46 protein-coding genes (2 of these 46 cut by a window edge) are annotated in these 57,671 nt (G+C 71.8%); 24 read left to right on the top strand and 22 right to left on the bottom strand.

The features are described 5' to 3' along the window. The 10 genes from AAH991_RS17975 to ychF all read right to left on the bottom strand — a co-directional run. On the bottom strand, positions 1–1,426 hold the 5' portion of the coding sequence (locus tag AAH991_RS17975) for a type IV secretion system protein (RefSeq protein ID WP_346226992.1). It extends 1,013 nt beyond the left edge of the window; the window shows 1,426 of its 2,439 coding nt (coding positions 1–1,426); its start codon is at positions 1,424–1,426; its stop codon lies off the left edge, out of view. Beyond that, a complete protein-coding gene (locus AAH991_RS17970) occupies positions 1,423–3,900 on the bottom strand; it encodes an ATP-binding protein (protein ID WP_346226991.1) in 2,478 nt (825 codons plus the stop codon). The genes AAH991_RS17975 and AAH991_RS17970 overlap by 4 nt, the downstream gene beginning before the upstream one ends. Before the next feature lie 30 nt (positions 3,901–3,930). Further along, positions 3,931–6,648, bottom strand: a complete 2,718-nt coding sequence (locus tag AAH991_RS17965) for a TcpE family conjugal transfer membrane protein (RefSeq protein ID WP_346226990.1) — start codon at positions 6,646–6,648, stop codon at positions 3,931–3,933. A gap of 22 nt (positions 6,649–6,670) precedes the next feature. Beyond that, on the bottom strand, positions 6,671–6,958 hold the full coding sequence (locus tag AAH991_RS17960; RefSeq protein ID WP_346226989.1) for a hypothetical protein: 288 nt from the start codon (positions 6,956–6,958) through the stop codon (positions 6,671–6,673). 50 nt (positions 6,959–7,008) lie between these two features. Further along, a complete protein-coding gene (locus AAH991_RS17955) occupies positions 7,009–8,019 on the bottom strand; it encodes a conjugal transfer protein (RefSeq protein WP_346226988.1) in 1,011 nt (336 codons plus the stop codon). Positions 8,020–8,381: 362 nt separating this feature from the next. Further along, a complete protein-coding gene (locus AAH991_RS17950) occupies positions 8,382–9,224 on the bottom strand; it encodes a hypothetical protein (RefSeq protein ID WP_346226987.1) in 843 nt (280 codons plus the stop codon). A gap of 432 nt (positions 9,225–9,656) precedes the next feature. Beyond that, entirely contained in the window at positions 9,657–10,580 is a 924-nt protein-coding gene (locus tag AAH991_RS17945) for a hypothetical protein (protein WP_346226986.1), read from the bottom strand. After that, complete coding sequence (locus AAH991_RS17940) at positions 10,573–11,019, bottom strand: RNA polymerase sigma factor (RefSeq protein WP_346227023.1); 447 nt, start codon at positions 11,017–11,019, stop codon at positions 10,573–10,575. The genes AAH991_RS17945 and AAH991_RS17940 overlap by 8 nt, the downstream gene beginning before the upstream one ends. 141 nt (positions 11,020–11,160) lie before the next feature. Continuing rightward, the gene (locus AAH991_RS17935; RefSeq protein ID WP_346226985.1) at positions 11,161–11,544 is read right to left on the bottom strand and encodes a VOC family protein; all 384 of its coding nucleotides are present in this window, start codon (positions 11,542–11,544) and stop codon (positions 11,161–11,163) included. A 45-nt stretch (positions 11,545–11,589) separates the two neighbouring features. Further along, complete coding sequence (gene ychF, locus AAH991_RS17930) at positions 11,590–12,678, bottom strand: redox-regulated ATPase YchF (protein WP_346226984.1); 1,089 nt, start codon at positions 12,676–12,678, stop codon at positions 11,590–11,592. A 100-nt stretch (positions 12,679–12,778) separates the two neighbouring features. Between ychF and AAH991_RS17925 the strand changes: the two genes are divergently transcribed. Beyond that, positions 12,779–14,101 (top strand): DNA recombination protein RmuC, encoded by a 1,323-nt coding sequence (locus AAH991_RS17925; RefSeq protein ID WP_346226983.1) that lies wholly within the window; start codon positions 12,779–12,781, stop codon positions 14,099–14,101. A 10-nt stretch (positions 14,102–14,111) separates the two neighbouring features. Then, entirely contained in the window at positions 14,112–14,600 is a 489-nt protein-coding gene (locus AAH991_RS17920; RefSeq protein ID WP_346226982.1) for a DUF6542 domain-containing protein, read from the top strand. Positions 14,601–14,610: 10 nt separating this feature from the next. Here the strand turns inward: AAH991_RS17920 and AAH991_RS17915 are convergent, their stop codons facing one another. Next, positions 14,611–15,576: a 4-hydroxy-3-methylbut-2-enyl diphosphate reductase gene (locus AAH991_RS17915; protein ID WP_346226981.1), complete on the bottom strand. Its 966-nt coding sequence runs from the start codon at positions 15,574–15,576 to the stop codon at positions 14,611–14,613. Between the two features lie 116 nt (positions 15,577–15,692). Here AAH991_RS17915 and AAH991_RS17910 point away from each other — a divergent pair, with 116 nt between their 5' ends. Both AAH991_RS17910 and xseA read left to right on the top strand, forming a co-directional pair. Next, entirely contained in the window at positions 15,693–16,817 is a 1,125-nt protein-coding gene (locus AAH991_RS17910) for a DUF8129 domain-containing protein (protein ID WP_346226980.1), read from the top strand. Positions 16,818–16,942: 125 nt separating this feature from the next. Then, on the top strand, positions 16,943–18,148 hold the full coding sequence (xseA, locus tag AAH991_RS17905) for an exodeoxyribonuclease VII large subunit (RefSeq protein ID WP_346226979.1): 1,206 nt from the start codon (positions 16,943–16,945) through the stop codon (positions 18,146–18,148). Between the two features lie 24 nt (positions 18,149–18,172). Here xseA and asnB read toward each other — a convergent pair whose 3' ends face one another. Beyond that, entirely contained in the window at positions 18,173–20,014 is a 1,842-nt protein-coding gene (asnB, locus tag AAH991_RS17900; RefSeq protein ID WP_346226978.1) for an asparagine synthase (glutamine-hydrolyzing), read from the bottom strand. Positions 20,015–20,147: 133 nt separating this feature from the next. Here asnB and AAH991_RS17895 point away from each other — a divergent pair, with 133 nt between their 5' ends. Further along, positions 20,148–20,405 carry an exodeoxyribonuclease VII small subunit gene (locus AAH991_RS17895; RefSeq protein WP_346226977.1) on the top strand — a complete coding sequence of 86 codons (258 nt, stop codon included), beginning with the start codon at positions 20,148–20,150 and terminating at the stop codon, positions 20,403–20,405. Positions 20,406–20,476: 71 nt separating this feature from the next. Here the strand turns inward: AAH991_RS17895 and AAH991_RS17890 are convergent, their stop codons facing one another. Further along, complete coding sequence (locus AAH991_RS17890; protein WP_346227022.1) at positions 20,477–20,821, bottom strand: FAD-dependent oxidoreductase; 345 nt, start codon at positions 20,819–20,821, stop codon at positions 20,477–20,479. Between the two features lie 151 nt (positions 20,822–20,972). Here AAH991_RS17890 and AAH991_RS17885 point away from each other — a divergent pair, with 151 nt between their 5' ends. Then, positions 20,973–21,779 carry a TetR/AcrR family transcriptional regulator gene (locus AAH991_RS17885; RefSeq protein ID WP_346226976.1) on the top strand — a complete coding sequence of 269 codons (807 nt, stop codon included), beginning with the start codon at positions 20,973–20,975 and terminating at the stop codon, positions 21,777–21,779. A 29-nt stretch (positions 21,780–21,808) separates the two neighbouring features. On the opposite strand, the gene AAH991_RS17880 is transcribed toward AAH991_RS17885, so the two are convergent. Then, the gene (locus AAH991_RS17880) at positions 21,809–22,198 is read right to left on the bottom strand and encodes a RidA family protein (RefSeq protein WP_346226975.1); all 390 of its coding nucleotides are present in this window, start codon (positions 22,196–22,198) and stop codon (positions 21,809–21,811) included. Between the two features lie 74 nt (positions 22,199–22,272). On the opposite strand from AAH991_RS17880, the gene AAH991_RS17875 reads away from it, so the two are divergent. Beyond that, positions 22,273–23,178: a LysR family transcriptional regulator gene (locus AAH991_RS17875; protein WP_346226974.1), complete on the top strand. Its 906-nt coding sequence runs from the start codon at positions 22,273–22,275 to the stop codon at positions 23,176–23,178. Here the strand turns inward: AAH991_RS17875 and AAH991_RS17870 are convergent. Further along, positions 23,167–23,715, bottom strand: coding sequence for a DUF4245 domain-containing protein (locus tag AAH991_RS17870; RefSeq protein WP_346226973.1), 549 nt, complete (start codon positions 23,713–23,715; stop codon positions 23,167–23,169). The two genes, AAH991_RS17875 and AAH991_RS17870, sit on opposite strands and share 12 nt — an antisense overlap. Before the next feature lie 46 nt (positions 23,716–23,761). Further along, the gene (locus AAH991_RS17865) at positions 23,762–24,355 is read right to left on the bottom strand and encodes a TetR/AcrR family transcriptional regulator (RefSeq protein WP_346226972.1); all 594 of its coding nucleotides are present in this window, start codon (positions 24,353–24,355) and stop codon (positions 23,762–23,764) included. A 147-nt stretch (positions 24,356–24,502) separates the two neighbouring features. On the opposite strand from AAH991_RS17865, the gene glpX reads away from it, so the two are divergent. Next, positions 24,503–25,531: a class II fructose-bisphosphatase gene (glpX, locus tag AAH991_RS17860; RefSeq protein ID WP_346226971.1), complete on the top strand. Its 1,029-nt coding sequence runs from the start codon at positions 24,503–24,505 to the stop codon at positions 25,529–25,531. Here glpX and AAH991_RS17855 read toward each other — a convergent pair. Then, entirely contained in the window at positions 25,528–26,175 is a 648-nt protein-coding gene (locus AAH991_RS17855) for a DUF1707 SHOCT-like domain-containing protein (protein ID WP_346226970.1), read from the bottom strand. The genes glpX and AAH991_RS17855 overlap by 4 nt on opposite strands. 109 nt (positions 26,176–26,284) lie before the next feature. Here AAH991_RS17855 and AAH991_RS17850 point away from each other — a divergent pair, with 109 nt between their 5' ends. Both AAH991_RS17850 and AAH991_RS17845 read left to right on the top strand, forming a co-directional pair. Further along, complete coding sequence (locus AAH991_RS17850) at positions 26,285–28,666, top strand: ATP-binding protein (RefSeq protein ID WP_346226969.1); 2,382 nt, start codon at positions 26,285–26,287, stop codon at positions 28,664–28,666. A 100-nt stretch (positions 28,667–28,766) separates the two neighbouring features. After that, on the top strand, positions 28,767–29,984 hold the full coding sequence (locus tag AAH991_RS17845) for an MFS transporter (RefSeq protein WP_346226968.1): 1,218 nt from the start codon (positions 28,767–28,769) through the stop codon (positions 29,982–29,984). Here the strand turns inward: AAH991_RS17845 and pdxR are convergent. Next, the gene (gene pdxR / locus AAH991_RS17840) at positions 29,981–31,336 is read right to left on the bottom strand and encodes a MocR-like pyridoxine biosynthesis transcription factor PdxR (protein WP_346226967.1); all 1,356 of its coding nucleotides are present in this window, start codon (positions 31,334–31,336) and stop codon (positions 29,981–29,983) included. The two genes, AAH991_RS17845 and pdxR, sit on opposite strands and share 4 nt — an antisense overlap. 67 nt (positions 31,337–31,403) lie before the next feature. Between pdxR and AAH991_RS17835 the strand changes: the two genes are divergently transcribed. From AAH991_RS17835 to AAH991_RS17825, 3 genes are all read left to right on the top strand, one after another. Then, positions 31,404–32,297 carry a DMT family transporter gene (locus AAH991_RS17835; protein ID WP_346226966.1) on the top strand — a complete coding sequence of 298 codons (894 nt, stop codon included), beginning with the start codon at positions 31,404–31,406 and terminating at the stop codon, positions 32,295–32,297. A 368-nt stretch (positions 32,298–32,665) separates the two neighbouring features. Further along, the gene (locus AAH991_RS17830; RefSeq protein WP_346226965.1) at positions 32,666–34,318 is read left to right on the top strand and encodes a fumarate hydratase; all 1,653 of its coding nucleotides are present in this window, start codon (positions 32,666–32,668) and stop codon (positions 34,316–34,318) included. 99 nt (positions 34,319–34,417) lie between these two features. Beyond that, entirely contained in the window at positions 34,418–35,866 is a 1,449-nt protein-coding gene (locus AAH991_RS17825) for a serine/threonine-protein kinase (RefSeq protein WP_346226964.1), read from the top strand. A 51-nt stretch (positions 35,867–35,917) separates the two neighbouring features. Here AAH991_RS17825 and AAH991_RS17820 read toward each other — a convergent pair whose 3' ends face one another. After that, complete coding sequence (locus AAH991_RS17820) at positions 35,918–37,720, bottom strand: glycosyl hydrolase (protein WP_346226963.1); 1,803 nt, start codon at positions 37,718–37,720, stop codon at positions 35,918–35,920. Between the two features lie 661 nt (positions 37,721–38,381). Here AAH991_RS17820 and AAH991_RS17815 point away from each other — a divergent pair. From AAH991_RS17815 to AAH991_RS17780, 8 genes are all read left to right on the top strand, one after another. Continuing rightward, positions 38,382–39,797 (top strand): serine/threonine-protein kinase, encoded by a 1,416-nt coding sequence (locus AAH991_RS17815; protein ID WP_346226962.1) that lies wholly within the window; start codon positions 38,382–38,384, stop codon positions 39,795–39,797. A 69-nt stretch (positions 39,798–39,866) separates the two neighbouring features. Further along, positions 39,867–42,782: an NACHT domain-containing protein gene (locus AAH991_RS17810; protein ID WP_346226961.1), complete on the top strand. Its 2,916-nt coding sequence runs from the start codon at positions 39,867–39,869 to the stop codon at positions 42,780–42,782. A 3-nt stretch (positions 42,783–42,785) separates the two neighbouring features. Further along, a complete protein-coding gene (locus AAH991_RS17805) occupies positions 42,786–44,177 on the top strand; it encodes a class II fumarate hydratase (protein ID WP_346226960.1) in 1,392 nt (463 codons plus the stop codon). A gap of 67 nt (positions 44,178–44,244) precedes the next feature. Further along, a complete protein-coding gene (locus tag AAH991_RS17800; RefSeq protein WP_346226959.1) occupies positions 44,245–45,018 on the top strand; it encodes a 3-hydroxybutyrate dehydrogenase in 774 nt (257 codons plus the stop codon). After that, a complete protein-coding gene (locus AAH991_RS17795; protein ID WP_346226958.1) occupies positions 45,003–46,907 on the top strand; it encodes a helix-turn-helix domain-containing protein in 1,905 nt (634 codons plus the stop codon). The genes AAH991_RS17800 and AAH991_RS17795 overlap by 16 nt, the downstream gene beginning before the upstream one ends. Positions 46,908–46,984: 77 nt before the next feature. Then, positions 46,985–48,322, top strand: a complete 1,338-nt coding sequence (locus tag AAH991_RS17790) for an MFS transporter (protein ID WP_346226957.1) — start codon at positions 46,985–46,987, stop codon at positions 48,320–48,322. Beyond that, positions 48,322–49,644 carry a 3-hydroxybutyrate oligomer hydrolase family protein gene (locus AAH991_RS17785; protein ID WP_346226956.1) on the top strand — a complete coding sequence of 441 codons (1,323 nt, stop codon included), beginning with the start codon at positions 48,322–48,324 and terminating at the stop codon, positions 49,642–49,644. The genes AAH991_RS17790 and AAH991_RS17785 overlap by 1 nt, the downstream gene beginning before the upstream one ends. Next, entirely contained in the window at positions 49,641–50,660 is a 1,020-nt protein-coding gene (locus AAH991_RS17780; protein ID WP_346226955.1) for an alpha/beta fold hydrolase, read from the top strand. The genes AAH991_RS17785 and AAH991_RS17780 overlap by 4 nt, the downstream gene beginning before the upstream one ends. Positions 50,661–50,684: 24 nt before the next feature. Here the strand turns inward: AAH991_RS17780 and AAH991_RS17775 are convergent, their stop codons facing one another. After that, the gene (locus tag AAH991_RS17775; RefSeq protein WP_346226954.1) at positions 50,685–52,634 is read right to left on the bottom strand and encodes a glycosyltransferase family 2 protein; all 1,950 of its coding nucleotides are present in this window, start codon (positions 52,632–52,634) and stop codon (positions 50,685–50,687) included. 105 nt (positions 52,635–52,739) lie between these two features. After that, a complete protein-coding gene (locus AAH991_RS17770; RefSeq protein WP_346226953.1) occupies positions 52,740–53,432 on the bottom strand; it encodes an aggregation-promoting factor C-terminal-like domain-containing protein in 693 nt (230 codons plus the stop codon). 269 nt (positions 53,433–53,701) lie between these two features. On the opposite strand from AAH991_RS17770, the gene AAH991_RS17765 reads away from it, so the two are divergent. From AAH991_RS17765 to AAH991_RS17755, 3 genes are read left to right on the top strand one after another with little or no spacing between them, the layout of a single operon-like run. Further along, positions 53,702–54,376: a response regulator gene (locus AAH991_RS17765; protein WP_346226952.1), complete on the top strand. Its 675-nt coding sequence runs from the start codon at positions 53,702–53,704 to the stop codon at positions 54,374–54,376. Positions 54,377–54,383: 7 nt separating this feature from the next. Beyond that, complete coding sequence (locus tag AAH991_RS17760; RefSeq protein ID WP_346226951.1) at positions 54,384–55,829, top strand: sensor histidine kinase; 1,446 nt, start codon at positions 54,384–54,386, stop codon at positions 55,827–55,829. Next, on the top strand, positions 55,826–56,386 hold the full coding sequence (locus AAH991_RS17755) for a hypothetical protein (protein ID WP_346226950.1): 561 nt from the start codon (positions 55,826–55,828) through the stop codon (positions 56,384–56,386). The genes AAH991_RS17760 and AAH991_RS17755 overlap by 4 nt, the downstream gene beginning before the upstream one ends. Positions 56,387–56,393: 7 nt before the next feature. On the opposite strand, the gene phoH2 is transcribed toward AAH991_RS17755, so the two are convergent. After that, a protein-coding gene (gene phoH2 / locus AAH991_RS17750; protein ID WP_346226949.1) for an RNA 5'-3' helicase PhoH2 crosses the window boundary here: on the bottom strand, positions 56,394–57,671 show its 3' portion. Its footprint extends 33 nt past the window's final position; the window shows 1,278 of its 1,311 coding nt (coding positions 34–1,311); its start codon lies off the right edge, out of view; it ends in the stop codon at positions 56,394–56,396.

Here is a 57,671-nt window from a genome sequence, read left to right as displayed (position 1 = left end):
GCGCCATGAACAGGATCTGCATGCCCCAGGGCAGGGTGGTCGAGATGATCAGCGCGTAGCCGTACACGAGGACCCCGAGCACCAGGGCCAGCACGGCCTGGCGCAGCAGGGTGCCGATCAGCATCTCCACCCAGCGCATGGCGATGATGCGGCCCGACCCCGGATGCACGCCGATCAGCAGGAAGATCGGCCCGAGCATCAGCAGCAACAGGAAGCCGACCTTGAGGACGAGCAGCGACACCGCGACGAGGAAGATGAGCAGTCCGGCGACCATCGCCGCGATGAAGGCGCCGATGGCGATGCCCAGGCGGCTCGTCCAGTCCTTGCCCTGGAAGAGGAAGTACGCCGGGGTGCTCTGCATCGGCTTGGCGACTTCCTCCTCGAATCGCTTCTGGTGCTCGTCGGTGGCCGGGACCTGGCCTGCCGCCTGTTCCTTCGCGTCGATCGCCTGGAGGTTCAGGACCTTCGTGCCCAGGCCCTTGACGAGACCGGCGTCGGGATCGGCGGTGCCGAACTCGCCCATCAGCCACGGCTTGCAGACCAGGACCGACCACAGCGCGTCGGCGTTCTGCGCCACGCCGGGCGTGCCCTGGCGGCCGTAGCCGCCCGCGGTGGGCTCGCTCGGCACCTCGCCCGGCGCGGCCTCGTTCATCGGCAGACAGGACGCGCCGCCCGCTCCGGGCAGTCCCGAGAACGCCGAGTTGACGATCTCGCCGGTCTTGTCGGTCACGGTCTTGCCGAGGTTGGTGAAGTCGCCCGGGCGGCTGAAGAACCAGATGGCGACCGTCACGGCGAGGACCATCCAGATGACGCCCTCGGTGGTCGTCGTCGCGCGCTTGCGGATCAGGCCGTACCACGCCAGCCAGATCGCGCCGAGGATGACGATCGGCCGCAGGTACGGCCAGTACATCGCGTCGGCGAGGTTGGTGACGATCTTGTCGGCGACTTCCTTGATGGGCTGCAGCGGGCCCTCGGTGGCCGCCGCCTGGTAGGTGCTGATCGTCAGCCGGTCGACGGCCTTGGCCCAGGAGAAGACCGTGTTGGCCCAGGCGTTGCCGAGCACGGCCGTGACGTCGGAGCACCCCAGGTCGTAGGTGTGCCAGAACTGGCCGGCCATGCCGTACCGCTCGTAGTTGGTCGCCGGTTCCTTCGGCGCCTGTTCGGCGTTCTGACCGGCGGCCGCGGTCACATCCGCGGCCGGCGGCTGGACCAGCCCGTCGACGCCGCCGCCCACGATCTCCGGGGCGAGGGCCGGCGACAGGTCACATGGCCCGACGGCGCTCGCCGTGTCCGACGGGAAGACCAGCGGAAGCGTCACGAACGCCGCGAAGGCGACGAACAGCAGGGCCAGGGTCCGGCGGACCCGCCTCCCGCGTCTGCCGCCCTCTCTGGTGCGACCCCTGGGATCGTTCCTGCGCACGCTCACGATCGCACCTCCTGCGCGACCCCCGACCGACCGGAGCCCCCGTCAAGAAGATCATGCACGTTCTCGCTGGGTTTGTCGTGTGTCGGATTGGTGTCAAGCCACCGCAGCAGCTCCTCCGAGATCAGGTCCACCCCGATACGGCCTGCCCGGCCGTCCAGATCCCGGAAGACGCACTCCCCGTTGCCCAGGGAGCGCAGCACGGCCTTGTGCTCCTCCGACGGGTCCACGCCGAGGAGCTCCATCACGTGCTCGACCTCCACGCGTTCGGTCGAACGGAACGCGAAGACCGACGACAGACAGTTGGTCACCTGCTCGTTGAGCAGGTCACCGGCGTTCTGCGAGACCAGGACGAGCGCCGTGTTGCGCGAGCGGCCCATCCGGGAGACCTCGGGCACGAGCTTGGCGCCCTCGGGCGTGGACGTGATCGCCCACGCCTCGTCCAGGAAGATCGCCTTCGGCGTACGCCGGTCGAGCCCGTTCATCAGACGGCGCGCGAACTGCGACACCAGGTAGAGCAGCGCCACCGACAGCCGTTGTTCGTAGGAGTAGTCGTCCCTGGCCGTCATCACGTCGGGCAGCGTGAGGCCGCCGAGCGTGAACACGGTCGTCCAGCCCTCGGTGTCGATCTGCTCGCCGCCCGAGGCGTCGAAGCACAGCCGGGCCAGGTGCATCTCCGACATCGACCGGAGCACGGCCCCCAGGTTCTTGGACGCCGGGTCGGTCGACTGCTCCAGGTGGTCGACCACCTTGCCCAGCGAGGGGTCGGGTTCGTTGGAGACCGCGGCGACCGCCTGGATCATGGCGGACTCGCGCTCCTCGGACATCCTCGGCAGCAGCAGCCGCAGGGTCTCTGTCGCCATCGTCTTCTTCGTCGCGATGTCGTCGCCGAACGAGAACGGGTCGAGCAGGCCCGGCGCGGCCGACCCCAGCGGGATGACCCGTGCCTTGCGGCCCCGGCGTTGCAGCAGTCGTACGAGCGACTCGGCGTCGCCCTTGGGATCGATGACCGCGATCGTGACGCCGCGCAGCGCCATCTGGTAGATCAGCAGCAACGCGAGCGTGGTCTTGCCGCCGCCCGGCTCACCGGTGATCGCGATGGCCGTCGGGCGATTGCGCGCCGCCGCGACGAGCGGGTCGAAGTGCACGATGCTGCGGGCCCGTCCCAGCGTCTCCCCGACGTACGGCCCGATCCACCCGGCGTTCGACTCGTCCACCCGGTCGCCGAGCTCGACGGTCGCGGTGGCCATGCCGCCCGCGATCGTGCGCAGCGGCTGCCGCTGGGCGTACGCGTTGACCCGCAGTTTCTCCCCCGGCAGGGCCTCGCAGAACAGCGAGAACTGGTCGCCGGTGGAGTTGACGACGTCGATGCCGATGTCGCGGTAGTGCTCCACGACGGCCTCGACGCGCTGCACGCACATCTCCTCGGTCGGCGCGCTGACGCTGAGCCGGTGCCAGCCGTAGACGAACGGCAGGCGCTCCTTGGTGATCCCGTGCTCCAGCATGCGGGCGGCGTCGATCTGCTCGGCCAGCGCGAGCGGCGCCTCGGCGCCCGCCTCACGGATGTGGATGTCCATGTCGCGGGCGTGGGCCAGCTTGCGCGCCACGTCCTTGCTCGCCCTGACCGGAGGGATCAGCCGCATCCGGCTGGAGACCTCCACCGGGAACGGCAACTGGTCGGCGAAATGCAGCCACGGCTCCCCGTCGGGGAACGGCATCAGATCGGGGAACCGGGCGAACGACAGGTACGCGGTCCAGGAGTCTCCGGCCGGCTGCTCGATGCGCAGCAGCGACCTGCCGTTGTGGATCTGCCCCTCCACCAGCGACTCGATCTCGCCCTTGCCCCACCTGCGGCGCGGCGTGGCCGAGGGCAGCGGCTCACCGAGCCCGCCGGCGGCCGCGTGCTGGTACAGCCAGGCGATCTCCGTGGAGGTGGCGTGGCGGGCGTACAACGCGCTGGAGGCGAGGGCCCGGCCGAGCCGTTCCGCGGCCTCGGTCCACCGGGCGATCTCCTTGTCCGGCACGTGGTCGTCCTCGATGCCGAGCGTCTTCTCGCTGCGCTGGTAGAAGCCGAAGAGCTGGGCCAGCACGCCGGTGCCGAGCTGCGCGCCGCGCGGCCCGAGCCGTACGCCGAGATAGATCTCCTTGCTCCAGAAGTCCTTCGCCCAGACGTGGCGGTACATCTCCTCCAGGTACTCCCGCCACCCCGGGCCCTCGTCCGAGGTCGAGTTGAGCGCCATCGCCCACTCGGCGGCCGGATAGGCCCGGTGCGCGATCCGCAGGTGCACCTCGGCGTCCTGCATCCTGATCGCGGCCAGCGCGATCGTGATGTTGGTGGCCAGCGCCTCGCGCTCCTCGGGGGTGAGGAACTCGTAACTCACCGTCGGCAGCCGGAAGTACGCCCAGGCCGCCGAGTCGGTGAGGAGAACGCGATCGTCGAAGTAACGCACCGCGAGGCGACTGCGCGCCCTGCTCATCGACCTCTCACCAGCTTCCTCGCTCGCCCCTCATCTGGCCACCTCCTGCTTGGCCTGGACAGTCGCCAGGCCGCTCACGATCACACCCGCAAGCGCAACGTACGCCCTGCGGCCGCCCATTCGGAGGTGATTGACGTCGACCGGCCCCGGCCGCCCGGGAGCCAGCTCGTCCTCCCACGGCACCCGTACGATGGCCCGGCAGCGGCCGCTGGCCACCGCCTCGGCCTGCTCCACGTCGGGGAGGCTGCGGCGGCTCACGCCGTTGATCACCATTACGGCGCGGCGCCTCAGGTCGGAGCAGCCGTGCCCGTCGAGCCATTCGTAGGTCATCGCAACCGCCTCGGAGGCGTCCTCGCTCGCGGGGGCGACCAGCACGAGCTGGTCGGCGTACGGCAGGAGCCGGGCCGCCAGCGCGGCCGCGGGGTCGATCACGGTAAGCCGGTAGTGCCGGTCGAGCGCGGCGAGCGTCCTGCGCCAGTCGGACAGGAACGCGCGATCCGCCAGGCGCTGCGTCACCCGGTCGTCGGTGTCCGCTCCGACGACCTCCAGTCCCGATTCGCAGCGCGTCGTGTACGCCCGCATGCCGAGATAGCCGGTCACCTCTTCCGAGCTCTCGATGAGCGAGCTCAGCGTCTCGGGGGATTCGGCGGCGATCCTCGTCGTGAGCGTGTCCTCTCCGGTGTTCGCGTCGAGCGCGAGCACGCGGTCCTCCCGGTAGCGGGCCAGCGTGTGGCCCAGCATTAACGCCGTGGTCGTCTGCCCGGCGCCGCCCGTGCAGCCGAGCACCATGATCCGGCTGCTGCTGGTGAGCGGGACGCGGGCCCGGGCCTCGTCGACCTCCATGCCGTCCGTACGGCTGCCGCCCACGACCACCTGTGCCAGGCGCCGCCAGCCGCCCGAGGTGTCGCGGCCGACGACGGCCTCGACGCGGCGCAGGCGCGGCGGCTCCTCGTGCGCCGGCCTGCCGGGGGTGGTCCTGCCGGGGGCGGGCAGCGACGGCCGGGCGGGACCGGCCGGGCCCGCCGCCCGGGGGCCCGCGGGCACGGCCCGGATCGACACCGCGGCGGGGGCCGCGGGAGGCGTCACGTCCCCCGCGCCCGGGGTGCGGGCACCGGCGCCACGGGGGGCGCCACGGGACGCGCCTCCGGCGCTCTCGTACGGCCGGGACCCCGGTGCGTGCGTCCCCTCCCGCGCGCCGTCCGCGACGGAACCGGCGTCGGCGGGAGCGTCAGGCGTCCTGCTCTCGGGCGACGTGTCCGGGGACGGATCGGGCGCGGGCCCCGCCACTGTGTCCGTCGCTGTGTCCGTCGCTGTCTCTACCGCTGTGTCTGCCGGTGTGTCCGTCGCGGTGTCCGTCGCTGTCTCTACCGCTGTGTCTGCCGGTGTGTCCGTCGCTGCGTCCGCCGCTGTGTCCGTCGCGGTGGGAGCGGCCGTCGCGGGCTCGTCCGTCTCCGCGTCTGCCGTCTCCGCGTCTGCCGTCTCCGCGTCTGCCGTCTCCGCGTATCCCGTGGCCGCTGGCGCCTCGTCCGCCGCCGGTGGCGTCCGCTCCGGCTCCGGCGAGGCGGTCCGGGGCGTCTCGCCCCAGGCGTCTCCCGGCACCCTGGGGCGCACGAGCCGCGGCGGCCGGCCCTTGCGATGCTGCTCGAGCGCCTCGGCGTCCCGCTCGCCGTCTGCGGGCTCCCGGGGCGCGGACGGCGCCTCCTTCGATGCCTCCTCCACCGGTGTCTGCGCTGCCGGCGTCTCAGCCGCCGGCGCCTGCTCCGGCGCCTGCTCGACGGGCCGCAGGGGCGTCTCGGCGAAGGGGGTCACACCGGAGTGCCTCACGGCGCGGGGTTCGGCCGAAGCGGCGAGCCTGCGCAGGCGGCGCAGCGCCTCTGTACCGATGGGCGGGACGGCGGGCGCGTCCGCAGCCTCGGCGGGAGCGGTGTGCGAGGCGGCCGGAGAGGCGGGTGGCCGCTCCTGGCCCTCGTGGTGATCCTCGTGGTGATCCTCGTGCCGGTCCTCGTGGCTCTCGTGCCGCTGCTCGCGCCCACGATCCGGACCGGTGAGGTGGCCGCCCCGCGCCTCCTCGCGTACGGGAAGTGCGGCCGGCTCCGAGAGGTGGTAGACGCGCTCACCGCCGGCGCGGGCGGTGGTGGCCGGGATGGGGGCCGGGGTGTCGGCCACGACCGGTGCGGCGGCGGCCGCGGCGGCCGCCACCGCCGGGCGTACGACACGCGAGGGGTCCACCTGACGCGCGCCCGCACGTGCGGCGGCCTTCGAGGCCGGCCGTGCGCCGGTCCCGGGGACCTCCGCGATCGGCACCTTGACCGAGATACCGCGGCGCGCCTTGCGGGCCGCCCTGCCGTTCGCCGCCCCGCCCTTCGCCGGCATGGCCGGCGGCGTGGTCCGCCAGACGCGCGCCGTGAGGGCGATCTCGTCCGGCTCGTCGAACGGGGCCATCCGGCACCAGGTCCGGGGCTCGCTCATGTAGCGGAGCTGCGACTGGAGCAGCTCGGTGAGACGCTTGTTCTCGATCACGGGACGGGTGGACAGCCAGGTGAGCACGCCGGGGGGAACCAGGTAGATGACGTGCCACGGGGCCGCGAAAGGCAGGCCGATCAGGTAGAGGAAGACCCACCACGGCACGGAGACACCCACGAACACACCGATCCAGACGACCGGAAGCGGCATCGGCAGCCGTAGGTCGTACAGCTTGTACAGCCGCTTCTCGATGCGCCAAATATTCGTATATGTGGGCAGATCCACCCCGAACCTCCTCTCCGCCCGGTCACTTGATGCCAAGTGCGCCCGCGATCGCCTTCGCCGTCACCTCGATGATGTTGGGAACGTAGAAGATCACGCCGATCGCGATCGCCAGGATGATGAACTGGACGAACCTGGTGATCTCGCGGGTGAAGAGGAAGAAGAGCGCCACTACGGAGACGACCGCGAGGAAGAGCGGGGCGAAGAACTTCCGGAGGAAGTCGGCGAGACCTTCGGTGTTGATGCCCGTCGTCGGCGCCGGCGACGGCGCGGCCAGATCAAGGACGTGGTCCGCGATGGTCTTCAGTATCAACTCTCGCCCTCCCGGGGGTGTGGATCAGCGATGTCTTTGCCGGGCATGCGCTACCCCACGGACCGGTTCGCACCCTGGATGTCCCTGACGAACCACTTGCCGCCCTGCTTTTCGATCGTCAACTCATAGGCCTGCTCGAGACCGGCGGGCTGCGCCGCCGGGTCCTGCGACGGGCTCGCCGGTGCCGCCTGCTCGCCGGACGCCACCGCCCACACGACCACCGCAGTGACCTTCCTGCTGTCGGTGCCGCCCGGCGGGACCACGACGTCCTTCAGCTCGGCGAGGGTGAACTCGCCGCCGAACCCGTTGACGGTCACCCCGCTCGCGACGTACCGCTGCAGGTCGACCTGGTTGCCCGCGGCGTACGCCTTGAAGAAGCCTTCGAGCTGGGGACGTAGTTCGGCTTCGGTGGCGGAGTCGCGGTCGGGATCCGGGAGCTGCGGCAGACCCGCCGGCCCCGGCGCGGGCAGCAGGGCCGGCTGAGCGGCGACGACGAACCTGCCGTTGTCGTAGTAGACCGGCACGGACAGCAGCCCACGGCTGCCCCCGGACTGGTACGTCACGGTCACCCGGGCGTTGTGCTCGTCGACGACCTCGATCCCGGCGAACTGGAAGGCCCCGGCCGACATGCGCCCGTAGCCGTTCCAGCCGAACTGGTCGTCCGCGCCCTCCGGCAGGAACGACTTCAGCCGTTCCGCGCGCTGCTGGGGGTTGGCCGCGTCGTAGTTGAGATAGACCGCCGCGAACTGGTTGGCGAAGGCCGCCGCCTGCGTCGCCGGGAACCCGGAGGTGGCCGTCCCGGCCGGCGTCGAGGGGGCGGCGTCGTCCTGCAGGGAGCGCTCGAACACCGCACGGACGCCGTTGACCACGATGACGACGATCAGTGCCCAGAGGATGACCCGCCCGGTCCAGACGAGCCAGCGTCCTCCGCCGCCGCTCCAGCCTCTGCGGCGGGGGGCCGCGGCGCGCGCGCCGCTCGCGGGATCGAAGCCTTCCAGTGGGTACGGGTCAGGGTCGCCAGCGATCCGCGGATCCTGCTGGACGTCTGACCTGCGAGCCATCACGCCTCCGCTCGCGCCGATCCCTCCGGCTGGCGCGGTTTCCTCTTGCTCTCGATCCGGTTAACCGCATTGAAGTATTCACCCTAGCGGTCTCGCCAATTCTTCCAGGTAAGCCACGCCCATGGTGCAAGCATCGCCGCGACCGAGCAAACCGGGTCCACATCCCGTCGAGGCGCCCCACGCCTATCCACTCCGCGGAAAAGCACGTTACGCCTGGCCAGCCGGGGCATCGATTACCTAACCGCCACCTATTGCTGTCTTCGCAGCTCGCAGGCATATCGAAACCGACCACACCTCCGCCCCCGGACAGCCGACGGCCCCGCGCCGAGCGGGGCCGTCGGGTCGTGAACCGAGCCTTCGCCCTACTGGCACGCCTCCGAGGAGGACGAGGAGGACGACTCGATCGAGGTCTCCGGGATGCCCGCCGGCGGCGCGCTCTCCGGACCCGTGATCGTGGGCGGGAGGCTCTCCGGGGCGCTTCCCAGAGCGCTTTCCGGAGCGCTTTCCGGAGCGCTCTGCGGCAGCGAGGAGGAGCTCTGCGACTGGCTCGCCGACGACTGCGACTGCGTCTCCGACAGCTGCTGTTGCGCGTGCAGGGACATCTGCTCGATGCGCTGCTGCGCGTTCGTCGCCTCCTGCATGATCTGCTGCCTGGCGCTGCTCGCCTCGTCCCTGATGCTCTGCCGGGCCTCCTCCGCCATCTGCTCCATCGACGCGGACGGGAACGCCTCGCTGCGCAGGCTCGCGCCGCCCAGCGACTCGCTGCGCCATGACGAGCTGTGGAGGCTGGAACCGCTGTACTGCCGTGCGGACCACTGCGCCGGGAACTGCTCGCGTACCGTGACCGAGACGGTTCGCGGCAGCGCCGCGAGGGACATCTGCGGCATGGAGACGGTGAGCTGCGGCGCCTGGGATACCAGGCTGGTCGCCGGGAGCTCCCCCGGAGCGAAGGCCGACGCGCTCTCCGTGATCAGCGGCGCGCTGAACAGCGGAGCCGAGATCGTCCTGGCCCCGGACGCGGACTCCGTCGCCAGCAGCGGCTCGCTGATGGTGTACGACGTCGCCCGCACCGAGCCGCCGGGCTCACCCGCCTGCGGGGCGCCGGTGGCCGCGGAGGCGGTGCCGCCGAGCAGCGCGATTCCGCCGGCCGTGAAGGTCGAGGCGACAATCGCCGCGAGAGCGAGCTGTCTGGATTTCCGATGCATGGTCCCCTCCTTGGGCCCGATCGGGGCCTCGGCAGGTCAGGCCACCTGGGCTTTTCCCGGTGCCCGAATTCGGCCGTCTCCCTTCCGCCCGCGCCGGATTACGGCACCGACGAAATTTGTCGCGAAAAGGGAGAATTCACAGGCGACTTCGCACCCAAACGGCCTCATCTCGATGCTTCAACGAGCCTCCCGAATGCGTCTAGGGCAGTTGGGCCAAGCGTTTCCGCAGGCCATGGAGGATCTGACCGGAGGGAGGGCTGCGGCAGGTGATGCCCCAGGGCGGTTTGCGGCTTCTTATACGGCAGAGCGGTCTGAGATTGTCCGCCCCTGATCGTCGCCGGAATCCGGCACCCGGAGGACGGCGAGCCCGTCGCTCACGCCCGATGGCGGGTCCCCGCCACCGTGACCGCGGCTTTGCGCGACCGGGCCGTCTCAGGGCCGTTCGAGATCGTAGGTGACGTCCGCCAGGCGGACCGTGCGGACCTGCGGATCCTCGATGATCTTCCGTAGCTGCGCGATCGTCGACATCGAGTCCACGTAGGCGTAGGCCAGGCCGTCGTTCGCGGCTTTGCGCAGCCGGGCCAGGCTCAGGTCGAAGTCGTGCAGGTTGTCGTCGTCGTGGTCCTCGAGGATGCCGACCCAGCGGCGGAAGTTCCCGAAGTCCGACTTGATCGGCTCATCGTCGGCTCCCGTCATCGGCGCCCTGTCCCACATCGTCATCCCTCCCCAGGTGATGGGTATCGATCCGGGACGCCGCTCGAGAACCACCTTCTCGGCATACGACTTGTGTCCGGCGGTGAAGGCGACCAGCTCGTCGGGGGTGAGCGGCCTGGCGAACTCGACCACCGCCAGCGCGTTGAGCTCCTCCGGAAGTCTGGCCAGCACCTTGCGGCCGTCCTCCTTGCGCTGGAGGGTCGTCCCCACGTTCATCAACGCCCTGCTCAGCGTGGTGCCGGCGTAGGTCCCGAGCGGCAGCCTGCCCACGTGGCCGAAGAAGTCCTGGGTGACGACATGCTCGGCCCCGCCGTACCCCTCGACGAAGCCCCCGATGGCCCGCATCGGCCTGGCGGCCACGGTGAACGACATCGACAGCGGTGTGGTGGCACCCCAGCTCCGGACTTCGATGTCGTACGCCGGGTTGTAGATCTTGAAGGCGGTGCCCAGCACGTCGGTCATGCGCAGTTCCCGGTCGCCGCGCCGCTGGACCAGGCCGGAGCCCACCGTCGCCGCCAGGACGAGGGCGAGCAGTGCCGCCAGCACCGTGAGCGCGGTGCGGGCGACACCCCGCCGGACGGCCCGTCGGGTCGCCTTGGGATCGAAGTCGGGCATGGGCGGCAACAGGTCGTCGTCAGTCATGGGGAACTCCGTACTGATCGGCGAAGGCGGCCCTGGCCCGCCACACGGCCGTCTTGACAGTGGTGTGCTTCCTGCCGGTCATCGCGGCCACCTCGACCAGGGAGAAGCCGTCGAAGTAGACCAAGGTGAGCAGCCTGCGCTGTTCCTCGGGCAGCCGCTCCAGGACGTCGCGCACGGCCAGCGACTCGATGTGCAGCGGGGGCACGCCGAGCTCGTCGGGGCGGGGCAGGTCCAGTTCGCGGCGGTGGCGCCGGACGTGGTCGACCAGGACGTTGCGGGCGATGGTGAGCAGCCATGCGGCCGCGTTCTCGCCGCGCCAGCCGAGCAGCGCCCTCGTCGCCTTGACGAAGGTCTCCTGAGCCAGATCCTCCGCGAGGTGCGGGTCGCGGGTGCGGCGCAACAGGAACCCGCACACGAGCGCCCAGTGCTCGCGGTACAGCTCCTCGATGATGATGCCCCCCGCGTTCTCGTGTCTGTCACACCAGACCAGACGCGATCGGGGCGGAAATGGTCACACCGCTTCTTCGCAGCGGAGTGAAGGGTGACGGCTCATGCGCCGCCGGAACGGTCGCCCGGGGCCTCAGAGGGGCCGGAGCCGGGCACTCAGGAGGCAGAACTCGTTGCCTTCCGGGTCGGCCAGGACGTGCCAGCTCTCGGTGCCGGTCTGGCCGACGTCGGCGGGCCTGGCGCCCAGAGCGAGCAGCCGCTCCAGCTCGGCGTCCTGGTCGCGGTCGGTGGGATTGACGTCGATGTGCAGCCGGAGCTTCCCGGCCCGCGGGTCGCTGCTGGGGCTGAGGATGAGAGTGGGCTGCGGGCCGCCGAAGCCGGCGTCGGGCGGCCCGATCTCGATGCTCCCGTCGTCCTCCCTGCCGAGTTCGACATAGCCGAGGACCTTGCTCCAGAACTCGGCGAGCCGCTCGGGGTCGGCGGCGTCGATGACCAGCTCACTGATGCGGCATGCCATGCCCGACAGTGTACGTAGACAACCCGGAAGTCGATCTCTCCCGGATCAGACGTTGAAGCGGAACTCGACGACGTCGCCGTCGCGCATCACGTAGTCCTTGCCCTCGATCCTGGCCTTGCCCGCGGCCCGGGCGGCGGTCATGGAGCCCGCCTCCACCAGGTCGTCGAACGAGATGACCTCGGCCTTGATGAAGCCGCGCTGGAAGTCGGTGTGGATGACCCCGGCGGCCTCGGGAGCGGTGGCGCCCTTGCGGATCGTCCAGGCGCGGGCCTCCTTGGGCCCGGCGGTCAGGTACGTCTGCAGGCCCAGCGTCTCGAAGCCGACCCGGGCGAGCTGGGCGAGGCCCGACTCCTCCTGGCCGACCGACTGCAGCAGTTCCAGCGCCTCGTCGTCGGGCAGCTCGACCAGCTCGGACTCGATCTTGGCGTCGAGGAACACGGCCTCCGCCGGCGCCACGATCCCGGAGAGCTTGGCTCGCAGGTCGGCGTCGGTCAGCTCGTCGGCGTCGAGGTTGAAGACGTACAGGAACGGCTTGGCCGTGAGGAGGTGGAGCTCGCGCAGGTCGGCGAGGTCGATCCCGGCCGCCTTGGCCCCGGCGTACAGGGTGGTGCCGGTGTCGAGCAGCTTCGCCGCGGCCTCGGCGGCCTCCAGGAGGACCTTGCGGTCCTTGTTGGTGCGTGCTTCCTTCTGCAGGCGGGGCAGCGCCTTCTCGATCGTCTGCAGGTCGGCGAGGATCAGCTCGGTGTTGATCGTCTCGATGTCGCGCTCCGGCGCCACCTCACCGTCCACGTGGGTGACGTCGGGGTCGGAGAAGACCCGGATGACCTGGCAGATCGCGTCGGTCTCGCGGATGTTGGCGAGGAACTGGTTGCCCCTGCCCTGCCCCTCCGAGGCCCCCTTCACCAGGCCCGCGATGTCGACGAACTCGACCTTGGCGGGGAGGATGCGCGCGGAACCGTAGATCTCCGCCAGCTTGTCCAGACGAGAGTCCGGCACGCCGACGATGCCCACGTTCGGCTCGATGGTGGCGAACGGATAGTTGGCCGCCAGGGCGTTCGCGCTCTTGGTCAGGGCGTTGAAAAGCGTGGACTTGCCGACGTTGGGCAGGCCGACGATGCCGATGCTCAGGCTCACGTACCCCGAGTTTAGGGGTCTCGGTGGGTGCGCCGGACATCGACGGCCCCATGCTTCGACTCGGCCCACTCCCAGGCGCGCCTCCCTGTTTGGCACGCCAATGCCTGAAATCATCCAGACCGTGGATGTCGTGGCACTCGTACTGGGACTCGCCGTGGGGCTCGTGATCGGCCTCGCGCTGGCCGCGGCACGGACCGCGGGCCGCGCCGCCCAGGAGGCCGCCAGGGTGGCCGAGGCCGAGGCGAGGACGCGGGCGGCCGAGGACAAGGTGGCCTACATGGAGAACCAGCTCACCGAGCGGTTCCAGGCCATCTCCGCGCATGCCCTCGACGTGGCCAACCTGCGCTTCCTCGAACTCGCGGAGAACCGGCTCAACACCACGAGGGCCGAGGCCGCGGGCGATCTCGACCAGCGCAGGCAGGCGGTCGAGAACCTGGTCGCGCCGCTGCGGGAAACCCTCGCCAAGGTGGAGAGCCAGCTCAGGGAGAGCGAGTCGGGCGCCCGCGCCGCCCGCGCCGAGCTGAGCAAGCAGATGGAGTTCGTACGGCAGAGCTCCGAGCGGCTCAAGGCGCAGACGGACGCGCTGGTGCGGGCGCTGCAGCGGCCGGAGGCGCGGGGACGCTGGGGCGAGCTGCAACTGCGCCGGGTGGCGGAGATCGCGGGGATGGCCCGCTTCTGCGACTTCGACGAGCAGGTGAGCGCCGTCACCCGCGACGGCGTGGTCCGGCCCGACATGGTCGTACGGCTCAGCGGCGGCAAGAACGTGATCGTGGACGCCAAGGTGTCGCTCGCGGCCTACCTGGACGCGGCCGAGGCCGCCGATCCCGACTTCGCCTCCGCGCGGCTGGACGCCCACGCGCGGCACCTGCGCGAGCACGTGGACCGGTTAGCCGCCAAGTCCTACTGGCAGGCGTTCAGCCCGTCGCCCGAGTTCGTGGTCCTGTTCATCCCCGGCGAGGCGTTCCTCGCGCCCGCCCTGGAGCGCGATCCGGGGCTGCTGGAGCACGCCATGCGCAGGCGCGTCCACATCGCCACTCCCACGACGCTCGTGACGATGCTCCGCACCGCGCAGTACGCCTGGCAGCAGACCGCCGTCAGCGAGAACGCCAAGGCCGTCTTCGATCTCGGCAAGGAACTGTACGACCGGCTCGGCGGCCTCGGACGGCACGTGGACAGCCTGGGCAAGGCGCTCACCAGAGCGGTCACCGCGTACAACCAGACGGTCGGCTCGCTGGAGAGCCGGGTCCTGGTCAGCGCGCGGAGGATGAACGACCTCGGCCTGGTGGACTACTCGCTCGACGCCCCCGCGGCGGTGGAGGAGGTCCCCCGTCCGGTCGCCATCCCGGAACTCGAAGGTGAAGAGCGGGTAAGCCCCCCACCCCCGCATCCTCAGAACGGTAAATTGACGCGAGACTTGTCGTAAGGGGGGCCCGATGACAGGCACCGGTCGAGCGGGGCTGCGGCTGACCGCTCGGGGGGCGATCGTCATGCTCTTCGTGATCACTCTGGTGGGCATGCCGTTCCTGCCCGGACCCGTGTTCGTGGCCGGTTGCCTCGCTGCGGCCCTGCTGGTGCGCCCCCGCGACCTGCTGCCGCTGGTGGTGACGCCTCCGCTGGTCTTCTTCGCCGCGGCCCTGCTGGTGGAACTCGTACGGGCGCTCGGGTCCGGTTCGATGCTCAAGACGTTCGGGCTCGGCATGTTCACCACGCTGTCGTCCGGCGCGCCGTGGCTGTTCCTCGGGTCCGCGCTGGCCCTGGGGGTCGCGTGGTTCCGCGGCCTGCCCGCCAACTTCAGGGACCTGCGCGGCGCGCCGGCGCCCACCGGGGCGCCGGCCTCCCGCTCCCGCCGTGGCCGCGGGTTCGACCCCGAGCCCGAGGGCTACTTCGAGCCCCGCGTGTACGGCAGGGCCGCCGACGAGTGACCCCGGCGGGTCAGATCGCGCGGAGGTCCTTGCGGAGCTCGTGCGGCAGGGCGAAACGCATGCTCTCGTGCACCGACTCGACCTCCTCGACGTCGGTGAAGCCGTGGCCGGCCAGCTTGGCGAGCACGCCCTGCACCAGTTCCTCCGGGACGGAGGCGCCGCTCGTCAGGCCGACCGTGCGCACGCCCTCCAGCCACTCGTCCCGTACGAACGAGGCGTCGTCGACGAGGTGGGCGGCGGCGGCGCCGTAGTCCTTGGCGACCTCGACCAGCCGCTTGGAGTTGGAGGAGTTGGCCGAGCCGACGACGATGACCAGGTCGGAATCGGCGGCGATCCGCTTGACGGCCGTCTGCCGGTTGGAGGTGGCGTAGCAGATGTCGTCGCTCGGCGGGTCGATGAGGTTCGGGAACCGCGTCCGCAGCCGCGCGACCGTCTCGGTGGTCTCGTCCACCGACAGGGTCGTCTGGGAGAGCCAGACCACCTTCTCCGGGTCGCGTACGGACACTCCGTCGACGCCGTCGAGGCCGTCCACGAGCTGGATGTGCTCCGGCGCCTCGCCCGCGGTGCCCTCGACCTCTTCGTGCCCCTCGTGCCCGATGAGCAGGATGTCGTAGTCCTTGGCCGCGAACCTCTTGGCCTCGTTGTGCACCTTGGTCACCAGCGGGCACGTCGCGTCGATGGTGCGCAGACGGCGGCTCGCGGCCTCCTCGTGCACGGCCGGCGCGACGCCGTGGGCGGAGAAGACGACGATGGCGCCCTCGGGGACCTCTTCGGTCTCCTCCACGAAGACGGCGCCGCGCTCCTCCAGCGTCTTCACGACGTGGGTGTTGTGCACGATCTGCTTGCGTACGTAGACGGGCGCGCCATACTGCTCCAGCGCCCGTTCCACCGCCTGCACCGCGCGGTCGACCCCCGCGCAGTAACCGCGGGGCTTGGCGACCAGGACACGGCGGGTCGCTGAGGTCTGCACGTCCATGTTCCTATGCTATGTGGAACGCGAGCCGCTTCTTGACCCTGGTCTTGCAAGACTGGGTGTACCAGATACACATCTCCCCGGGAGCCGAAATGTCCGTCCTTAAGGCAATAACAACAGTGCTTCAGACCGCGCTGAACGGGGTCGGGCAGGCAGTCGTGGTCGGCGAAAAGATCAAGACCACGATCAAGCAGCGCTTCGCCGGCGGTGAGGCACAGGACGGCGAGCGTCCCGAGACCGCCGACGCGACCGGCACCGCGACCGGCACCGCGACCGGCACCGGGACCGAGCAGGCCACCGAGGAACGGACCGAGCCCCGCAAGCCCGTCATCTACGCCCCCCGTCCGAGCAAGACCGAGCAGGCCAAGGAGAGCGAGCAGGCCGAGCGGGCCGACGCGGTGACCGCCGAGACGCCCAAGGCGGCCGAGACAGCGGCGAAGACACCGGTGGAGGCACCGGCGGAGGCACCGGCGGAGACAGCGGCCGAGACACCGGTGGAGGCACCGGCGGCGGAGCCCGCCCCGGCCGAGACGGCGTCCGCCGAGGCCGAGCCTCCCGTCGCCGCCGAGGTCGCGGACGAGACCCCCGCCCCCAGGAAGCCGCGCACCCGCAAGGCCGCCGCCAAGCCCGCGAAGCCGGCCGAAGCCACGGAAAGCGCCGCACCCGCGGACGCAACCACCGAGGCCGCCGCAACCACCGAGAGCGCCGCAACCACCGAGACCGCCGGAACCACCCAGACTGCCGGAGCCGGTGAGACCGCCGAGACCGGCGAGGCCGCCCCCGTCGAGGCGCCCAAGAAGCCGCGCACCCGCCGCAAGGCCACCGCCGAGACGCCCGAAGCCGCACCCCAGACCCCCGATGCGACCCCCGAGGCCGCGGCCACCGCAGCGCCGAAGGCCACCGTCGCGCCGAAGGCCACCAGGACGCGCCGCAAGGCCGCCGCCTCCCCGGCGCCGGAGAGCCCCGCCGAGGCGACCGCGGCACAGCCCTCCGCGGAAGCCGCCGCCGAGCCTGCCCAGCCCACCGAGCCTGCCCAGCCCACCGAGGCCGCCGAGCCCATCGAGGCCGCCGAGCCGATGCCGGGCTACGCGAACCTCTCCGTGGCGTCGCTGCGGGCGCGGATGCGCGGCAAGTCGGCCGAGCAGGTGCACGCGCTGCTGGACTACGAGCAGGCACACCTGAACCGCCCCGAGGTGGTCCGGATGTTCCAGAACCGGCTGTCCAAGCTCCAGTCCGAGTCCTGATCCCCGGGCTCGCTTGCCCCGTGCCCGCCCGGCCGCCGGTGGATTGTCGGCGGGTACGGCTAGCCTGCAGGTGCGAACGGCGAGCGTACGGCGGGTGACGCGGCCGGGTCAGGCGAGGAGGGCACTTGAGCGCGAAGACGTCCCCGGAGGCGCCCCTGCCGATCAGGTCGGTGCTGCAGATGGTCGCCCAGTGGATCGGCAAGCTGGGCACCGTCTGGGTCGAGGGGCAGATCACCGAGCTGACGGCCCGGGGCGGCACCGTCTTCCTGACGCTGCGCGACCCCGTGGCCAACGTCTCGGCGCGGATCACCTGTTCGCGGGCCGTCTACGAGGCGAGTGTGCCCCGCCCCGTGGACGGCGCGCGCGTCGTGATGAACGTCAAGCCGGACTTCTGGGTCAACAGGGGCTCGTTCGCGTTCACGGCCCTGGAGATCCGCCCGGTCGGCATCGGCGAGCTGCTGGCCCGGCTCGAACGGCTCCGTCAGGTGCTCGCGGGCGAGGGCCTGTTCAACGTCGACAGGAAGAGACGGCTGCCGTTCCTGCCGGGCACCGTCGGCCTCGTCTGCGGGCGGGACTCGGCGGCCGAGCGCGACGTGCTGGAGAACTCCCGCCGCCGCTGGCCCGCCGTCCGCTTCAAGGTGGAGCAGGTCGCCGTCCAGGGGCAGTACGCCGTGGGCGAGGTGACCGAGGCCCTGCGGAAGCTCGACGCCGACCCCGAGGTCGACGTGATCATCATCGCCAGGGGCGGCGGCTCGCTGGAAGACCTGCTGCCGTTCTCCGACGAGTCGCTGGTGCGGGCCGTCGCGGCCTGCCGGACGCCCGTGGTGAGCGCGATCGGCCACGAACAGGACAGCCCGCTGCTCGACCTCGTGGCCGACGTGCGCGCGTCGACCCCGACGGACGCGGCCAAGAAGGTGGTTCCCGACGTGGGCGAGCAGCTCACGCTGATCCACCAGCTCAGGGACCGGGGCCGCCGGGTGCTGCGCGGCTGGGTCGACCGCGAGATGTCGTGGCTCGAGTCCGTCCGTTCCCGGCCGTCGCTCGCCGACCCCGTCCGGGAGCTCGACCGGCGGGCCGAGCAGGTCGACGCGTTGCGCGAGCGGTCCAGGCGCTGTCTTTCGGCGTCCCTGGACCGCTCGGCCGACTCGCTGGAACATCTCAGGGCCAGGCTCGTGGCCCTCTCCCCCGCCGCAACGCTGGAGCGCGGTTACGCCATCGCGCAGCGCCCTTCCGGAGAGGTCGTCCGCCTGGCCGGGGACGTCAAGCCGGGCGACGAGCTCACGGTCCGCTTCTCCGACGACCGCGTGACGGTGACCGCCCAGGACGCGTGACCCGGATCGCGAGCCGCGGGCGGGTCAGATCGCGAGGCTGACGTCGTAGGCCCCGAGCCAGGCGTTCATCTGCAGGATGCCCTCCAGCGAGGTCCGGGCGCCCTGGAGGCTGACCGCGCCCAGGGGCTGGTCGAGCATCGTCCGCACCCTGTCCGCGTCGACCAGGCAGCCGATGGCGGAGTCCCCGTCCAGCACGCGGGTGACCTCGGCACGCAGCGCGCGCTCGTAGGCCGGGTCCTGCGTCGAGGGGTAGGGCACCTTGCGGCGCTCCACCACCGAGCGGGGCAGCACGTCGGCGGTCGCCGCACGCAGCAGGCTCTTCTCGTGCCCGTCGAAGGTCTTCATGGACCAGGGGGCGTTGAAGACGTACTCGACCAGGCGGTGGTCGCAGAACGGCACCCGGACCTCCAGGCCCACGGCCATGCTCATGCGGTCCTTGCGGTCGAGCAGGATCTGCACGAACCGGGTCAGGTGCAGGTAGCTGATCTCCCGCATCCGCTTCTGCAGCCCGGTCTCTCCCGGCACCTGCGGCACCTCGGCCAGCGCCCGCTGGTAACTGTCGGCGCGGTAGGCGGGAATGTCGAGCTTGCGCAGCAGTTCCTCGTTCAGGAACTCGCCCCTGGTGGACAGGCCCGTCTGGCCCTGCATGGCGAGCCACGGGAAGGTGCCGGAGTTGACCGCCTGGGGGTCGTGGAACCACCGGTATCCGCCGAAGACCTCGTCCGCGGACTCTCCCGACAGGGCCACCGTCGAGTGCCCCCTGATCGCCTTGAAGAGCAGGTAGAGCGAGGTGTCCATGTCACCGATGCCGAGCGGGAGGTCCCTCGCCCGCAGGACGGCCGCGCGGACGGCGGGGTCCATGAGGTCGGCCGAGTCCAGCACGATGTCCGAGTGGTCGGAGCCGACGTGCCGGACGACGTCCCTGACGTACGGCGTGTCGGGCGTGTCACGCATGTCGTCGGCCTGGAAGTTCTCGCTGTAGCCGGCGAAGTCGACGGAGAACGACCGCACCCCGCCCTTGCCGGCCAGTGCGCGGGCCGCGAGCGCGGTGACCGCACTGGAGTCGAGACCGCCGGACAGCAGCGTGCACAGCGGCACGTCGGAGATGAGCTGCCGCTCGACGATGTCGTCGAGCAGCTCCCGCACGGTCCGGATCGTGGTCTGCAGGTCGTCGGTGTGCTCACGGGACTCCAGCCGCCAGTAGCGCCGCTTGCTCAGGCCCTCGCGCCGCAGCTTGACCACCTGGCCGGGCCGCACCTCGTACATGCCGCGGAAGACGGCGGCCTCGGGCGTCTTGACGCAGGCCAGGATCTCGCGCAGGCCGTCGGCGTCGATCACCCGCTCGGCGAGCGGGTTGGCCAGGATGGCCTTGGGCTCGGAGCCGAACAGCACCCCGTTGGGGGTGGGGTAGTAGTACAGGGGCTTGATCCCCATCCGGTCGCGCACGAGCAGCAGTTCCTCGCGGCGGGCGTCCCAGATGGCGAAGGCGTACATGCCGTTGAGGCGGGAGACGAAGTCCTCGCCCCATTCGAGGTACGCCTCCAGGACGACCTCGGTGTCGCTCTGCGTCCGGAACCGGTGCCCGCGCTGTTCGAGCTCGGCGCGCAGCTCCCTGAAGTTGTAGACCTCGCCGCTGTAGGTGAGCGCGGCCACGACCTCGCCCTCGGCTCCGGCGGTCATGGGCTGGCGCCCGCCCTCGATGTCGATGATGGCCAGCCGCCGGTGGCCGAACGCGACGTGCGGAGCGAGCCACGCCCCCTCGGCGTCGGGCCCCCGGCACGCCATCGTGTCCGTCATGGCCTGCAGGGTCTGCCGTTCGCGACGAAGGTCGCGTCCGTAGTCCACCCAGCCACTGATTCCACACATAAGGATGACCCCCGATCATCGCCCCCGAAGATGGTTAGTACACCTAAATAACGGACTAATCACCTCTTTTATGCCCAAAGCGGACAGCACTAAGGGGCCGCGGAGTGTCGGTCCCGGCCTCTAAGGTGGGGACGTGGCTGAGGACAAGCAGACCCCGTCGGACAAGCAGACCCCGTCGTACGAGCAGGCGCGCGAGGAGCTGACCGAGGTGGTCCGCCGGCTGGAGACCGGCGGGCTCACGCTGGAGCAGTCGATAGAGCTGTGGGAGCGGGGAGAGCGGCTGGCCGCGATCTGCGAGGAGTGGCTCCAGGGCGCCCGCGCGAAGCTGGCCGCCGCGATGGCGCAGCGCCAGGAGCCCCAGTCCAGCGGCCCGGAGGAAGCACCCTTCTGACGCCTGGACTCCGCCGTGCGGCGCGTCCGCCTTGTCCGCGCTCGCGACCGGCAGCGGCCGCCGGACCCCGCTCAGGCGTTCCAGAGGGCGGCGAGCCGCCGGGTGGCCAGCCGGGACGGCACCGCGCGCAGCGACGTGTCACGCAGCCACGCGGCGATGCCGGTCCGGGAGGTCAGCCGTGACTGCCGGAACGCCGCCCGCATCATGCGGGTGGCACGGAGCCTGCGCTCGGCGTCGTAGCGCAGGAGCCGCTCGGCGACGTCCGCCGGCTCGGCGCCGCCCAGGCGGTGACCCAGGTGATGACACAGCGCCGCCGCGTCTTCGAATGCCTGGCTGACGCCCTGCCCGAGGTCGGGCGACATGGCGTGCGCGGCGTCGCCGAGGAGCGCGATCCTGCCGGCCGCGAACGACGGCAGGGGTTCGGCCAGGCGGGTGATCGGATCGACGTAGATCGACGTGGACGGCGGCGGGCGGGGTCGCCTCGATCAGCGTCGTGACGAGGGGGTGCCAGTCGGCCATCAGGGAGAGCATCCGCCGGCGCGCCTCCTCCGCTCCGGGCGGCGTGCCGTGCAGGACCGAGTCGGTGAACCAGTACAGGCGGTCCTCGCCGACGGGGAACAGGCCGAACATCGCCCCACTCCGCCGGTCGACCAGCTGACTGGCGAGCAGCTCCGTGTCCAGGCCGAGCGGACGGGGCAGCATGCCGCGCAGGTCCATCCGGCCGGTCCGCCGCAGCCCGGGATGGGCGGGGAACAGCTGCGCGCGCAGCGTGCTGCCGCTGCCGTCGGCCACGATCATGGCCCACCGCCGCCGCAACTCCGCCGAGCCCGGCGCCGGGCCCTGACCGATGCCGCCATCGAGTTGCTGGCGTCAGCGGGGGTGCACGGCCTGACAGATCGGGCGGTGGAGAAAGCGGCGGACGTGCCGCCGGGAACGGCGTCGAACTACTTCCGCAGCCGGGAAGCGCTGCTGGTGGCCGCCGCGGAGCGCATCGCGGAACTGCGTCACGCGAGCACCGATCAGGCCGTCAAGCAGCCGGCGTCGCTGGTCGACCTGCTGACGGAGTCGTTGTTCACAGCCGCGACCACACTTCGCAGCCGCTACCTGGCGATCTTCGAACTGCGGCTGGAGGCCGCGCGCCGGCCGGCGCTCGCTTCGGCGCTCGCGGGCCTGCAGGACACGGCGTCGCTGGTCACGGCGGGGCACCACGACGAACTCGGCCTCGAGATTCCACGCGAGAAGATCCCCGCCCTGATCGCGCTCTCCGGTGGTGCGCTCTTCACCCTGGTCGGCGCACCACCGGAGCACGTCAGCAGGGACGTCGTGCGCAGCATGGCCGAGGTCATCGTGCACGGCTGCATGCCGCGGACGTGAGCATGCGCCCGGCGTGACGGCAGGCGTCGTCAGACGCCGCGCCGCCGCGCGTCCACCTCGATCTCGATCTTCATGCGGGGGTCGGCCAGGCCGCACGCCAGCATCGTGGCGGCCGGCCGTACCTCCCCGAACCGGCGGCGCAGGACCGGCCAGCACGGCTCGAAGTCAGCCCGGTCGGGCAGCAGGTAACGCACCCGCACGACGTCGGCGAAGGTGCACCCCGCCTCGGACAGCGCCGCCTCGATGTTGCGCAGGCACTGCTCGGCCTGCTCCACCACGTCATCGGAGATCGTCATCGTGGCGTAGTCGAAACCGGTCGTTCCGGACACGTGCACCCTGTCGCCGTCCACCACGGCCCGGGCGTAGCCGATCTGCTCCTCGAACGTCGAACCGCCGAGGATCGCGCGTCGCTCTGTCATGCGCCGCAACGCTAGGCCGAGGCGTGCCGATACGTCTAATACGTCCTCAGGCATCGCCTGATATCACTGGGCGTATGGAGCGCCCCGAACTCCCCTTGGCGCAGGTGCACGCCTTCGTCGTGCTCGCCGAGGAACTGCACTTCGGCCACGCGGCCGCCCGCCTGGGCATCGCCCAGCCACCGCTCAGCCAGCAGATCCGGCGTCTGGAGGACAAGGTCGGCCACGCGCTGTTCACCAGGGAACCGGGACGTGTCGCCCTGACCGCGGCGGGCCGCGAGCTGCTGCCCGCCGCCCGGCGCGCCCTCGCCGATCTCGCCGACGGGCTGTCCGCCGCCAGGGCCGCCGGCAGCGGCCGGACCGGCCGCCTGCGGATCGGCTTCGCCGCCTCCACCGCCCTGACCATCCTGCCCGGACTGCTGCGCGCGTTCCGGCGGCGTTACCCCGGCGTCCGCCTGGACGTCCACGAAATGACCACCGCGCCGCAGATCACCGCACTGCGCGACAGGACCATCGATGTCGGCCTGCTGCGCGAGCCCCCCACGGACGAGCCCGACCTGTGCTTCCGGACGGTGCTCACCGAGCCCTTCGTGGCCGTGCTGCCGTCCGCGCACCCGCTGGCCGCCCGGCGGTCCGTACGGCTCGCGCAGCTGACGGACTCGCCCTTCGTGCTGCTGCCCCGCGCGGCCGGGCCGGGACTTCACGACCAGATCGTCGGCCTGTGCGCGGCGGCGGGCTTCACACCCCGAGTCGCGCAGCGCGCGGTGGAATGGCAGACCGTGTGCGCCCTCGTGGAAGCCGGCCTGGGCGTCAGCCTGGCCCCGGCGAGCATCCGGCGGATCCGCCTCAAGGGGGTGGCCTTCCGCGGCGTCGAGCCCGGCGCGCGTACCCGGGTCGCCGTCGGCTGGCGCGAGGACGACCGGAGCCCGCTGGTCGCGAACCTGCTGGCCGTCGTCAGTCAGGCTCCCGAATCAGCCCGCTGACGGCGCCGTGGAGGGTTTGGCCTGGGGGGCGAGGGTCCGGGCGAGGGCGGTCAGCTCGTCCCAGTCGGCCGACCCGGTGACGACCACCGCGTGGTCGGGGAGAACGCGGACCAGCGTCCGCTGGTTCTTGTCCTGGCGGAACCGCTCCTCCCAGGTCACACCGTCGATCTGACGGCTTCCGCCGGGCTTGTCGGTGTTGGCCATGCGGTTGACGAAGTCCGCGGACGGCCTCTCGTCGCTCTGGGCGAGCATGGCGTGCTGCCGCTTGGCGGTCGCGAACCCCAGCCGCCACGTCACGACGCCGTTCTTCTGCGTGAGGGAGGAGCTGTTGGGCACCCAGTTGTCCGGGACCCGGTTCGGGGCGACGACCTCGTACGGCGCGGTGCGCGCCGCGTTGACCTGGTCGATCGAGAAGTCCACCCGGGGGATGTGCTCGGTGCGGCTCTGCGGCGTGATGAGCAGGAACACGCCGACGGCGGCGAGGCAGACGAAGAGCGCGAACGCGTAACCGTACAGTCCCTGGGTGAATCGTCCCACGTGATGCGAGCCTAGCCGGTGAAGCGGGCGGTGGCCGTACCGGCCGTCACGGATGCCGAATTTCGCCGATGATGCGAAGAGCGTCCTCGGCCATCCTGCGGGCCGCCTCCGGGTCGTCGGACAGCGTCACCTCCTGCACGACGGCCGCCAGGGCGCCGGTGACGACGACGACCAGCGCGTCCTCGTGCTCGAACAGCGCCGCGGTGCGCCTGGCCCACTGCCGGAGCCGGTCGCGCATGATCACCTCGAACCCGGGCGGGGCGTCGCCGCGCAGGAAGAGCGCGGCGAGGTCGCGCTCGGCGAGGCAGCCCTCCAGGTAGGCCCGCGCCGCGGCGAGGAACTGGGGCATCGGGTCGGTCTCCCCGGCCGCCCGGGCCTCCTGCACGGCCTGCCGGGTGCGCTGGGCCTGCCGCTTCTGGAACTCGTCGAACAGCGTCAGATAGAGATCGGCCTTGCCGGAGAAGTGGTGGTAAAGGCTGCCGACGCTGGCGCCGGCCCGGGCCACGACGTCGGTGACGCCCGCCTCGGCGAAGCCGCTCGTGATGAACGTCTCCTTCGCGGCCTCCAGGAGGGCTCCCCTGGTCGCCGCGCCCCGCTCCGACGTGCGCATCGTCACTGGTCGTTCGGTGTCGCTGCTCATGCGGCGACGATATCCCCGCGCCGTCCGTTCCGGGGGTCCGCGCCCGCAAATGGCCTCCTACCTGGCCCAACAGGTCCAGACCAATCGGACAAGAACGGCTTTCGCGAACTACGATCGCTGGAACGGCACCTACCTAAAAGGGGATCAATGGCTGATCACGTACCGGCCGCTCTGGCGACGGGGGAACACGCACCCGACCGCAATCTGGCTCTGGAACTGGTCAGGGTGACCGAGGCGGCGGCGATGGCGGCCGCGCGCTGGGTGGGACGGGGAGACAAGAACGGGGCGGACGGCGCCGCCGTGAACGCCATGCGCCAACTGATCAACACGGTCTCGATGAAGGGCGTCGTGGTGATCGGCGAGGGCGAGAAGGACAACGCCCCGATGCTGTTCAACGGCGAGGACGTCGGCGACGGGACCGGCCCCGAGTGCGACGTCGCCGTGGACCCGATCGACGGCACCCGGTTGTGCGCGCTCGGCATGAACAACGCGATCTCCGTGATCGCGGTCAGCGAGCGCGGCTCGATGTACGACCCGTCCGCGGTCTTCTACATGGAGAAGCTGGTCACGGGCCCGCAGGCGGCCGAGCAGGTGGACATCAACGCCCCGGTGGGCGACAACATCCGCGCCGTGGCGCGGGCCAAGGGCGCCAAGCCGTCCGACGTCACCGTGGTGATCCTGGACCGGCCGCGGCACGAGCGGATCGTCAAGGAGATCCGGGAGACCGGCGCGCGGATCCGTTTCATCACCGACGGCGACGTGGCCGGTGCGATCATGGCGGCGCGCAGCGGCACCGGCGTCGACCTGATGCTCGGCATCGGCGGCACGCCCGAGGGCATCGTCGCCGCCTGCGCGCTCAAGTGCATGGGCGGCGTCATCCAGGGCAAGCTGTGGCCGCGCGACGAGGAGGAGCGCCGCAAGGCCCTCGACGCAGGGCTCGACCTCGACCAGGTGCTCACCACCGACGACCTCGTACGCTCCGACGACGTGTTCTTCGCCGCCACGGGCATCACGGACGGCGAGCTTGGGCACGGCGTGCGGTTCCAGGGCGGCGCGGCGGTGACGCACTCCCTCGTCATGCGGGGGCGGTCGGGCACGATCCGGAAGATCGAGAGCGAGCACCAGCTCTGGAAGCTCGGGGCCTACAGCGCCATCAACTTCGACACTGCCGTCTAACGGCCGAACAGGCGGCGACGGGGGCGCTTCGGCGAACGGGCGACGACCTTGCCGCCGAAGACGAACCCGGCGAGTTCGATCACGGGCGCGTCCGGCGCGAAGTCGGTCGCGCCCGGCGGGAGCCGTACCTCGTTCTTAAAGGTCCGGACGCGGGCGTCCGGGGCGGTCACGATCCGCACGCCCTCGGGAACCGTCAGGTTGACCGTGCCGGCCATGACGGCGAGCTGGACCACCACGTGCCGCGACTGGAGCAGCGCCTCGCACAGGTCCATCGACACCGTGCCGCCCAGGGACGTCACCGGCACCTGGGAGGGCACGACCCACCGGCCGCCGCGGGTCTCGGTGCGGAAGAAGGCGGTGACGGGACGGCTGTCCATGCGGAACGGCTGGCTCTCCGGCGGCAGCAGGTCCACGGTCAGCTCGGCCAGCTCGCCGAGAGTCCGCGCGGCCCACACGCGCTCGATCCGTTCCTCGTGCTCCACGAGAGTGAGCCGCCCGTCGGTGACGGCGTCCGCGAGCACCGCGACGATCCGCTCCCGATCGGCGTCGGATGCCCGCAGCAGGGAGGGGTCCGGCGTGTCGGCGGTGCGCGGCGAGAGGAAGGCGGAGATCCACTTCACGGCTGAGGACTCGCTGCTGCTCACACCATCGAGAGTAAGCGGTCTTCGCGCGGCGGTCACCACGCGACGCGGCGCCCGGCGTCCACCAGGGGCGACGTTGACCGGGGACTTCGTGGCCGCTTAGCGTGAGGAGGTGGTCGCGGGGGCGGTGACACGGCAGGTCGGCAACCTTCCGGCCGACCTGACGAGCTTCGTCGGCCGCAGGCGTGAGCTGGCCGAGATCAGGCGGCTGCTCTCGGCGTCGCGCCTGGTGACCCTCACGGGAGTGGGCGGCGTCGGCAAGACCCGGCTGGCCCTGCGGGCGGCCGCCGAGCAGCGCCGCGCGTTCGACGGCGTCTGGCTGGTGGACCTGAGCACCGTCGGCGACCCCGGCCTCGTCGCGGAGACGGTGGCGGCGACCATGGGCGTGCGGGACGAGGCCGCGGACTGCCCGCTTGACGCGCTGGAGCGGGTGCTGGCCTCCCAGCGGACCCTGCTCGTGCTGGACAACTGCGAGCACCTGCGCGACGCCTGCGCCGTGCTCGCCGACCGGCTCCTGCGGGCGGCCCCCGAACTGCGCATCCTCGCGACGAGCCGGCAGTCGCTCGGCATCACCGGCGAGCACCGGATGAAGATCTCGCCGCTGCCCGTCCCGGAGCCGGACCGGCCGCTCGACCGCAGGTCGCTGGAGTTGTACGACGGGGTCAGCCTGCTGACGGAGCGGGCGGCCGCGGTCCTGCCCGGTTTCACCGTCACCGAGGACAACCAGGCGGCCGTCGCCGAGCTGTGCCGCCAGCTCGACGGCATCCCCCTGGCCATCGAGCTGGCCGCGGTGCGGCTGCGGGCCCTGTCGGTGAAAGCGCTGGTCGAACGCCTGCGCGACCGCTACCGCCTGCTCACCGGAGGCAGCAGTACGGCGGTGCCGCGGCAGCAGACCCTGCACGCGCTGGTCGACTGGAGCTTCCAGCTGCTGCCCGCCGCCGAGCGGACGCTGTGGACCCGGTTGTCGATCTTCCCCTCGCACTTCGACCTGGACGCCGTCGAGGAGGTGTGCACCGGCGACGGCATCGAACGCGACGACGTGCTCGACCTGCTCGACGCGCTGCTGGACAAGTCGCTGCTGCTGCGTGAGGAGCACTGGGGCTCGGTCCGCTACCGCATGCTGGACACCCTGCGCGAGTTCTGCCGCAAGCGTCTCGGCGGGCCCGCGGAGCGCCGGTCGCTCCGGCGGCGGCACCGGGACCGGTATCTCCTGCTGGCGCGGCGGGCGGCCGACGAGTGGTTCGGCCCCGACCAACTCGCCTGGCTGAGGCTGCTCGACCTGGAGCAGGCGAACCTGCGCGCCGCGATGGACTTCTGCCTGCAGGAGCCCGGCGAGGCGGAGACCGGGCTGTGGATGGCCCTCTATCTGACCGACCCCTGCTGGCTGGCCAACGCGTACTACAACGAGGGCCGCCACTGGCTGGACCGCATGCTGTGGGCCGCGCCCGCGCCCACCGTGCTGCGGGCGCGGGCGCTGTGCGCCGACGCCGAGCTGGTGCTCACGCAGGGCGACACCGCCAGGGGCCGGCTCCTGCTGGCCGAGAGCCGGGCGCTCGCCGAGAGGCTGGGCGACCCGGAGGCACTCGCCCAGACGTCCCTCGTCGCCGGGCTGGCGGAGCACTACGCCGGCGACTACGCGAGGGCGGTCCCGCTGCTGGAACGGGCCGTCGAGGAGGAAGAGGCCGTCGGCAACCTGAGCGGCCTGCTGATCGCCCTGATCACGCTGGCGGCCGGCGTCGGCTACCTCGGCGACCGGGCCCGCGCCACGGAGCTGTTCGAGCGCGCGCTGGCGCTGACCGAGGCCCACAGCGAATGCTCCGGCCGGGCCTGGGTGTTCACGATCTTCGCCGTCCATCTGTGGCAGGGCGGGGAGAACGACCGCGCGCTGGCGATGGCACGCGAGGCCCTCCTGCTCGGCCGCGAGCTCGGCGACCGGATGAACATCGCGACGAACCTGAGCGTCCTCGCCTGGGTGCAGGCCTGCGAAGGCCGCCACGCCCATGCGGCCCGGCTGCTCGCGGCCTCGGAGGAGATCGGGCGCAGGGTCGGGCTGGTGCCCAGCCGCGACAAGCGGTTCGCCGAGTTCCACGAGCGGTGCCTGACCGAACTCCGTACGAACCTGGGCGACCGGGGGCTGAACCGCGAGACCCGCAGGGGGCAGCGGCTGACGACGGACGAGATCATCGAGGAGGCGCTCGGCGTCCGGGCCGAGGGCGGGCCCGGACGCCCGGACGAAACGACCGCAGAGGCCGGACCCACGCGGCCCGCGACCGCGGTCTCCGCGGCCGAGCCCTCCCCGCTCACCCGGCGGGAGCGGGAGATCGCCGACCAGGTCGCCCAGGGACGCAGCAACAAGGAGATCGCCTCGGCCCTCGTCATCTCGCAGCGCACGGTGGAGGGCCACGTCGAGCACATCCTGGACAAGCTCGGCTTCGCCTCCCGGGCCCAGATCGCCGCCTGGGTGGCGGCACGCGAGGCAGGCGGCAGGCCCTGACCGGCGCACCCCATTGACCGGGCGGGTGGCTGCTCCTACGCTGGCGAAAACTTGAACCCCCCTCATGTTCCGGAGGCCCGCGGTGTCAGCAGAGGGCACGGTGCCCACTCCTCGGCCCACTCCTCGCGACCGGCAGGCGCGGCTCGCCACGTTCGCGGTGTTCTTCGTCCAGGGCCTCACCTTCGCCACGCTGCTCACCCAGGTGGCGGCGCTGCAGAAGAAGCACGGCCTGACGGACGGCGAGCTGACCATCCTGCTCCTGGTCGTCCCGGTCATCGCGGGGGCCGGGAGCGCGCTCGCCGGCGCCGCCGCGTCGCGGTGGGGCAGCCGGCTGATCCTGCGCCTGGTGCAGCCGCTCGCCTGCGCCGCCGTCGTGCTCGCGGGCCTCGCCACGAACGTCCCCATGCTGGTCGCGGCCAACGTCCTGTTCGGCCTCGGCCTGGGCGGGGTGGACGCCGGCATGAACATGCAGGGCGTCGCGGTCGAGCGGGAGTACGGCCGGGCGGTGCTCACCGGGTTCCACGCGCTGTGGAGCGTCGCGGCGGTCATCGGGTCGCTGTGGGCCTCGGCGGCGGCCACGCTCGGCCTCGGCCTGCCCGTCACGTTCGCGATCGCCCTCGTCCCGGCCGCCGCGCTCGCCGTCCTGTCCTCCCTCTGGCTCTACCGTCCGCAGGAGGAGCACCGCGCGTCCGCCGCCCGCGACGAGGAGGCGGACGCCGGCAGGCCGGCCGGGGTCGCATGGCGCCCGATCATCCCCCTCTGCCTCGCGATGGCGTTCCTCTACGTGGGCGACTCGTCGGTCTCCAACTTCGGCACCGTCTTCATGGACAAGGTCCTGCACGCCTCGGCGACCGTGATCCCGCTGGCTTTGGGGGCCTATCAGCTCACGACGTTCCTGGTGCGCGTCGGCGGCGACCTCGCGGTGCGCAGGTGGGGCCCGGCGGCGATCGTGCGCGCCGGGGGCGCCGTCGCGACGCTGGGCTTCGTCGCGATCGTGGCCGCGCCGTCCGTGCCGCTGGCGATCGCGGGCTTCGCCCTCACCGGCATCGGCCTGTCCGTCGTCGCCCCGCAGTCGTTCTCCGCGGCCGGTCGCCTCGACCCGGCGGGCACCGGCGTGGCGATCGCCCGGGTCAACATGTTCAACTACGTGGGCTTCATCGTGGGGGCCGCGCTCGTCGGAGGCGTCGCGGACGCCGCCGGCTTCCGCGTCGCCTTCGCCGCTCCGCTCGTGCTCGCCGCCGCGATCATCCTGCTCGCGCGCGGCTTCCAGCCCCGTACGGCCCGCCCGGCCCCCACGACGGCTCCCCTGACGTCCTAACCGGGAGCGCGGGCGGCGAGGGCGCGGACGGCCTCGGTCACCCGGTGGGCGGGCAGGCGGGCGAAGCCGATCACCAGCCCCGGCGACCCGTGGGCGGACGTCACGACCTCGGCGGACAGGCCGGCGGCGCGGGCGGCCGCCACCAGGCCGGCGGGGTCGGCGTCCGGCTCGGCGTACAGGTGCAGCCCCGCCGAGATGCCGTGCACGGTGACCCACGGCAGGTGCTCCGCCAGGGCGCGGACCAGGGCGTCCCTGCGCCGCCGGTACTCCCGGCGCATGCGGCGCAGGTGCCGGTCGTACGCGCCGACGGCGATGAGGTGGGCGAGCGCGTACTGGTCGATGACCGGCGAGCCGAGGTCGAGCTCCCCGCGCGCGAGCCGTACGGCATGGGCGACGCGCGGGGGCGCCGCGACCCAGCCGAGCCGCAGCCCCGGTGCGAGGGCCTTGCTCACGCTGCCCGCGAGCACGACGCGGTCGGGCGCGAGGCCCTGCAGGCACCCGACGGGGTCCCGATCGAAGCGCAACTCGGCGTCGTAGTCGTCCTCGAGCACCAGGGCGCCCGTACGGCCCGCCCAGTCGATCAGCGCGGCCCGGCGGGCCGGGGACAGGACGACGCCGGTCGGGTACTGGTGCGCCGGGGTCACCAGCACGGCGTCGGCGTCGTGGGGCAGGGCATCGACGACGATTCCCTCCCGGTCGACGGGCACGGGCACGATGTCCGCCCCGGCCCGCCGCAGCAGCGGAAGCTGACGCGGGCTCGTCGGGTCCTCGACGGCCAGGACGGCCCGCCGGCCCAGATCCCGCGCCAGCGCCTGGACGGCGAGGCTGAGCCCCTGGGCCACCCCGGTCACGATCACCACGTGGTCCGGCGGCGCGTCCGCCGCGCGCACCCGGCCGAGGTAGGCGGCGAGTTCGCGGCGCAGGGTGGGCACCCCGCCCGGGTCGCCGTAGTCGAGCGCGTCGTTCGGCAGCGTGGCCAGGACGTGGCGGACGGCGGCGAGCCAGGCCTGCCGGGGGAAGGTGCCGAGGTCGGGCGAGGTGGGCCGATGACCGTAGTGGGGCCACCCCTCCCGATCCTCCGGGTTCTGCTCGGCGGTCTGCCGCCCCGCCCCCGCCGCGACCCGGGTGCCGGCGCCCGTCCTGGACTCGAGGACGCCCTCAGCCACCAGTTGCTCGTACGCCTCGACCACGACGCCGCGCGAGAGGCCGAGATCACGGGCGAGGTCGCGGGTGGCGGGCAGGCGGACGCCGGGGGCGAGCCGGCCGGACCGGACGGCCTCCCGCACCTCGCGGGCGATCTGCGCGGCGAGCCCGCCCGCGGCCCTGTCGACCACCAGATGAAGATCGGCCATTGGTCCACGATAACGCGGTGTGATTGGACCGGTTGCGAGGACCAAAGCCTTCCTAGCATCGCCAGACATGAACACCCATGTCGCCGGCGCCGCCGGAGCGATGTTCCTCGTGGGGACGCTCGCGGCCGTCTCGGACGTCATCGCCGGCTATCCCGTCTACGGCGGCCAGGCGGTCCGCTACGCCCTCGCCGCCGTGATCCTGCTCGCCGCCGCCCGGGCGCGCGGCCTCGGCCCGGTACGGTTGCGGCCACGCCAGTGGGGCCTGCTCGGCGCGCTGTCGCTGACCGGGCTCGTGCTGTTCAACATCTGCGTGATCGAGGCGACCCGCGCGGCCGGGCCCGCGCTGCCCGGCATCATTCTCGGCGCGGTGCCGCTGGCCCTCGCCCTCGTGGGGCCGGTCGCGACGGGCGGCCGTCCGTCGCCGCGCGTGGTGGCGGCGGGCCTGGTCGTGGCCGCGGGCGCGGCCCTGGCGACCGGCGCCGGCAGCGGGAACACGGCCGGGCTGCTGTGGTCCCTGGGCGCCCTGGCCTGCGAGCTCTGCTTCTCGTTGCTGGCCCTGCCGCTGCTGCCGCTGATCGGACCCGTCAGGGTGTCGGCCTGGTCGGCCGCGCTCGCGGTGCCGTTCCTGCTGGTCGCCGGCGTCGCGCTGGACGGCCGTGGGGTGCTGCGCGTGCCGACCGCCGCGGAGGCGGCCGGCCTGGCCTACCTCGCCGTGGTGGTGACTACCGTGGCGTTCTTCCTCTGGTACCGCTCGCTGCCCCGGCTGGGCGCGGACCGCGCCGGCCTTTTCGCCGGGATGATCCCCGTGGGCGCGATCGCCACGGCGGCCCTCCTGGGCGTCGCCGTCCCCTCCGCCGCCGACCTGGCCGGAGCGGCCCTCGTGATCAGCGGAATCGCCCTCGGGCTCCGCTCGTCCTCGGTTCGTCCGCCGGTCCGGGTCGCGGCTCACGAGATGCCCTGACCTGGTCCGCGGCCTCGCTCGGCGGCGGCCACTCACCGGAGGGCCGCCCCGCGCCGGGAGGGGTCCACCAGAGGATGTCGCCGTCCTTGACCTGCCGCAGCACGAGCGTGAGCAGCGACACCGCCAGGGCCACGAGGATGCCGATCGCGAATATGACCATGATCCATACTCCGCCGTCCATGGCCCCTCCCTTCTCTATGTCTCAATTATCCCCCTTTGTGCTCGGATGTTCAGTATGAAATTATTCAAAACCTACTCACGCCCCGGGCATGATGACCGCGGCCCGCGCGCCGTACGCTGTGCAAAGACCATGGGCGGTCCGGACGGCGGGCACGCCCGACCAGGCAGACCACGAGGAACCGAGGACGATGCCGGAGTTCGACTACACCGACCTGCTCCCGCTTGGACCGGACGAGACGGAATACCGCCTGATCACCACCGAGGGGGTGCGGGTCACCGAGGCGGCCGGGCGCAGGTTCCTGGAGGTCGAGCCCGAGGCCCTGCGGCTGCTCACCGAGACCGCGATCCACGACATCTCGCACTACCTGCGGGCGTCCCACCTGGCGCAACTCCGTAAGATCGTCGACGACCCCGAGTCGAGCGGCAACGACCGCTTCGTCGCCCTCGACCTGCTCAAGAACGCGAGCATCTCGGCCGGCGGCGTGCTGCCGATGTGCCAGGACACCGGCACCGCGATCGTCATGGGCAAGCGCGGCCGCCACGTGCTCACCGACGGGCGCGACGCCGAGCACCTCAGCCGCGGCGTGTACGACGCCTACACCCGGCTCAACCTGCGCTACTCGCAGATGGCCCCGCTGACGATGTGGGACGAGAAGAACACCGGCTCCAACCTGCCGGCCCAGATCGAGCTGTACGCCGAGGACCCGAACGGCCACCCGGACGAGTACAAGTTCCTGTTCATGGCCAAGGGCGGCGGCTCGGCCAACAAGTCGTTCCTCTACCAGGAGACCAAGGCGGTGCTCAACGAGAAGCGCATGCTCGCCTTCCTGGAGGAGAAGATCCGCTCGCTCGGCACCGCCGCCTGCCCGCCGTACCACCTGGCGATCGTCGTGGGCGGCACCAGCGCGGAGTACGCCCTGAAGACGGCGAAGTACGCCTCGGCGCGCTACCTCGACTCCATCCCCACCGAGGGCTCGCCCAGCGGGCACGGCTTCCGCGACCTGGAGATGGAGAAGAAGGTCTTCGAGCTGACCCAGAAGCTGGGCATCGGCGCGCAGTTCGGCGGCAAGTACTTCTGCCACGACGTGCGGGTCATCCGGCTGCCGAGGCACGGCGCGTCCTGCCCGGTCGCCATCGCGGTGAGCTGCAGCGCGGACCGGCAGGCCCTGGCGAAGATCACGCCGGAGGGGGTCTTCCTCGAGCAGCTGGAGACCGACCCCGCCCGGTTCCTCCCGGACACGACGGACGAGCACCTCGGCGGCGACGTGGTGAGCGTCGACCTCAACCGCCCGATGCCGGAGATCCTCGCCGAGCTGAGCAGGTATCCGGTCAAGACCCGGCTGTCGCTCACCGGCCCCCTCGTCGTGGCCCGCGACATCGCCCACGCCAAGATCGCCGAACGGCTCGACGCCGGCGAGGACATGCCGCAGTACATGAAGGACCACGCCGTCTACTACGCCGGTCCGGCCAAGACCCCCGAGGGCTACGCGTCCGGATCCTTCGGCCCCACCACCGCCGGGCGGATGGACTCGTACGTCGAGCGCTTCCAGGCGGCCGGAGGCTCGATGGTGATGCTGGCCAAGGGCAACCGGTCCAAGCAGGTGACGGACGCGTGCCAGAAGTACGGCGGCTTCTACCTCGGCTCCATCGGCGGCCCGGCCGCGCGCCTGGCCCAGGACTGCATCAAGAAGGTCGAGGTCCTGGAATATCCGGAGCTCGGCATGGAGGCGGTCTGGAAGATCGAGGTCGTGGACTTTCCCGCATTCATCGTCGTGGACGACAAGGGCGACGACTTTTTCACCGATACGACCGGCCCCGTCCTTACCATCGGACGACGCTGATCCTGCGGGGAGGTTGTCAGGATCTTTGACAGAAGATCTCAACAATTTCCCGGCATGGTCTCTACAGGTCGCACTACACAAATCGGTAAGCTGCCACTCATGCGTGCGCCGTCCGGATACCTGTTAGCCGCGCGCTATCGGCTGATCGAGCCGGTCGGGCGCGGCGGGATGGGCACTGTGTGGCGCGCGCGTGACGAGCTGCTCGACCGCGAGGTGGCTGTCAAGGAGGTGCGCCTCCCCCTGGTCCTGGACGAGGACCTGCGGGCGGAGCTGTGCGCGCGCACCGAACGCGAGGGCCGGGCGACCGCCATGGTCGCCCACCCCTCGGTCATCACGGTCTTCGACGTCATCACCGAGGACGACCGCCCCTGGATCGTGATGGAGCTGCTCAGGGCGCGCTCGCTGGAGGAGCTCATCCGCCAGGAGGGCCCGCTGCCGCCACGCCGGGTGGCCGACATCGGCAGGCAGGTGCTCGGCGCGCTGCGCGCCGTCCACGCCAAGGGCATCCTGCACCGCGACGTGAAGCCCAGCAACGTGCTGGTGACCGACGACGACCGGGCCGTGCTGACCGACTTCGGGCTGGCCGCCCTCGAGGGCGACGCCTCCATCACCCAGGCCGGGATCGTCCTCGGCTCCGCCGGGTACATCGCCCCCGAGCGCGTCCTCGGCGACAAGGCGAGCCCGGCGGCCGACCTGTGGTCGCTGGGCGCGACCCTCTACACCGCCGTCGAGGGCCGCGGCCTGCACGGCCGCCGGACCGCGGCGGCCGCGCTCGCGGCCCTGACCAGCGGCGCTCCCATCCCCATGGAGAAGGCCGGCCCGCTCGCCCCGGTCCTGCGCGGCCTGCTCCAGATCGACCCCGCGGCCAGGCTCGACGGCGTCCGCGCGGCCCACGCCCTGTCCAGGATCGCCGCCGGAGGCACGGCCGAGGACCCCTACGCCTCCCCGCTCCGGGCCGGCCGGCCCACACCGCCGCCGACCGCCCCGCAGCCCACGGCCCCGGAGACCCGCAAGCCGCCGCAGCGCAGCCAGCGTGGGCAGCACCGCGCCGAGTCGCGGCCCACACCCAAGGTGACCCCGCGCGACCGCGACTCGGGGCCCCACCGGCAGCCGGGCCCGTACGGCCAGCCGTACCGGCCGGCGGAGTACGGCCAGCCCCACCCGTACGACTCGTACGCCTCGGGGCGCTACGACCTGTACGGCTCCCGCGGGCAGTCGGGACCGTACGGGCAGTTCGACGCGAGTGGTCAGCTCCGGCCCAGCGGCTCCTCCACCGGGTCCCGCAGCGGTCCCCACAGCGGCTCCCACAGCGGCTCCCACAGTGGCGCGTTCAGCGGCCCGCATCCGCAGTACAGGCAGTCCGGCCACCACCATCGGGAGATGCCGGCCGTGCCGTCTCCGCGCCGGCGGCCGAGCGAGGGCCTGCACCGCAAGCCGTCGGAGCCCGCTCTCCACCACGTCGTGCGCATCCCCATGATGCGGCAGGTGGCGAAGATGATCAAGATCCTGCTCCCGCGCCGGTATTGGCCCCGCGGCTTCCTCAGATAGCCGGGCCGGATTCCCCGGCCCGGCTGTCGCGGTCTCACCCGGCGGCGCCGCCTACCACCTGGTCATGTCGGGAAGCTGGTCGATGGAGATCGTCCTGGGGTTCGCCATCGCCGTCTTCCACAGCGACGGGACGTCCTTGCCGCTGCCGCCCCAGTCGCGGGAGGCCCACACCACGAAGTAGGGCCACGCCGGGTCGGAGGCGGGGTTGAGCGGGCTGAAGGTCTCCGCGATCCCCGCGGTCTTGCCGTTCCCGATGGCCTTGAGCGTGGTGAAGTCGCCCCAGCTCTGGTAGTAGTCCGAGGTGACGAGGTCGGTGTAGGCGTCGCCGGGATACCAGGAGGACATCGGCGTGCTCTGCCCGCTCGCCATGCCGTTGAAGATCCACAGCACGTTGTGGACGCCGGCGAACTGGGCGCGCTGGAAGATGAGCCGCCAGAGCTGCTTGTACGCGTCGGCCCCCTTCCTGGTCCACCACATGTAGTTGTTGTTGCTCTCGTGGAGCGGGCGGAACAGGACGGGGATGCCCGCGTCGCCCATCTTCTTCAGCTCCCGGACCACCAGGTCGATGTCCTGGTAGAGCTTGGACGACGGGTTGCTCAGATCCGGCACGAAGTCACAGCTGGCCGCGTAGTCGCCTCCGCGCGGGCAGTACCAGTGCCACTGGAAGGCGACGATGCCGTGGTGGGAGTTGTACCAGTCGATCACGTTCTGGGTCTGAATGTTCCCTCTGGTGTACTCCATGAAGTCGAAGGCGACGATGGCCGGGTAGCGGCCGGTCAGCGACTTGACCCGGTCGGCGTCCGGAGCGTCGGTCTGACCGCTGACGTAGGAGTGGGTCTTGAGGTAGCAGAGAAGGTTCCTCGCCTTGGAGTTGGCGCCGGGGTCGGCGGGGGTCTGCCCACAGGCCGGGCCGGTCGGGCTGGGCGACGGGCTCGGCGTGACGCCGTAGACCTCGAACTCGTGGAGCGAGTAGCCCCAGGCGGTGCCGCGTGCGGTCCCGTACAGGCGGACGTAGCGGCCGGCGCCCGACACCGGCAGGTCCTCGACGCCGCCCGCGCCGGTGGTCGTGCTGTAGACCGGGACCCAGTTCGCGGCGTCGGTGGAGGTCTCGATCCGGTAGCTCCTGCCGTACGCGGCCTCCCAGCGCAGGGTCACCTGCCTGATTGGGTAGTTCGCACCGAGGTCGACCTGGATCCACTGGGGATCGCTGTAGGCGGTGGACCAGCGGGTGCCGAGGTCGCCGTCCACCGCGTAAGCGGCGGCCAGGCTGCCGCTCTCGTCGGACGAGGACCTCACCGGCCTGCGGAGGGCCAGGTTTCCGGCCGGCGCAGTGACGGTCGGCGTTGCACTAGGCGTTGCACTAGGCGTTGCGCTCGGTGTGGCACTCGGGCTGTCGTCGGGTGTGGGGCTGGGCGACGCGTCGCCACCGCAGGAGGCGCCGTTCAGGGTGAACGCGGTGGGGGCGGGGTTGGAGCCGCTGTAGCGGACGTTGAAGCCGAAGGCGACCGAGCCGCCGTTCGCCGGGATGACGGCGTTGTAGTCCACGTTGGTGGCCGACACGCCGGAGCCGCTCTGGGTGTAGGTCGCGCTCCACACGTCGGCGACGGTCTGGCCGCCGGAAAACGCCCAGGCGAGGGTCCAGCCGTTGATCGTGGTCGAGCCGCCGTTGGTGACGACGACGTCCACGGTGGCGCCCGAGCCCCAGTCGTTGGTGACCTGGTAGCGCACCTGGCAGGGGGCCGGGGCGGCGTGGGCGCCGGGCAACACGACGAGCGCCGCCGACAGCAGGGCCAGTGCCACTGCCGTCGCGAGGCCGGCCAGGGTCGCCGGGCGGCGACGTTCAGGATGGTTCATCGGTTCTCCCGAGGTAGGGGGGTGCGACGCCCTCCGTGTCCCGCGCGCCTGGGGGTCACCGTCGAACGGGACACATCGCACGGGCCGTGGACGCCCGCACAGGAGGGTGTCCCGATAGTGGGAATGAACCGGTTAATACGTCAATAGAGGACCTCGAACCTTGGCCGCCCGCGGAGGAGCGGCAAGCCGCCCTGCCACTTCAGCGGCGGCGGGGACCCCGGCGCGACGGGATGAAACGTTCATCACACATGACCTGTCCGCTCTCCCGCAGGTCGCGCCGAGGGGCACAGATCTCGCATGGCCGCCCGGCCCCCCGCCGATCCCGGCGGCCGGTGACTGCTGTATCGGCATCGATATGTGTTCGATTTCGCGCATGTAACCGTTTGCAGCATGTGTGAATCCACAGTTTATTGACCGGTTCATTCGCCTTCGAAGGTGAAATTCCTTTTCCGGCCCGGCCGGTGCCCTCGTCCGCGTGAGGGGCCGGGCGCGGGACGCGACGGGTCCAGGCGCCGGGCCGGGGCCCCGCGCCTGCCGTCGCCGACCCGCCAGGCGAGGATGGGGCCAGGGAACGGGCTTCGGCTGGCGTGTCGCAACTCCGCGAAGTGGATCACGCTGGGAATAAAGCGCTCTGCAAGGTCGAATCGCTATCTTTCTAGACATGCCGGAACAGCACCCGCGGTTACTCACCGACCGTTACGAGCTGCGCACCCGAATCGGCCGGGGCACCATGGGCACCGTCTGGCGTGCGTACGACCGGTCGCTGGGCCGGGAGATCGCGGTCAAGGAAATCCGCCAGGACCCCTCGCTCAGCCCGCGGCAACGTCAGGAGCTGCGCGAACGCATGATGCGCGAGGGCCGCATGGCCGCGCGCGTCAGCCATCCCTCCGTCGCCACCATTCATGACGTGATCGTGTCCGACGGCATTCCGTGGATCATCATGGAGCTCGTCGAGGGACGCTCGCTGGAACAGGTGATCGACGAGGAGGGGCCGTTGCCGCCACGTCTGGTGGCGGAGATCGGCTACGACCTGCTCGGCGCGCTGCGCGCGGCCCACGCGCAGAACATCCTGCACCGTGACGTCAAGCCGGCGAACGTGCTGCTCACCGAGACGGGCAGGGTCGTGCTGACCGACTTCGGCATCGCCAAGGCCCTGGGTGACAACGCGCTCACCCAGACGGGCATGGTGATCGGCTCTCCGGGTTACACCGCCCCGGAGCGGGCCCGGGGCGAGCACACCGGCCCCGAGTCCGACCTGTGGTCGCTCGGCGCGACGCTGTACTTCGCCGTCGAGGGGCGGCCGGCGTACGAGCGGGCGACCGTGGGCGAGACGCTGGCCGCGCTGATGACGGAGAAGGCCGACCCGCCCCGGCAGGCCGGGCCGCTGCGCCAGGTCCTGGACGGGCTGCTGGAGAAGGACCACACCGCGCGCCTCACGCCCGAGCGCGCCGCCGCGATACTGCGGGTGATCGCCGACACCCCCACGGGTTCCATTCCGGCGGTGCCTCCGGCGCCCCCGGCGCCGTCCCCTCGTCCCGCACCCGCGGGGCCGGTCGCACCGGTCGCCTCCGCCGCGCCGGTCGCGCAGGGCGGCCCGGCCGGAGCCGACGAGGACGACGCCAACCGGACGATGGTCGTCGTCCGCCCCAAGGGCGGGCTGCGCATCCCGCCGCCCGGCGAGGCGCGGCAGGCCGGGCAGAACGGACAGGACGCCGCCGCCCGGCCGCCGTCCGGCAACGGCGCGGAAGCCGCCGACAGGCACAGCACCACGGTCCCCGGGAGGCTCCCCGGCCGAGGACCCGCGACGCCCCCGCCACCCGGCCCCGTCGCCGGGAACCATCCCGCGCCCGTCATGCCGGGACAGCCCGCCGGCCCGCACCCACAGCACTCACCGCAACCGCCGCAACCGCCACACTCCGGGCGGCCGCCCAGCCTGGGCACGGACCTGTTCACCATGCGCGGCCCCGACGGGCCGGACACCGGGACGCGGGTCCGGGTTCTCGTGACGATGGGGATCGTGCTCGTCGTCGTCCTCGTGCTGATCCTTCTGGGCGTGTTCTTCTTCTTCGCGAAGTGATGTTGCGGCGGGCGCCCGCACACTGCTAGCAAGGTCACGAATACGTTCGGTTTCCCCTTGGAGTGACCGGTGCGCAAAGGGATCGGCTACGCCGACGCCGTCCGCATGCTCGGCCAGGAGAGCACGCTGGCGAAGGTCCTCACCGGCACCCTCGTCGGGGCCGTGCCGGTGCTGTCCCTGCTCGACGTCAAGGACGAGGCCGTACGGCTGGCGGGCGAGGCGAGCGGCAGGCTCCGCGACCGGCTGACCGGCCTGAACCGGTACGACCGCACGGCCCGGCTGGAGGCTGCCCAGACCGCCCTCGTCGTCGCGGCGTTCTTCGAGGCCCTCGGCGAGCTGCCCCTGCCGTTCGATCCCAAGGAACTGCGCATCACCGCAGACGAGCAGGTAACGCTGACGGGGTCCGGCTCGATCAAGGCATCGTTCGTCGACGAGCTGAAGGCGATCAAGCCTGCGGGTTTCCGGGCCGACCAGTCGTACACGGCCATGCTGCGGGCGATCGAGGATTACTACGGCGAGCTGGCGGCGGCGCTGATCAGGTTCGTCTCCGGACTGGCGGTCCGCGACCGGCTGGACGCGACCGAGTGGGCGCGCGCCAAGGCGGCGATCGAGAAGGAGCTGCCCGAGGCCGCCCGCCGGAAGTACGAGGAACTCCACCGGCGGCTGGCCCTGGACGTCCCCGAGTTCGCGCTGTGGCAGCAGATGATCGGCCGGCAGCGGGTCGACACCGGCCTGGGCGAGCTGGAAGCGCTGCTCACCCGAGTCGCCGCGCAGACGAGAACCCCGGAGCACGGGCACACGCTGTCGCGCGCCCACCGGGCCCTGTTGCACCGCCCGATCGCGCAGTCCGGCGAGGTCCCGTCGGGCATGCGCATGCCCACACTCGTCGAGGCGTACGTGAACCCGGATTTCCGGCTGGGCGAGTACGACGCGCAGGCCGATCCGAGCGCCGAATGGTGGTGGGCCCAGAGGGAGCCGAGCGACGACATCGCCGGGTTCCTGGCCCGCTACTTCACCTCGCCCGAGGCCACCAGGACGCCACTGGTCGTGCTGGGCCAGCCCGGCGCCGGCAAGTCCGTGCTCACCAAGATCCTGGCCGGTCGTCTCCCCGACGGCGACTTCCTGCCGGTGCGGGTCCCCCTGCGCGAGGTGCCGGCCGACGGGACGATCCAGGAGCAGATCGAGGCCGCGGTCCGGGACGCGACCGGCGAACACGTCACCTGGCCGGAGTTGACGAGGTCGGCGGACGGCGCGCTGCCGGTCGTCATGCTGGACGGTCTGGACGAGCTGCTCCAGGCCACCGGAATCCACCGGTCCGACTACCTGACCCGGGTGGTCGAGTTCCAGCGCCGAGAGGCGGACCTGGGCCGCCCGGCGGTCGTGCTCGTGACCACGCGGACGGCCGTCGCCGACCGGATGCGCTTCCCGCCCGGATGCCTGACGATCCGGCTGGAACCCTTCAAGGAGGAGCAGGTCCACCGCTGGCTGACGGTGTGGAACGCGGCGAACCAGGACTATTTCGCCGCTCACGGCCTGACACCGCTGCCGCCGGAGACGGCGCTGGCACATGGCGAGCTGGCGTCGCAGCCGTTGTTGCTGCTGATGCTCGCGCTGTACGACGCCGACGCGAACCCCCTCCAGCGCGGCGAGACCGGGCTCAGCCAGGCCGAGCTGTACGAGCGGCTGCTGACCCGTTTCGCCCGCCGCGAGGTCGACAAGCACCAGCCGGGACTGCCCGGCGCGCAGGCCGCGCAGGCCGTGGAAACGGAGCTGCGCACCCTGTCCGTCGCGGCGTTCGCGATGTTCGACCGGGGCAGGCAGTGGGTCACGACCGAGGACCTCGACAACGACCTTGCCGCGCTGCTCCCGGCGCCCGCGAATCACACCACGAGCTTCCAGACGCCCTTGTCCCAGGCGGACAAGGTGATCGGGAAGTTCTTCTTCGTCCACCAGGCGTCCGCCATCCAAGACAGCGCCTCGCTGCGGACGTACGAGTTCCTGCACGCCACCTTCGGCGAGTACCTGGTCGCGCGGATGACGCGCGACGTGCTGCGCGGCATGGTCGCCCGCGAGATCGCGGCGGCGGCCGACCCGTACCTCGGCCGCCCGCAGCCCGACGACGGGCTCCTGTACGCGCTGCTGTCGTTCTCCGTGCTGACCGAGCGGCAGCCGATCGTGGAGTTCCTCCGCGACCTGCTGCCCGCCCTCGACCGCGAGCCCACCGTGGACCTGCTCGTCCGCCTGCTGCACGGCGCCGAGACCCGCACCGGCCAGAGCTACACCGACTACCGCCCGAAGAAGTCGACGTTCATCACCCGGTACGCCTACTACACCGCCAACCTCGTGATCCTCGCCTCCCTCACCGCCGACGGGATCACCGCGGGAGACCTGTTCCCCGACCACACGCAGCCCCTCGACGCCTGGCCCCACATGACGTCCCTCTGGTTCGCCCGCCTCGGCATGGCGTCCTTCGAGAGCCTGCTCCGGCACTTCCAGGTCGAGAGGTATCGGGACGACCTTGTGGTCCGGTACATCGGCGACACCGAATACCAGCGGGTGGGCGGCTTCGAACCCGAGGGGCATGACGACCTGGCCTGGCCCCTCCCGGGGCCCCACACACTCGACGCGATGCACTTTCTCGCCGATCCGCGGCTCGACGGGCTGGCCCTCGCCGCCGAACGGCCGATAGCGGCGCAGTACTCCCTGGTCGAGGCGACCCTCCTGTTCCGCCCCGGGACGGCGGAAGTCCGGTCACTGGCCGAGGCATGGCGCCTGTCGGAAAGACCCCGCAAAATGGCCGAAATCCTGATCGATGACTTGCGGAAGGCGTACCAGTCGGATCCGGAAGGAGTCACGGCGGTCTTCCGGGAGGTGACGGGGGCGGAGCTGCCCGCGGAGGTCACGGGCGAGGTGCTGAAGACTGCCCGTTCAGACGGCACGGATCCGGGCAGGAACGATGCGACTGGGGACGGGTCGAAGGACTGAGGCATGGACGAATTCCGTATCGAGCACGACTCCATGGGCGAGGTCCGGGTGCCGGCCCGCGCCAAGTGGCGGGCCCAGACGCAGCGGGCGGTGGAGAACTTCCCGGTGTCCGGCCGGGGGCTTGAGCCCGCGCACATCGCGGCGCTCGCCCGGATCAAGGCCGCCTGTGCCAAGGTCAACGCCGAGTACGGCGTGCTCGACAAGGACATGGCGCAGGCGATCCAGGAGGCCGCGAGCGAGGTCGCCGAGGGCAGGTGGGACGACCAGTTCCCCGTGGACGTGTTCCAGACCGGGTCGGGCACCTCGTCCAACATGAACATCAACGAGGTCGTCGCCACGCTCGCGCAGGAGCGGCTCGGGCAACCCGTCCATCCCAACGACCACGTCAACGCCGCGCAGTCGTCCAACGACGTCTTCCCGTCCTCGATCCACGTCGCGGCGACGTACGCCGTGGTGCACGAGCTGACGCCCGCGCTGGAGCACCTGGCGACCGCGCTGGAGGAGAAGTCCATCGAGTTCGCCGACGTGGTGAAGTCGGGCCGCACCCACCTCATGGACGCCACGCCGGTCACGCTCGGCCAGGAGTTCGGCGGCTACTCCACCCAGATCGAGCTGGGCCTCGAACGACTCCAGGCCGCGCTGCCGCGACTGGCCGAGCTGCCGCTGGGCGGCACGGCCGTGGGCACCGGAGTGAACGTGCCGGGTCCCGGCTGGGCGCAGGCCGTGATCGCCGAGCTGAGCCGGACGACCGGCCTGCCGTTCACCGAGGCGAGGGACCACTTCGAGGCGCAGGGCGCGCGTGACGGGCTGGTCGAGCTGTCGGGCATGCTCAAGGTGATCGCCGTCTCCCTCAACAAGATCGCCAACGACCTGCGGTGGATGGGGTCGGGCCCGCGCGCCGGGCTGGGCGAGATCAATCTCCCCGACCTCCAGCCCGGCTCGTCGATCATGCCGGGAAAGGTCAACCCCGTGATCCCGGAGGCGGTCACGATGGTGGCCGCGCAGGTCGTGGGCAACGACGCCGCGGTCACGATGTGCGGCGCCTCGGGATCGTTCGAGCTCAACGTGATGCTGCCGGTGATGGCCCGCAATGTGCTGGAGTCGATCCGGCTGCTGGCCGGCGTGTCGCGGCTGCTCGCCGACAAATGCGTCAGCGGGATCACGGCCAACTTGGACCGCCTGCGCGAGTACGCCGAGTCGTCACCGTCGATCGTCACCCCGCTGAACCGGTACGTGGGATACGAGGAGGCGGCCGAGATCGCCAAGCAGGCGCTGAAGGAGCGCAAGACGATCCGGGAGGTCGTCATCGAGCGCGGCCACGTGGCGAACGGCACGCTGACCGAGGAGCAGCTCGACCGGGCACTGGACGTGCTGTCCATGACCCGCCCCACATAGGAAGGCAGGCATCTATGTCGCCCACCCCCATGTGCCGGCAGCGGTGCGGTTCCTATCGTGAGGCGTCATGAGCCTTGAAGGGCGTACGGCCCTCGTCACCGGCGCGGGGAGCGGCATCGGACGGGCGTGCGCCCGGCGCCTGGCCGCCGAGGGCGCACACGTCGTCGTCGCCGACATGAACGCCGAGGCCGCGGGCAAGGTGGCGGCCGAGATCGGCGGCACGCCGGTGGCCGTCGACCTGTCCGACCCGGAGTTCCTGGTCGCCTGGCGAGGTCAGCTCCCGCCCTCGCCGGACACCCGCCTGCACGCCGACATCGTGGTGAACAACGCGGGGTTCCAGCACGTCGCCCCGATCGAGGAGTTCCCGCCCGAGATCTTCAGCAAGATCATGCGGGTGATGGTCGAGGCGCCGTTCCTGCTCGTGCGGGCCGTGCTGCCCGGGATGTACGAGCGCGGCTGGGGCCGGATCGTCAACATCTCCTCGGTGCACGGCCTGCGCGCCTCGCCGTACAAGTCGGCCTACGTGACGGCCAAGCACGCGCTGGAGGGCCTGTCGAAGGTGATCGCCCTCGAAGGGGCGTCGCACGGCGTGACCTCCAACTGCGTCAACCCCGCCTACGTGCGCACGCCGCTGGTGGAGAACCAGATCGCCGACCAGGCGCGCACCCACGGGATCAGCGAGGACGAGGTGGTGGAGCAGATCATGCTCGCCCCGGCGGCGATCAAGCGGCTCATCGAGCCCGACGAGGTGGCCGAAATGGTCGCCTACCTGTGCGGGCCGCAGGGATCGTTCGTCACCGGCGTCTCGATCCCCATCGACGGAGGATGGAGCGCGCGCTGACCCCGAAGGCCCCGAGAAAGACGGACGGCGCCTACGCCTACCTCGACCTGCTCGCGCGGGAGGCGTCGGCGGTCGAGTTCGAGGGGCCGATCCTGCAGGCCAGGGCGGCCGGGGCCGACTCCGCCACGCTGGAGGAGCTGGAGCGGGCCAAGGTCGCCGCGCTGCAGGTGCGGGCGGCGCTGCGCCGGCGGGCCAAGCGCGAGGCGGAGCTGTCGGCGCTGTTCGACACCGCGAGCGACCTCGCCGGGCTGCGCGACCTCGACGCGGTGCTGGAGGCCATCGTCCATCGGGCCAGGCAGCTGCTCGCCACCGACATCGCGTACATGACGCTGAACGACCCCGAGCGCGGCGACACCTACATGCGGGTGACCGACGGGTCGATCTCGGCCAGCTTCCGGCGGCTGCGGCTGCCGATGGGCGCCGGGCTGGGCGGGCTGGTGGCGCAGAGCGGCACGCCGTACAACACGGCGGACTACTTCGCCGACCCGAGGTTCCGGCACACCGACACGATCGACGTGGCCGTCCACGAGGAGGGCCTGGTCGCGATCCTCGGGGTGCCGCTGCGGCTCGGCACGCAGGTCATCGGCGTGCTGTTCGCGGCCAACCGCAGCGCCAGGCCGTTCGCGCAGGAGGAGGTGGCGCTGCTGTGCTCGCTGGCGGCGCACGCGGCGGTCGCCATCGACACCGCCCGGCTGCTGCAGGAGACCCGGGCCGCGCTGGCCGAGCTGAGCGAGGCGAACACGCTGATCAGGGCGCACAGCGAGTCGATCGAGCGGGCCGCGGACGCGCACGACCGGATGACCGGGCTCGTGCTGCGCGGCGGCGGGGTCGAGGACGTCGCCGCGGTCGTCACCGGGGTGCTGGGCGGCCGCCTGACCGTGCTGGACGAGGAGGGCCGCCCCCTGGTGGGCGAGTCCGGCGACCTCGACACGGGCGTGTTCGACGCCGCCCAGTCGTCGCGGGCCCTCGGCCGCACGGTCAAGCGGGGCGACGCGTACGTCGCCTCGGTGGACGTCGGCGCGGCGCCGCTGTGCACGCTGGTCCTGCGGACCGACCATCCGGTGTCCGACACCGACCAGCGGATCCTGGAGCGCGCCGCGATCGTCACCGCGCTGCTGCTGCTGTTCCGCCGCAGCGTGGCCGAGGCGGAGGGGCGGGTGCGCGGCGAACTGCTCGACGACCTGGTCTCCCGTCCGGAGCTGCGCGGGCTGGACGACCGGGCACGGCGGCTCGGCGTCGACCTCGGCGCGCCGCACGTGCTGGTCGTGGCGCGGCACGACGGGCAGCGGGAACGCGCCGCCTTCTGGGCGTCGTCGCAGGCGACGCTGGCGCACGGCCTGGCCACCGCGCGGGGCGACGAGGTCGTGCTGCTGCTGCCCGGCGACCGGCCGGGCGCGCTGGCCCGGCGCGTCGCCGCCGAGCTGAGCGCCTCGCTCGGCCGCCCGGCGACGGCGGGGGCCGCGCCGGCCCGCGGGCCGGTGACGGCGGTCGCCGCCGCCTACGCCGAGGCCCGGCGCTGCGCCGGGGCGCTGGTCGCGCTGGGCCGTACGGGCGACGGCGCGAGCGCGGACGAGCTGGGCTTCGTCGGCCTGCTGGTGGGCGAGCGGCGCGAGGTGTCCGGCTTCCTGTCCGGCGCGCTCGGGCCGGTGCTCGACTACGACGCGCGCCGGGGAACCGCCCTGGTCAAGACGCTGAACTCCTATTTCGGCACGGGCGGCTCGCTGTCGCGTACGGCCGAGGCCCTGCACATCCACGTCAACACGGTGACCCAGCGGCTCGACCGGGTGGGGCAGCTGCTCGGCGCGGACTGGCAGGAGCCCGAGCGCGCCCTGGAGATCCAGCTCGCCCTGCGGCTGCACCGGCTGCGCACCCACATGCCGGATGCCTGAGGTGTGTGGCGGCACCCCATAGGAGTGACCTCGGTCACTGCATACCGTGTGCGGAACCCCCCATCGGAGGAGTTCCCATGGCAAACACCCCACCTGCCCGGATCGGAAAGGTCGTCGGGGCCAGCCTGATCGGCACCACCATCGAGTGGTACGACTTCTTCCTTTACGGCTCGGCCGCCGCCCTGGTTTTCAACAAGCTGTTCTTCCCCACCGAGGACGAGCTGACCGGCACCCTGCTGGCGTTCCTCACCTACGCCGTCGGGTTCGTCGCCCGCCCGCTCGGCGGGCTGGTCTTCGGTCACTACGGCGACCGGCTCGGCCGCAAGCGGCTGCTCGTCATCAGCCTGCTGCTGATGGGCGGGTCGACGTTCCTGATCGGCTGCCTGCCGACGTACGCCGCACTCGGCGCCGGCGCGCCGCTGCTGCTGACCCTCCTCCGCCTGGTGCAGGGCTTCGCCCTCGGCGGCGAGTGGGGCGGGGCGGTGCTGCTGGTCTCCGAGCACGGCCACCCTCGCAACCGGGGCTTCTGGGCGTCCTGGCCGCAGGCCGGCGCTCCCGGTGGCAACCTGATCGCCACCGGCGTGCTGGCGCTGCTGGCCGCGGTGCAGTCCGAGGAGGCCTTCCTCGCCTGGGGCTGGCGGATCGCGTTCCTGCTGTCCGGCGTGCTCGTGCTGATCGGCCTGTGGATCAGGCTCACGGTCGCCGAGTCGCCGGTGTTCCAGCAGGCGCTGGCCCGGCGGGAGCCCGCGCCGAAGGCCCCCATCCTCGGCGTGCTGCGCCACCACTGGCGCGACGTGCTGGTGGCGATGGGCGCCCGGATGGCCGAGAACGTGTCCTACTACGTGATCACCGCGTTCGTCCTCGTGTACGGCACCACCACGGCGGGCCTGCCCAAGGGCACCGTGCTGAACGCCGTGCTGATCGGCTCGGCGATCCACTTCGTCACGATCCCGCTGTGGGGCGCGCTGTCCGACCGGATCGGCCGGCGGCCGGTCTACCTCCTCGGCGCCGCCGCCATCGGGCTGTGGGCCTTCGCGTTCTTCCCGCTGATCGACACCAGGAACTTCGCCCTGGTCACCGTGGCGGTGACCGTCGGCCTGGTGCTGCACGGCGCGATGTACGGCCCGCAGGCGGCGTTCTTCTCCGAGCTGTTCGCCACCCGGATGCGCTACTCCGGGGTGTCGATCGGCTACCAGCTCGCCTCGATCGCGGCCGGCGGCGTCGCCCCGCTGATCGCGGTCGCCCTGCTCGACGCGTACGGGTCGAGCGTGCCGATCTCCGTCTACGTGCTGGCGGCGGCGATCCTCACGATGATCGCGGTGCTCGCCTCCAGGGAGACCCGCGACCGCGACCTGTCCGCCATCGAACCCACCTCCGGCGCCGCCCAGGCCGCCGCGATCGTGAAGGAGGCCTGATGAAGGCTCTCGCCGTCCTCGCGCTGGCACTCCCCCTGGCCGTCGCACTTCCGTCCGAGGCCGCCGCCTGCCCGCAGATAAGGGTCCCCGGCGCGGAGAGGCAGGTCACGGCCTGCCTCGACGACCTCACCACCAAGGGCACCCTGACCTCCGGCCACACCGACCAGTCGGACTGGTCGGGGCTCAACTCGGCGGGCGCCGTCAACCCCATCGGCGTCCCCGGCATGCAGATCGACGGCTACTTCCCCGACACCTCCAAGGGGAACACCAACCACGGCTGGAACCACGACGCGCAGTTCGTCATCCGGCTGCCCAAGCAGTGGAACGGCGGCCTGGTCGTCGCCGGGTCCCCCGGCAACCGGGAGACCTACGCCAACGACTTCACGATCTCCGACTGGGCGCTGGCCAAGGGCTACGCGTACGCCGCGACCGACAAGGGCAACACCGGCGTGACGTTCTACCGTGACGGCGTACGGCCCGGCGACGCGGTGGCCGAGTGGAACCACCGGGTCAGCGAGCTGGCGGTCGCCGCCAAGGCCGTCGTACGGCAGCGGTACGGCAGGCCGGCCCGCACGACGATCGCGGCCGGTCAGTCGAACGGCGGCTACCTGGTCCGCTGGCAGATCGAGAACCGCCCCGACCTGTTCGACGGCGGCGTCGACTGGGAGGGCACGCTCTTCACCGCCGACGGGCCCAACCTGCTGACGTTCCTGCCGCCCGCGCTGCGCGCGTACGCGAAGGGCGACACGGCCGGGGTCGCGGCGGCGGGCTTCGCCCCCGAGTCCGACTTCCTGTGGCCGTTCCACTACCAGTACTACTGGGACTTCACCCAGCGCGTCTTCCGCGAGGAGTTCGACCCCGGCTACGACGGCGACGCCGAGGCCGGCACGCCGTTCTGCGCCTCCGGCACGCCCGCCTGCGACACGGACTACGACTACGCCTCCAGGCCCGCCGCCGTGAAGCAGGCGATGGCGCGGGTGAGCGTCACCGGGAAGATCAAGCGTCCGTTGATCGTCGTCCACGGCACCCTGGACGCGCTGCTGCCGATCCACGAGGATTCGGACGTATACGCCAAGATGATCGCCGACCGGCACCGCGACCGGCTGCTGCGCTACTACCGCGTCGAGGACGGCACCCACGTCGACAGCCTCTACCCGGCCTTCCCCGACCGCCTGCGGCCCCTGCTGCCCTGCTTCCGCAGCGCGTTCACCGCGCTGGAGGCGTGGATCGGCACGGGCACGCCGCCGCCCCCGAGCGCCACCCTGCCCCGCCCGGCCACGGGCGACCTCGAGAACACCTGCACACTGGGAGCAACACCATGACCCTGGCCATATCCGCCGAGCGTGTCGCCACGCCCCGGCTGACCCTGAACGTCCTGTCCATTCCCGGCTCGTCGGGCGACCCGGTGCTGTTCGTGCACGGCAACGTCTCCTCCAGCGCGTTCTGGCGCTCGACGATGACCGCGGTCGCGGCGGAGGGCTTCCGTCCGTACGCCGTCGACCTGCGCGGCTTCGGCGACTCCGACCCCGAGCCGGTGGACGCGAGCCGGGGCGTGCGCGACTACTCCGACGACGTGCTGGCGTTGCTCGACCGGATCGGACCGGCGCACCTGGTGGGCTGGAGCCTCGGCGGCGGGGTGGTCATGCAGGCCCTGCGCGACCGGCCGGCGGCGGCCCGCAGCGTGACGCTGGTCAACCCCGTCTCGCCGTACGGCTTCGGCGGCACCGTCGGCCCGGACGGCGTGCTCACCGGCTCCGACGGGGTCGGCGCCGGCGGCGGCGCGGCCAACCCCGACTTCGTGGCGGCCCTGCAAGCGGGCGACCGGTCGGCCGACTCCCCCGTCTCGCCCCGGAACGTGCTGCGCGCCACGTACGTCGCCCCCGGCACGGACCTGGGCGAGGAGGAGGACGCGTACGTCGAGTCGATGCTGTCCACCCGGATCGGCGACGACCACTACCCGGGCGACGCCCTGCCCTCGGACGCCTGGCCGAACGTCGCCCCGGGCAAGCGCGGCGTGCTCAACACGATCGCGCCGCCCAACTTCCGGATCGACGACCTGCACGAGATCGACCCGAAGCCGCCCATCCTGTGGATCAGGGGCGACCAGGACGTGATCGTCTCGGACACGTCGATGTTCGACCTCGCCCACCTGGGCGCGATCGGCGCGGTGCCCGGCTGGGACGGCACGCCCGCCCAGCCCATGGTGACCCAGACGCGGGCCGCCCTCGACCGCTACGGCCTGTACCGCGAGGTGGTCATCAAGGGCGCCGGCCACGGGCCGCAGCTCGACAGGCCCGAGGAGTTCCGCGCGGCCCTGCTCGCGCACCTGCGCGGATAGCCGGCGGGCGGCTATCGGCGGGCGCTATCGGCGGTCGCGCAGGACGCGTACGGCGATGCGCCGCAGCAGTGAGGGGGCCTGCGGCGAAGCCCCGGCGGGCAGGACGGACACCTGCCCGCCGCGGCGCACCGCCAGCCCGAACAGCAGATCCACGTCCTTCTGGTCCACCCGGAGCGCGGGCCGCCACGACCCCGGGCCGAGGCAGTCGTCCCCGCCGATCCGGCTCACCGGCACCCGGGCGACGAGCTGCCCGGCCACCCTGCCGGGTATCCCCGGCTCCACCAGCGCGGGCACGACCATGCTGCGCCCGCGCCCGTCCTGCTCGCGCAGCACCAGCTCGGCCGGCGGCCCGCCGCTCGGCGGCACGTACGGCACGGGCACGACGACGAAGACGTGCCCCTCCTGCCGGGCCACGGTGGCCCGGGACGAGACCAGCGCGATCGACTCGGGGAACGACTTCGGCTCCACGCACACGCCCAGCTCGCCGCGCTCCGACCAGCAGGGCACCACGAGGCGCCTGGGCTCCCCCGCGAGCGCGCCCGCGCAGCTCATCGGCAGGGCGGGGCGCGCCACCCGGGTGCGGCCGGCCTGCACGCCCCGCATGCGCACGTGGACCTCCCACAACCCCGCGGGCAGCGGCCGTCCGAGGGCCGCGGCTCCGGCGTCGAGGCGGGCCTGGCCGTTGACCCAGACGCGCACCTGGCCGCCCCGCGCCCGGTCGCCCAGAGCGGCGCGGCCCACCGAGCAGGTGACCGGCAGGGAGTGGACCACCCCGGTCTCCACGTGGCGCACGCAGACCTCGATGCGGGCCCTGCGCACCGCGTCGGTCATGTCGGCGCCCTCGTCGTCGAGCAGGCCGTCGAGCAGGCCCTCGACCGCGGGGGGCGGGGCCCACAGCAGCCGGTCGTCCCGCTGCCGCAGCCACACGGGGGCGCCCCCGGCCCGCAGGACCTCCACGCTCAGGTCGAGCAGCAGCACGCCCTGGTCCCAGCGCAGCTCCCGCAGCTCGGCGCTGAGCCTGGTGCCCCGGGAGGCCTCGGCGAGGGCGACCAGCGCGTCGAGACGGTCCTGGCGCAGCAGCGCCGTACGGGCGCGCAGGTGCGCGGGCAGGTGGACGTCGAGCGTGGCGGGGAAGCGGTCGAGGGTGAAGCGGCGCAGGAAGGAGAACAGGACCATCCGCTCGTCCGGCTCGGCCGCGAGGAAGCGCGCGCCCGCCAGCCGGCGCAGCCCGAGCGTCCGATACCAGTGGGCGTGAATGCGCTCACGCTGCGAGTCCGGCTCGGTGTAGGCGTCCACCACGTCGAAGACGGCGTTGAGGCCGTCGAAGAGCGCCTCGCCGTCCGGCCCCTCCTCCTCGTGCGGGGAGATGTGGCAGCAGATCTCGCCGGCCAGCACGGCGATCACCTTCGCGGCGAGGTACGCCCTGGTCACGAAGGCCTGCTCGGACAGCGGCCGGTCGGCGAAGCGGAGCTGGCAGGTCTCCAGGAAGTCGCGGCTGAACAACTTGTGCGCCGTCGGCAGCGTGAGCAGGTGGTCGCGCAGGACGTCGGCCCGGTCCCGGTCGCGGGCGAAGGCGGCCGCCGGCGGTCCCTGGCCGGCGAGCCTGCCGATCAGCACGTCGGCGTCGGTCTCCACCGCCCTGTCGTACATCAGCTCCAGGGCCCGCGGCTCCAGCCTGTCGTACTGCCCGAGCAGGTAGACGTACTCGCCGCGCGCCACCGACAGGCCGACGTTACGGCCGCGCGCCGGCGAGCCGCTGTGGTCGAGGTGCAGGACCCGCACGTTGTCGCGCTGCCCGGCGATCGCGTCGAGCCGCCTGCGGGTCCCGTCCGTCGACCCGTCGTCCGCGAAGATGACCTCGTACTCTTCCGGCGGCAGCGACTGCTCCAGCACCGAACGCACACACGCGCCGAAGGCGTCGTTCGACAGCCCGGGGTTGGACACGGGCATAACCACGCTGACCTTCACACCCATGAGGCCAAGGGTGCAGTGCCACCCCCCGCCGGACGCGTGGGCTTGCCGAAAGGTCGAACAACCCTGACCAGAGTTTCGCGGATCAGGCGCCGCGACCGGCAGCGGCTAGTACCAGCCGGTGGACTGGGAGTGCGCCCAGGCGCCGCAGGGCGTCTTGTAGCGGCCGGCGATGTAGCCGAGGCCCCACTTGATCTGCGTGGCGGGGTTGGTCTGCCAGTCGGAGCCCGCGCTCGCCATCTTGCTGCCGGGCAGTGACTGGGGAATCCCGTAGGCGCCGCTGTAGCGGTTCATGGCCCGCTCATTCCAGTGGCTCTCCTTGTCCCACAGGCGCTCCAGGCAGCCCCACTCGGCGCCGTCCCAGCCGCGGGCCGCGGCCATCTCCTTGCCGACGGCCTTGTTGCTGCCCGGGTCGGGCGTGGAGCCGGGCGGGAAGTTCGCCGGGTTGAAACCGCCGCCGCCGGGGGCCTTCTCGACGATGTCGACGGGGTCGAGGCCGCCCTTCCGGTCGCGGGTGCGCTCGAGTCTTTCCTTGCGCAGCGCCTGGACCGCGTTCTCCTTGAGGATGTCGGCCTCGGGGTCGGGCGCGTTCGGGTCGAGGGCGAGGAAGCTGTCCGGCTCCAGCACCTTCTTGGGCGCGCTGTTGTTCTCGACCGAGGTGCGGACCACGTAGGTCGTCCCGCCCGCGAGCGCGGCCACGGTGACTCCGAGGATGGCGACGCGCTTGATGGTCAGCCGGCCGGGGCCGGAACCGTCGCCTCCTCCCCGCCGCGATCGGGAGGCGCGGGGGCGATCCTTCAACTGCTGACCAGAGCTCACGGCTTATGAGCTTGCCCTGTGTTGGGGGGTGGTCCGCAACCGATTCGTGGCACCTGTTTGGTGACGCCTTGACCCGACGCCCGATCACATGGACTTTCCTGTGACATGTGATTTTGGTCACACTTCACGCGGCGTCGTGCGGCACGGCCTCCCGCCACCAGCGTGCCCCCGCTTCTTGACGATCAGGTGCGAACCAGTTCACAGGACCATGACAAATAGGGAATTGGTGCGGTCCGCACCATAATGACCGAGTGGCAGGCATCCTCCTGGTCGAAGACGACCCCTCGGTCCGGGCCGGACTCGAGCTCGCGCTCACCCGGCAGGGCCACTCGGTGACCGCGTACGCCACGGGCGAGGAGGCCCTCGAACACGTACGCTCCCGGCGTCCCGAGATCGCGATCCTCGACGTCATGCTGCCCGGCATCGACGGGGTCGAGGTGTGCCGCCGCATCCGCAGGCTCGACCCGCTGCCCGTCATCCTGCTCACCGCCAGGGGCGACGACCTCGACGTGGTGGTGGGGCTGGAGGCCGGCGCGGACGACTACGTGGTCAAGCCCGTCGAGCCGCGGGTGCTGGACGCCCGCATCCGCGCCGTGCTGCGCCGCCTGGAGTCGGCCTCGCCCGACCGCCTCACCTTCGGCGACCTCGTGATCGACCGCGGCGCCCTCAAGGTGAGCCTCGCGGGCAAGGAGATCCACCTCACCCCCACCGAACTGCGCCTGCTGCTCGAACTGGTCCGCCACCCCGGCCAGGTCCTCAACCGCCGCTACCTCCTGCGCGCCGTCTGGGACCACACGCACGTGGCGGACTCCCGGCTGGTCGACGCGTGCGTGCAGCGCATCCGCGCCAAGATCGAGCCGGTGCCCGCCGACCCCGTCTACATCCACACCGTGCGCGGCTTCGGGTACCGCTTCAGCCCGCCATGATCCCGACATGACCTGGGTGCCCACCGGGCTGCGGGCCCGGCTGGTGATCACCTTCCTGCTGGTGGCGATCACGGCGTCCGCCATGGTCGCGGGCCTGGGATATCAGATCGTCCGCCGGGGACTCCTGGAGCGCGCGGAGCGGGGCGCGGTCGCCGACGTGCGCGAGACGCTCTCCAGGATCACGCTGCCGATCGGCGCGAGCGAGGTGGTCTGGCCGAGCGACGCCACCGTCACCGACGAGGACCTCGACGGGGTGGTGCGGGCGCTGGAGGCCCCCGAGCGGACCGTCATCGTGACCTACGGAGGCCATCGGCGCGCCAACACCGGGGCCCTGTTCACCATGACCGACGTGCCCGACCAGCTCCGCTGGCAGGCGGCGCGGCGGCTGGTCCACCAGATAGTGCTGTTCAGGGACCAGGCCTGGCTGATCGTCGCCACGCAGATCCAGCGGGCCAACCGCGACGGCGTGCTGCGCCCGACGGGCCTGACGGCCTACGTCTTCGTGCCTCTGTCGGAGGAGGAGGCGGTGCTGACCCGCCTCAGGACCGCACTCGCGCAGGCCGGAGGCATCACGCTCGTCCTGGCGCTGACCCTGGCCCTGCTGTCGGCTCGGCGGGTACTGCTGCCCGTACGCCGGCTGGGCGCGGCCGCCCGCGCGCTCGGCGCCGGAGAACTGTACGTCCGCCTCCCCGTACGGGGCAGGGACGAGCTGGCCGAGCTGACCGCGACGTTCAACGAGACGGCGGCGGCGCTGGAGGACACGGTCTCCGAGCTGCGGACGCTGGAGTCGACGTCGCGGCGGTTCGTCGCGGACGTCTCCCACGAGCTGCGCACGCCGCTGACCGCGATGACCGCGGTGACGGACATGCTGTCGGAGGACGCCGAGGACCTGCCGGACGACGCCGGGGAGGCCGTCCGGATCGTCGTCCGCGAGATCGACAGGCTCCGGGTGCTGGTCGAGCACCTCATCGAGATCAGCAGGTTCGACGCGGGCGCCGCCACGCTCCGCCGGGAGACCGTCGACGTGGGCGACACGCTGGCCGACTGCCTGGAGGTGCGGGGCTGGGCCGACCGGGTGAAGCTCACCGTGCCCGTCGGGCTCACGTTCTCCCTGGACGCCCGGAGGTTCGACGTGATGGTGGCCAACCTCGTCGGCAACGCGCTGAACCACGGCGCGCCGCCCGTGGTGGTCAGCGCGCGGGTCGCGGTCGGCGGCGAGGCCCACGGGTGGCTGGAGGTGACCGTGCGCGACCACGGGAGCGGCATCCCCGAACAGGCGCTCCCCCACGTCTTCGACCGCTTCTACAAGGCGGGCACCGACCGGGCCAGGAGCGCGGGCAGCGGCCTCGGCCTGGCCATCGCCAAGGCCAACGCGGAGCTGCACGGCGGCTCGATCACGGCCGAGCGGTGCGAGCCGGGCACCCTCTTCCTGCTGCGGATTCCCAAGCCGTGAACGCGCCGAGGCTCAGAACGGCGCTGGCGGCCCTGCTCGCGGGGCTCCTCATGGCGCCTGCGGCGGCCTGCGGGGTCGCGCCGACCGGGGTGACCGACGCCGGCCCCGCGCCGGTGATCAGCGGCACCCCCACCCTCGTCACGGTCTACCTGCTGCGGAACGGCCACCTGCAGCCGACGCGGGTCGCGGCCCGGTCGCCGCACGTCAACGACGTGCTCGACGCCCTCTTCAAGGCCAGTGGACGGTCGTCGAACCGGCTGTCCACGGCGCTGACCGGGCTCACGCTGACCCAGGTGCAGCTCGTCAGGTACGCCCCGGACGCGGGCAGCCGCAACGACCCCGACAACACCCTCAGCCTGCGGGTGCGGCTGTTCGTGGCCGGGTTGAAGATCACCAGGACCGCCATGGCCCAGATCACCTGCACGGCGCGGCTGCGCCCGGAGATCTGGGCCGTGGAGATCGCTCACGCGACTCCTGACAGGAACGGGCCTCTCAAGACCCACACCTGCCAGGAGTTCTGGGATCTGGCCCCCAAGGACGGCCATCTCCCTCCGTGAGGGAGCCTTACAGCGTGATGTCCTCCAGCATCTCGGTCACCAGAGCGGCGATCGGCGACCGCTCGGACCTGGTCAGCGTGATGTGGGCGAACAGCGGGTGACCCTTGAGCTTCTCCACCACCGCGACGACGCCGTCGTGCCGGCCCACCCGCAGGTTGTCGCGCTGGGCGATGTCGTGGGTGAGCACGACCCGCGAGTTGGCCCCGATGCGGGACAGGACGGTCAGCAGCACGCCGCGCTCCAGCGACTGCGCCTCGTCCACGATCACGAACGCGTCGTGGAGGGAACGGCCGCGGATGTGGGTCAGCGGGAGGACCTCCAGCATGCCGCGGTCGATGACCTCCTCGATGACCTCGGGGGACGTCACCGCGCCCAGCGTGTCGTAGACCGCCTGGGCCCACGGGCCCATCTTGTCGTTCTCCGTGCCGGGCAGATAGCCCAGCTCCTGGCCGCCCACGGCGTACAGGGGCCGGAACACGATGATCTTGCGGTGCTGGCGGCGCTCCAGCACCGCCTCCAGGCCCGCGCACAGCGCCAGCGCGGACTTGCCGGTGCCCGCCCGGCCGCCCATCGACACGATGCCGACGTCGGGGTCCATCAGCAGGTCGAGCGCGATGCGCTGCTCGGCGGACCGGCCGTGCAGGCCGAAGACCTCCCGGTCGCCCCGGACCAGCCGTACCGACTTGTCCGGCAGGACGCGGCCGAGCGCGGAGCCGCGGCTCGACAGCAGCCGCAGGCCGGTGTGGCACGGCAGGTCGCGCGCCTCGTCGATGTCGGCGGTGCCGGCCTCGAAGAGGGCGTCCATCTCCTCCGTGGTGACCTGGAGCTCCGCCATACCGGTCCAGCCGGACTCGACCACCATGCCGGCGCGGTACTCCTCCGCGCTGAGGCCGATGGACGCGGCCTTGACCCGCATCGGCAGGTCCTTCGACACCAGCACCACGTCCTTGCCCTCCACCGCCAGGTTCTGGGCGACGGTGAGGATGCGGGTGTCGTTGTCCCCCAGGCGGAAACCCGCGGGGAGACAGGATGGATCACTATGGTTCAGCTCGACCCGGATGGTCCCCTCGCCGATCGGCATGGGCTCATCCAGCCGTCCGTACCGCACTCTGAGGTCATCGAGGAAGCGCAGCGCCTCCCTGGCGAAGTAGCCCAGCTCGGGGTGGTGGCGCTTGGCCTCCAGTTCCGTGATGACGACGATCGGGACGACGACCTCGTGCTCGGCGAAGCGGCTCATCGCCGCCGGGTCGGCGAGCAGGACGGACGTGTCCAGAACGTAGGTGCG

The sequence above is a fragment of the Microbispora sp. ZYX-F-249 genome, assembly GCF_039649665.1.
In the GTDB taxonomy this organism is placed as follows: Bacteria; Actinomycetota; Actinomycetes; order Streptosporangiales; family Streptosporangiaceae; genus Microbispora; species Microbispora maris.
This window is presented reverse-complemented; position numbering and strand designations above follow the sequence as displayed.

Bases quoted from the DNA above. Each gene is read 5' to 3' on its own strand.
- AAH991_RS17970 (WP_346226991.1), bottom strand. From the start codon at position 3,900: ATGAGCAGGGCGCGCAGTCGCCTCGCGGTGCGTTACTTCGACGATCGC.
- AAH991_RS17955 (WP_346226988.1), bottom strand. From the start codon at position 8,019: ATGGCTCGCAGGTCAGACGTCCAGCAGGATCCGCGGATCGCTGGCGAC.
- AAH991_RS17950 (WP_346226987.1), bottom strand. From the start codon at position 9,224: ATGCATCGGAAATCCAGACAGCTCGCTCTCGCGGCGATTGTCGCCTCG.
- AAH991_RS17945 (WP_346226986.1), bottom strand. From the start codon at position 10,580: ATGACTGACGACGACCTGTTGCCGCCCATGCCCGACTTCGATCCCAAG.
- AAH991_RS17935 (WP_346226985.1), bottom strand. From the start codon at position 11,544: ATGGCATGCCGCATCAGTGAGCTGGTCATCGACGCCGCCGACCCCGAG.
- AAH991_RS17925 (WP_346226983.1), top strand. From the start codon at position 12,779: ATGCCTGAAATCATCCAGACCGTGGATGTCGTGGCACTCGTACTGGGA.
- AAH991_RS17920 (WP_346226982.1), top strand. From the start codon at position 14,112: ATGACAGGCACCGGTCGAGCGGGGCTGCGGCTGACCGCTCGGGGGGCG.
- AAH991_RS17915 (WP_346226981.1), bottom strand. From the start codon at position 15,576: ATGGACGTGCAGACCTCAGCGACCCGCCGTGTCCTGGTCGCCAAGCCC.
- asnB (WP_346226978.1), bottom strand. From the start codon at position 20,014: ATGTGTGGAATCAGTGGCTGGGTGGACTACGGACGCGACCTTCGTCGC.
- AAH991_RS17880 (WP_346226975.1), bottom strand. From the start codon at position 22,198: ATGACAGAGCGACGCGCGATCCTCGGCGGTTCGACGTTCGAGGAGCAG.
- AAH991_RS17875 (WP_346226974.1), top strand. From the start codon at position 22,273: ATGGAGCGCCCCGAACTCCCCTTGGCGCAGGTGCACGCCTTCGTCGTG.
- AAH991_RS17865 (WP_346226972.1), bottom strand. From the start codon at position 24,355: ATGAGCAGCGACACCGAACGACCAGTGACGATGCGCACGTCGGAGCGG.
- glpX (WP_346226971.1), top strand. From the start codon at position 24,503: ATGGCTGATCACGTACCGGCCGCTCTGGCGACGGGGGAACACGCACCC.
- pdxR (WP_346226967.1), bottom strand. From the start codon at position 31,336: ATGGCCGATCTTCATCTGGTGGTCGACAGGGCCGCGGGCGGGCTCGCC.
- AAH991_RS17835 (WP_346226966.1), top strand. From the start codon at position 31,404: ATGAACACCCATGTCGCCGGCGCCGCCGGAGCGATGTTCCTCGTGGGG.
- AAH991_RS17830 (WP_346226965.1), top strand. From the start codon at position 32,666: ATGCCGGAGTTCGACTACACCGACCTGCTCCCGCTTGGACCGGACGAG.
- AAH991_RS17825 (WP_346226964.1), top strand. From the start codon at position 34,418: ATGCGTGCGCCGTCCGGATACCTGTTAGCCGCGCGCTATCGGCTGATC.
- AAH991_RS17820 (WP_346226963.1), bottom strand. From the start codon at position 37,720: ATGAACCATCCTGAACGTCGCCGCCCGGCGACCCTGGCCGGCCTCGCG.
- AAH991_RS17815 (WP_346226962.1), top strand. From the start codon at position 38,382: ATGCCGGAACAGCACCCGCGGTTACTCACCGACCGTTACGAGCTGCGC.
- AAH991_RS17805 (WP_346226960.1), top strand. From the start codon at position 42,786: ATGGACGAATTCCGTATCGAGCACGACTCCATGGGCGAGGTCCGGGTG.
- AAH991_RS17800 (WP_346226959.1), top strand. From the start codon at position 44,245: ATGAGCCTTGAAGGGCGTACGGCCCTCGTCACCGGCGCGGGGAGCGGC.
- AAH991_RS17795 (WP_346226958.1), top strand. From the start codon at position 45,003: ATGGAGCGCGCGCTGACCCCGAAGGCCCCGAGAAAGACGGACGGCGCC.
- AAH991_RS17790 (WP_346226957.1), top strand. From the start codon at position 46,985: ATGGCAAACACCCCACCTGCCCGGATCGGAAAGGTCGTCGGGGCCAGC.
- AAH991_RS17785 (WP_346226956.1), top strand. From the start codon at position 48,322: ATGAAGGCTCTCGCCGTCCTCGCGCTGGCACTCCCCCTGGCCGTCGCA.
- AAH991_RS17780 (WP_346226955.1), top strand. From the start codon at position 49,641: ATGACCCTGGCCATATCCGCCGAGCGTGTCGCCACGCCCCGGCTGACC.
- AAH991_RS17775 (WP_346226954.1), bottom strand. From the start codon at position 52,634: ATGGGTGTGAAGGTCAGCGTGGTTATGCCCGTGTCCAACCCCGGGCTG.
- AAH991_RS17760 (WP_346226951.1), top strand. From the start codon at position 54,384: ATGACCTGGGTGCCCACCGGGCTGCGGGCCCGGCTGGTGATCACCTTC.